At 64.6% G+C, this 55,956-nt stretch carries 56 protein-coding genes and 1 pseudogene (2 of these 57 running past the window's edge); 18 read left to right on the forward strand and 39 right to left on the reverse strand.

Annotation, left to right across the window (positions count from 1 at the left end):
• The 3 genes in view from MOK15_RS08130 to MOK15_RS08140 are tightly spaced (at most 41 nt apart) and all read right to left on the reverse strand, a layout consistent with a single transcriptional unit that may run on beyond the window.
• Positions 1–574, reverse strand: the 5' portion of a protein-coding gene (locus MOK15_RS08130; protein WP_242931142.1) for a GldG family protein. 683 nt of this gene lie to the left of the window's left edge; 574 of the gene's 1,257 nt are visible here — the first part of the coding sequence; the start codon lies at positions 572–574; its stop codon lies off the left edge, out of view.
• A gap of 3 nt (positions 575–577) precedes the next feature.
• On the reverse strand, positions 578–886 hold the full coding sequence (locus MOK15_RS08135; RefSeq protein ID WP_242931143.1) for a hypothetical protein: 309 nt from the start codon (positions 884–886) through the stop codon (positions 578–580).
• Positions 887–927: 41 nt separating this feature from the next.
• Positions 928–1,923, reverse strand: coding sequence for a cysteine synthase A (locus MOK15_RS08140; protein ID WP_242931144.1), 996 nt, complete (start codon positions 1,921–1,923; stop codon positions 928–930).
• A 206-nt stretch (positions 1,924–2,129) separates the two neighbouring features.
• Here MOK15_RS08140 and MOK15_RS08145 point away from each other — a divergent pair, with 206 nt between their 5' ends.
• Positions 2,130–3,083, forward strand: coding sequence for a cell wall hydrolase (locus tag MOK15_RS08145; protein WP_242932685.1), 954 nt, complete (start codon positions 2,130–2,132; stop codon positions 3,081–3,083).
• A 369-nt stretch (positions 3,084–3,452) separates the two neighbouring features.
• Positions 3,453–3,581 carry an entericidin A/B family lipoprotein gene (locus MOK15_RS08150; RefSeq protein ID WP_242931145.1) on the forward strand — a complete coding sequence of 43 codons (129 nt, stop codon included), beginning with the start codon at positions 3,453–3,455 and terminating at the stop codon, positions 3,579–3,581.
• Positions 3,582–4,055: 474 nt separating this feature from the next.
• Here MOK15_RS08150 and tatC read toward each other — a convergent pair whose 3' ends face one another.
• The 8 genes from tatC to glmU all read right to left on the reverse strand — a co-directional run bounded on the left by tatC (position 4,056) and on the right by glmU (position 11,040).
• The gene (gene tatC / locus MOK15_RS08155) at positions 4,056–4,835 is read right to left on the reverse strand and encodes a twin-arginine translocase subunit TatC (RefSeq protein ID WP_242931146.1); all 780 of its coding nucleotides are present in this window, start codon (positions 4,833–4,835) and stop codon (positions 4,056–4,058) included.
• Complete coding sequence (tatB, locus tag MOK15_RS08160; protein ID WP_242931147.1) at positions 4,832–5,269, reverse strand: Sec-independent protein translocase protein TatB; 438 nt, start codon at positions 5,267–5,269, stop codon at positions 4,832–4,834. Before tatB ends, tatC begins: the two co-directional genes overlap by 4 nt.
• 26 nt (positions 5,270–5,295) lie before the next feature.
• Positions 5,296–5,535, reverse strand: a complete 240-nt coding sequence (locus MOK15_RS08165; RefSeq protein ID WP_242931148.1) for a twin-arginine translocase TatA/TatE family subunit — start codon at positions 5,533–5,535, stop codon at positions 5,296–5,298.
• A 28-nt stretch (positions 5,536–5,563) separates the two neighbouring features.
• Positions 5,564–6,157: an SMC-Scp complex subunit ScpB gene (scpB, locus tag MOK15_RS08170; protein ID WP_242931149.1), complete on the reverse strand. Its 594-nt coding sequence runs from the start codon at positions 6,155–6,157 to the stop codon at positions 5,564–5,566.
• The gene (locus tag MOK15_RS08175) at positions 6,154–6,930 is read right to left on the reverse strand and encodes a ScpA family protein (protein WP_242931150.1); all 777 of its coding nucleotides are present in this window, start codon (positions 6,928–6,930) and stop codon (positions 6,154–6,156) included. Before MOK15_RS08175 ends, scpB begins: the two co-directional genes overlap by 4 nt.
• 8 nt (positions 6,931–6,938) lie before the next feature.
• Positions 6,939–8,762: a glutamine--fructose-6-phosphate transaminase (isomerizing) gene (gene glmS / locus MOK15_RS08180; RefSeq protein WP_242931151.1), complete on the reverse strand. Its 1,824-nt coding sequence runs from the start codon at positions 8,760–8,762 to the stop codon at positions 6,939–6,941.
• Between the two features lie 119 nt (positions 8,763–8,881).
• Positions 8,882–9,745 (reverse strand): metallophosphoesterase, encoded by an 864-nt coding sequence (locus MOK15_RS08185; RefSeq protein ID WP_242931152.1) that lies wholly within the window; start codon positions 9,743–9,745, stop codon positions 8,882–8,884.
• Complete coding sequence (gene glmU / locus MOK15_RS08190; RefSeq protein WP_242932686.1) at positions 9,742–11,040, reverse strand: bifunctional UDP-N-acetylglucosamine diphosphorylase/glucosamine-1-phosphate N-acetyltransferase GlmU; 1,299 nt, start codon at positions 11,038–11,040, stop codon at positions 9,742–9,744. Before glmU ends, MOK15_RS08185 begins: the two co-directional genes overlap by 4 nt.
• A gap of 176 nt (positions 11,041–11,216) precedes the next feature.
• Between glmU and MOK15_RS08195 the strand changes: the two genes are divergently transcribed.
• Together MOK15_RS08195 and MOK15_RS08200 are read left to right on the forward strand one after the other, a co-directional pair.
• Entirely contained in the window at positions 11,217–11,885 is a 669-nt protein-coding gene (locus MOK15_RS08195; protein WP_242932687.1) for an HAD family hydrolase, read from the forward strand.
• Positions 11,882–12,643 carry an enoyl-CoA hydratase-related protein gene (locus tag MOK15_RS08200; protein ID WP_242931153.1) on the forward strand — a complete coding sequence of 254 codons (762 nt, stop codon included), beginning with the start codon at positions 11,882–11,884 and terminating at the stop codon, positions 12,641–12,643. Before MOK15_RS08195 ends, MOK15_RS08200 begins: the two co-directional genes overlap by 4 nt.
• Positions 12,644–12,739: 96 nt before the next feature.
• On the opposite strand, the gene MOK15_RS08205 is transcribed toward MOK15_RS08200, so the two are convergent.
• The 12 genes from MOK15_RS08205 to MOK15_RS08260 all read right to left on the reverse strand — a co-directional run bounded on the left by MOK15_RS08205 (position 12,740) and on the right by MOK15_RS08260 (position 24,638).
• The gene (locus MOK15_RS08205; protein WP_242931154.1) at positions 12,740–13,213 is read right to left on the reverse strand and encodes a hypothetical protein; all 474 of its coding nucleotides are present in this window, start codon (positions 13,211–13,213) and stop codon (positions 12,740–12,742) included.
• 149 nt (positions 13,214–13,362) lie between these two features.
• A complete protein-coding gene (gene lpdA / locus MOK15_RS08210) occupies positions 13,363–14,763 on the reverse strand; it encodes a dihydrolipoyl dehydrogenase (protein ID WP_242931155.1) in 1,401 nt (466 codons plus the stop codon).
• A gap of 50 nt (positions 14,764–14,813) precedes the next feature.
• On the reverse strand, positions 14,814–15,077 hold the full coding sequence (locus MOK15_RS08215) for a GIY-YIG nuclease family protein (RefSeq protein WP_242931156.1): 264 nt from the start codon (positions 15,075–15,077) through the stop codon (positions 14,814–14,816).
• A 78-nt stretch (positions 15,078–15,155) separates the two neighbouring features.
• Positions 15,156–16,400, reverse strand: a complete 1,245-nt coding sequence (gene odhB / locus MOK15_RS08220; protein WP_242931157.1) for a 2-oxoglutarate dehydrogenase complex dihydrolipoyllysine-residue succinyltransferase — start codon at positions 16,398–16,400, stop codon at positions 15,156–15,158.
• Positions 16,401–16,408: 8 nt separating this feature from the next.
• On the reverse strand, positions 16,409–19,204 hold the full coding sequence (locus tag MOK15_RS08225) for a 2-oxoglutarate dehydrogenase E1 component (RefSeq protein WP_242932688.1): 2,796 nt from the start codon (positions 19,202–19,204) through the stop codon (positions 16,409–16,411).
• Between the two features lie 88 nt (positions 19,205–19,292).
• Entirely contained in the window at positions 19,293–20,177 is an 885-nt protein-coding gene (sucD, locus tag MOK15_RS08230) for a succinate--CoA ligase subunit alpha (RefSeq protein WP_242931158.1), read from the reverse strand.
• A 58-nt stretch (positions 20,178–20,235) separates the two neighbouring features.
• Positions 20,236–20,535 carry a GIY-YIG nuclease family protein gene (locus tag MOK15_RS08235; RefSeq protein WP_242931159.1) on the reverse strand — a complete coding sequence of 100 codons (300 nt, stop codon included), beginning with the start codon at positions 20,533–20,535 and terminating at the stop codon, positions 20,236–20,238.
• A gap of 46 nt (positions 20,536–20,581) precedes the next feature.
• On the reverse strand, positions 20,582–21,544 hold the full coding sequence (mdh, locus tag MOK15_RS08240) for a malate dehydrogenase (RefSeq protein ID WP_242931160.1): 963 nt from the start codon (positions 21,542–21,544) through the stop codon (positions 20,582–20,584).
• Positions 21,545–21,932: 388 nt separating this feature from the next.
• Positions 21,933–23,045 (reverse strand): cell division protein ZapE, encoded by a 1,113-nt coding sequence (gene zapE / locus MOK15_RS08245; RefSeq protein WP_242931161.1) that lies wholly within the window; start codon positions 23,043–23,045, stop codon positions 21,933–21,935.
• A complete protein-coding gene (locus MOK15_RS08250; RefSeq protein WP_242931162.1) occupies positions 23,042–23,503 on the reverse strand; it encodes a PaaI family thioesterase in 462 nt (153 codons plus the stop codon). Before MOK15_RS08250 ends, zapE begins: the two co-directional genes overlap by 4 nt.
• A gap of 1 nt (position 23,504) precedes the next feature.
• Positions 23,505–24,293 carry a succinate dehydrogenase iron-sulfur subunit gene (locus tag MOK15_RS08255; protein ID WP_242931163.1) on the reverse strand — a complete coding sequence of 263 codons (789 nt, stop codon included), beginning with the start codon at positions 24,291–24,293 and terminating at the stop codon, positions 23,505–23,507.
• Positions 24,294–24,446: 153 nt separating this feature from the next.
• The gene (locus MOK15_RS08260; RefSeq protein ID WP_242931164.1) at positions 24,447–24,638 is read right to left on the reverse strand and encodes a hypothetical protein; all 192 of its coding nucleotides are present in this window, start codon (positions 24,636–24,638) and stop codon (positions 24,447–24,449) included.
• On the opposite strand from MOK15_RS08260, the gene MOK15_RS08265 reads away from it, so the two are divergent.
• The 6 genes and pseudogenes from MOK15_RS08265 to MOK15_RS08290 form a co-directional block, all read left to right on the forward strand.
• Positions 24,625–25,698, forward strand: coding sequence for a glycosyl transferase (locus tag MOK15_RS08265; protein WP_242931165.1), 1,074 nt, complete (start codon positions 24,625–24,627; stop codon positions 25,696–25,698). The two genes, MOK15_RS08260 and MOK15_RS08265, sit on opposite strands and share 14 nt — an antisense overlap.
• The gene (locus tag MOK15_RS08270) at positions 25,695–26,801 is read left to right on the forward strand and encodes a CDP-alcohol phosphatidyltransferase family protein (protein WP_242931166.1); all 1,107 of its coding nucleotides are present in this window, start codon (positions 25,695–25,697) and stop codon (positions 26,799–26,801) included. The genes MOK15_RS08265 and MOK15_RS08270 overlap by 4 nt, the downstream gene beginning before the upstream one ends.
• The gene (locus tag MOK15_RS08275) at positions 26,798–27,238 is read left to right on the forward strand and encodes an HIT family protein (protein ID WP_242931167.1); all 441 of its coding nucleotides are present in this window, start codon (positions 26,798–26,800) and stop codon (positions 27,236–27,238) included. Before MOK15_RS08270 ends, MOK15_RS08275 begins: the two co-directional genes overlap by 4 nt.
• Positions 27,235–27,765 (forward strand): DUF192 domain-containing protein, encoded by a 531-nt coding sequence (locus MOK15_RS08280; RefSeq protein ID WP_242931168.1) that lies wholly within the window; start codon positions 27,235–27,237, stop codon positions 27,763–27,765. Before MOK15_RS08275 ends, MOK15_RS08280 begins: the two co-directional genes overlap by 4 nt.
• A gap of 50 nt (positions 27,766–27,815) precedes the next feature.
• A complete protein-coding gene (locus MOK15_RS08285; protein ID WP_242931169.1) occupies positions 27,816–28,214 on the forward strand; it encodes an NADH:ubiquinone oxidoreductase subunit NDUFA12 in 399 nt (132 codons plus the stop codon).
• A gap of 245 nt (positions 28,215–28,459) precedes the next feature.
• A pseudogene (locus MOK15_RS08290) lies at positions 28,460–28,630 on the forward strand (DUF2155 domain-containing protein); the annotation flags it as partial.
• Positions 28,631–28,665: 35 nt separating this feature from the next.
• On the opposite strand, the gene aat reads toward MOK15_RS08290, so the two are convergent.
• Positions 28,666–29,415 carry a leucyl/phenylalanyl-tRNA--protein transferase gene (aat, locus tag MOK15_RS08295; RefSeq protein WP_242931170.1) on the reverse strand — a complete coding sequence of 250 codons (750 nt, stop codon included), beginning with the start codon at positions 29,413–29,415 and terminating at the stop codon, positions 28,666–28,668.
• A gap of 84 nt (positions 29,416–29,499) precedes the next feature.
• Here aat and MOK15_RS08300 point away from each other — a divergent pair, with 84 nt between their 5' ends.
• Both MOK15_RS08300 and MOK15_RS08305 read left to right on the forward strand, forming a co-directional pair.
• A complete protein-coding gene (locus tag MOK15_RS08300) occupies positions 29,500–29,859 on the forward strand; it encodes a hypothetical protein (protein WP_242931171.1) in 360 nt (119 codons plus the stop codon).
• Between the two features lie 32 nt (positions 29,860–29,891).
• On the forward strand, positions 29,892–31,169 hold the full coding sequence (locus MOK15_RS08305; protein ID WP_242931172.1) for a dipeptidase: 1,278 nt from the start codon (positions 29,892–29,894) through the stop codon (positions 31,167–31,169).
• Between the two features lie 173 nt (positions 31,170–31,342).
• On the opposite strand, the gene MOK15_RS08310 is transcribed toward MOK15_RS08305, so the two are convergent.
• The gene (locus MOK15_RS08310; protein WP_242931173.1) at positions 31,343–32,113 is read right to left on the reverse strand and encodes a phosphocholine cytidylyltransferase family protein; all 771 of its coding nucleotides are present in this window, start codon (positions 32,111–32,113) and stop codon (positions 31,343–31,345) included.
• 229 nt (positions 32,114–32,342) lie between these two features.
• Here MOK15_RS08310 and MOK15_RS08315 point away from each other — a divergent pair, with 229 nt between their 5' ends.
• The gene (locus tag MOK15_RS08315; protein WP_242932689.1) at positions 32,343–33,653 is read left to right on the forward strand and encodes an oligosaccharide flippase family protein; all 1,311 of its coding nucleotides are present in this window, start codon (positions 32,343–32,345) and stop codon (positions 33,651–33,653) included.
• 3 nt (positions 33,654–33,656) lie between these two features.
• Here MOK15_RS08315 and MOK15_RS08320 read toward each other — a convergent pair whose 3' ends face one another.
• Positions 33,657–34,439 (reverse strand): nucleotidyltransferase family protein, encoded by a 783-nt coding sequence (locus MOK15_RS08320; RefSeq protein ID WP_242931174.1) that lies wholly within the window; start codon positions 34,437–34,439, stop codon positions 33,657–33,659.
• A gap of 304 nt (positions 34,440–34,743) precedes the next feature.
• On the reverse strand, positions 34,744–36,273 hold the full coding sequence (locus MOK15_RS08325; RefSeq protein WP_242931175.1) for a M23 family metallopeptidase: 1,530 nt from the start codon (positions 36,271–36,273) through the stop codon (positions 34,744–34,746).
• A gap of 226 nt (positions 36,274–36,499) precedes the next feature.
• On the opposite strand from MOK15_RS08325, the gene MOK15_RS08330 reads away from it, so the two are divergent.
• The 4 genes from MOK15_RS08330 to MOK15_RS08345 all read left to right on the forward strand — a co-directional run bounded on the left by MOK15_RS08330 (position 36,500) and on the right by MOK15_RS08345 (position 40,662).
• Positions 36,500–39,091, forward strand: coding sequence for a helicase-related protein (locus tag MOK15_RS08330; protein WP_242931176.1), 2,592 nt, complete (start codon positions 36,500–36,502; stop codon positions 39,089–39,091).
• Positions 39,084–39,374, forward strand: a complete 291-nt coding sequence (locus tag MOK15_RS08335) for an RNA-binding S4 domain-containing protein (RefSeq protein ID WP_242931177.1) — start codon at positions 39,084–39,086, stop codon at positions 39,372–39,374. The genes MOK15_RS08330 and MOK15_RS08335 overlap by 8 nt, the downstream gene beginning before the upstream one ends.
• A 175-nt stretch (positions 39,375–39,549) precedes the next feature.
• Positions 39,550–39,888: a ferredoxin FdxA gene (fdxA, locus tag MOK15_RS08340; protein ID WP_242931178.1), complete on the forward strand. Its 339-nt coding sequence runs from the start codon at positions 39,550–39,552 to the stop codon at positions 39,886–39,888.
• 246 nt (positions 39,889–40,134) lie between these two features.
• Positions 40,135–40,662, forward strand: a complete 528-nt coding sequence (locus tag MOK15_RS08345; protein ID WP_242931179.1) for a CarD family transcriptional regulator — start codon at positions 40,135–40,137, stop codon at positions 40,660–40,662.
• 241 nt (positions 40,663–40,903) lie between these two features.
• Here MOK15_RS08345 and MOK15_RS08350 read toward each other — a convergent pair whose 3' ends face one another.
• The 9 genes from MOK15_RS08350 to MOK15_RS08390 all read right to left on the reverse strand — a co-directional run bounded on the left by MOK15_RS08350 (position 40,904) and on the right by MOK15_RS08390 (position 50,874).
• Entirely contained in the window at positions 40,904–41,407 is a 504-nt protein-coding gene (locus MOK15_RS08350) for an asparaginase domain-containing protein (RefSeq protein ID WP_242931180.1), read from the reverse strand.
• Between the two features lie 126 nt (positions 41,408–41,533).
• Positions 41,534–42,346 (reverse strand): pyrroline-5-carboxylate reductase, encoded by an 813-nt coding sequence (proC, locus tag MOK15_RS08355; protein WP_242931181.1) that lies wholly within the window; start codon positions 42,344–42,346, stop codon positions 41,534–41,536.
• A 4-nt stretch (positions 42,347–42,350) separates the two neighbouring features.
• A complete protein-coding gene (locus MOK15_RS08360; protein WP_242931182.1) occupies positions 42,351–42,857 on the reverse strand; it encodes a YbjN domain-containing protein in 507 nt (168 codons plus the stop codon).
• A gap of 57 nt (positions 42,858–42,914) precedes the next feature.
• Positions 42,915–43,214, reverse strand: a complete 300-nt coding sequence (locus MOK15_RS08365) for an accessory factor UbiK family protein (protein WP_242931183.1) — start codon at positions 43,212–43,214, stop codon at positions 42,915–42,917.
• Positions 43,215–43,256: 42 nt separating this feature from the next.
• The gene (locus MOK15_RS08370) at positions 43,257–43,805 is read right to left on the reverse strand and encodes a TspO/MBR family protein (RefSeq protein WP_242931184.1); all 549 of its coding nucleotides are present in this window, start codon (positions 43,803–43,805) and stop codon (positions 43,257–43,259) included.
• A 25-nt stretch (positions 43,806–43,830) separates the two neighbouring features.
• Positions 43,831–46,935, reverse strand: coding sequence for an efflux RND transporter permease subunit (locus MOK15_RS08375; protein WP_242931185.1), 3,105 nt, complete (start codon positions 46,933–46,935; stop codon positions 43,831–43,833).
• A gap of 13 nt (positions 46,936–46,948) precedes the next feature.
• Positions 46,949–47,998, reverse strand: a complete 1,050-nt coding sequence (locus tag MOK15_RS08380; protein ID WP_242931186.1) for an efflux RND transporter periplasmic adaptor subunit — start codon at positions 47,996–47,998, stop codon at positions 46,949–46,951.
• 96 nt (positions 47,999–48,094) lie between these two features.
• Positions 48,095–48,832, reverse strand: a complete 738-nt coding sequence (locus MOK15_RS08385) for a TlyA family RNA methyltransferase (RefSeq protein ID WP_242931187.1) — start codon at positions 48,830–48,832, stop codon at positions 48,095–48,097.
• Positions 48,832–50,874 carry a protein-disulfide reductase DsbD domain-containing protein gene (locus MOK15_RS08390; protein ID WP_242931188.1) on the reverse strand — a complete coding sequence of 681 codons (2,043 nt, stop codon included), beginning with the start codon at positions 50,872–50,874 and terminating at the stop codon, positions 48,832–48,834. The genes MOK15_RS08385 and MOK15_RS08390 overlap by 1 nt, the downstream gene beginning before the upstream one ends.
• A 158-nt stretch (positions 50,875–51,032) precedes the next feature.
• Here MOK15_RS08390 and MOK15_RS08395 point away from each other — a divergent pair, with 158 nt between their 5' ends.
• Entirely contained in the window at positions 51,033–52,697 is a 1,665-nt protein-coding gene (locus tag MOK15_RS08395; protein WP_242931189.1) for an alkaline phosphatase family protein, read from the forward strand.
• Positions 52,698–52,857: 160 nt separating this feature from the next.
• Here MOK15_RS08395 and epsC read toward each other — a convergent pair whose 3' ends face one another.
• The 3 genes from epsC to MOK15_RS08410 form a co-directional block, all read right to left on the reverse strand.
• Positions 52,858–53,865 (reverse strand): serine O-acetyltransferase EpsC, encoded by a 1,008-nt coding sequence (epsC, locus tag MOK15_RS08400; protein ID WP_242931190.1) that lies wholly within the window; start codon positions 53,863–53,865, stop codon positions 52,858–52,860.
• A 219-nt stretch (positions 53,866–54,084) separates the two neighbouring features.
• Entirely contained in the window at positions 54,085–55,413 is a 1,329-nt protein-coding gene (locus tag MOK15_RS08405) for an ATP-binding protein (RefSeq protein ID WP_242931191.1), read from the reverse strand.
• Positions 55,410–55,956, reverse strand: partial view of a response regulator transcription factor gene (locus MOK15_RS08410; protein WP_242931192.1) — the 3' portion only. It continues 164 nt past the right edge of the window; 547 of the gene's 711 nt are visible here — the last part of the coding sequence; the start codon falls outside the window, past its right edge; its stop codon occupies positions 55,410–55,412. Before MOK15_RS08410 ends, MOK15_RS08405 begins: the two co-directional genes overlap by 4 nt.

Here is a 55,956-nt window from a genome sequence, read left to right on the forward strand (position 1 = left end):
CGTCGATCGGTTCCACGGTGAAGCGCGTGCGCAGAACCGCGATGATCGGCGCGTCCCGCAGCGCCGCCCCGCCGCCTCCCGGCTCGGCCCAGAAAAGCGGCAGGCCAGTGATGACGGCAAGTTTGGGACGGCCCGGAACAGGCGTGACCGGCTGCGCCGGGCCGCGCCAGAGAAGCAGGCCGGCAAGCGCAAGCAGGAAAGCCCCCGCGATTCTCCCCAACAGGGCGTGGCGCACCCAGGCGCCCCCGAAAACCGCCAGCAAGGCGACCACGGACAAACCCAGACCGGCCGGAATGTCCGGCATCCGCGCAGCCGCCAGGGCGCAAAAGATCAGCGCCGACCCAGCCGCTCCCACCGCCACCCAGGTCCACACCGCCCAGCTACGCCGCGCGAGCAGCAGGCCGACGACCGCCAGCACCACCGCTGTCGCAACGCCCCAATCCCAGGGATCGGCCTGCCCGGTCCGCCAGGCGCGGCTCAGCCCCGCGAGCAGCGCGGCCAGCATCGGCAGCCAGAGCCAGAGGAATCGTTTCAGCGCCGCCACGATGGCGACCATCCCCCTGCCCTTCGCCATGACTTAATGGGGCTGCTGTTGCGCGGGGTCGCGGTCCATGGGCTTGTTGAGATTGGGGTCAGGTTGCAGGTCGGGGACGATCGGCGCCTGTTCGGGCGCGGGCTGCACGCCCAGTTCGGCCAACGGCTCCTTGGGTGCGACGGCGTTGGCGCTGAGCGTCGGGACCGTCGGCGGGGGAAGCGCGGCATCGTCGACCCGCGCCTTTTCGATCACGATATTGGCCAGGCCTACGAGTAGCACTACGCCAGCCAGACCGGTGAGACCGATCTGAACACGCTGCAACCCTTCCTGACGGCGGGGTGTCTCAGCCATATTCGCGCTCTTATTCTCTTCGCCGCGACCCGTGTCGGCGTTCATGCAGTGTGCGCGAGCCAGGGGAACACCGTCAAGCCCTTCGATTCGAGCCATTGACGATTGTAGAGCGTCGAGAGGTAACGAAAGCCGGTATCGCACAATATGGTCGCGATCCGCTTGCCCGGCCCCAATTGCTTTGCCAGCGCCACCGCGCCCGCGACATTGATGCCCGACGACAGGCCCAGGCACAGCCCTTCCTCGGCGAGCAGGCGGCCGACCCAATGCAGCCCCTCCTCATCGGAAATGCGGAATTGCGTGTCGATCGGCGCGCCTTCCAGATTGGCGGTGATGCGCCCCTGGCCGATGCCTTCGGCGACCGAATTGCCCTCCGCCTTCAACTCGCCATGGGCATAATAGTTGAAAAGCGCCGCCCCATGCGGATCGCTGAGCGCAATCGTGACAGCCTCGTCCTTGGCCTTGAGGCCCAGCCCCACGCCCGCAATCGTGCCGCCGGTGCCCGCCGCGCAGGTGAAGCCGTCGACCCGGCCATCCATCTGTGTCCAGATTTCCTCGGCAGTGCCGATGATATGCGCCTTGCGGTTGGCGATATTGTCGAACTGATTGGCCCAGATCGCGTTTTCCGTCTCCTCCGCGATCCGGCGGGAGGTGTGGACGAAATGACCGGGGTTGGAATAGGCGGCGGCCGGCACCGTGACCAGTTCCGCGCCCAGCGCGCGCAGCGTGTCCATCTTCTCCCGGCTCTGCGTCTCGGGCATGACGATGATCGACTTATAGCCCTTCGCATTGGCGACCAGCGCCAGGCCGATGCCGGTATTGCCCGCCGTCCCCTCGACAATGGTGCCGCCGGGCTTGAGCAGCCCCTTCTCCTCGGCATCATTGACGATGAACAGCGCCGCACGGTCCTTGACCGACGCGCCGGGATTGGCAAATTCGCATTTGGCGAAAATATCGCAGCCGGTTTCCTGGGAAGGGCCGGCAAGGCGCACAAGCGGCGTATTGCCGATCAGCGCGAGACTATTGGATACGAGCAGCATGGCGCAACGCATAGCGGAGCGCGCGCGGCTTTGCCAAGCAAGGGATTGATGCGACCGGCAAAGGGACGGTTTTCCATTCGCGTTAACGCTTTCCCAAACGGACGTCCCATCGCGGCACACCCCCGAAAACAGCAGCGAAGTGGAAAGGAATTTCGCGTAGGGGCAATGCCGTGCGGCGACATGCCGCGGATATTCAGGGCTTTGCCATGCGGATGAAGGAGTGGAAGGCGAAGAGCGGCATCGCCGCGCTGGCGCTTGCCGCGCTGGTCGCGCCGCGCCTCATCACCGCCGCCCCGCTCGACCTGCTGGACGGCGCGCCCGCCCCGCTCGACCCGGCCGAGCAACCGGACGACAATTTCCCCGGCTCCGCCTTCTTCTTTGCCGAGGGGGCATTCAATCCGGTGCCGGGCGTCGATACAGTGCGCAGCCGGCATGTGCTGGGATTGGACGCGGTGAAGGCCGCCCCGGCCGCCATCTTCCGTGGCACCACGGCGCTCGACAGCTATCGCGCGCTCAATTGCCTGACCAACGCCGTCTATTATGAGGCCGGGAACGAACCGGAGGACGGGCAGCGCGCCGTGGCGCAAGTGGTGCTCAACCGGGTGCGCAGCCACCTTTGGGCAGATACGGTCTGCGGCGTCGTCTATGAAGGGACCGAGCGGCTCGACGACAAATGCCAGTTCACCTTCAGTTGCGACGGTTCCATGGCGCGTATGCCCAATGCCGTCGCCTGGGCGCGGTCGCGGCGGATCGCGCAGGAGGCGCTGGCCGGCCGGGTCTATGCGCCGGTCGGCCTTGCCACCCATTATCACACGCTGGCGGTGCGGCCGGACTGGTCGTTCAGCTTGCAGGCCGTCGCGGTTATCGGCGCACATATCTTCTACCGCAATCCCGGCTTTAACGGCACGGCCGGCGCCTTCACCACCGCCTATCGCGGCCGGGAGCCGATCTCCGGCCCGGCGCGCCGCATCTGGCCGGCCCAACCGGTGACGCCGCCCGACTATTGGGCCGCTCCGCACGCAAGTCCCCCGTCGGCTGCACCTGTCACGCCGGCCATGGGCTGGGCGCCACCCCCGTCCCGCGCCCCGCATGACGGTGACGGCTTGCCGGAATCCACCATCCGTCCCGAATATCGCAACAGCGGCCGTCCATTGACCTGAACCCGCATTTTTTTGCCTGCGCCCGCACTTTTTTCCGGTTAACATGATGTTGACCAGCGAAAGCCTTGGAAAAGACGGCAAATAAAAATCGAAATTTCTCGCTTCGGCGCGGAACCTATTCCGGTCGCCGGGGGTTCTGCATTGCGGATAGCAAATCTTTTGCCCCCCGCTCTTGCTATCCAAAAAATATGAGCCCGGAACGTTTCCCCCCCGACACGTTCCGGGCTCAGACTTTTTCGGCCGGGCTCAGACTTTTCCGGGCCATCCTTCTTTTGAAATCAGCAGCAGCGTCACCGTCGGAACGGATCGGTTCGCCGCGGGTTACTTTCCTGACGCAATTCATGCGGCATATGTTCAAGGAGATAGTCGATGGCGAAAAATATCCTGGCCGCCTTGCTGCTCACCGGTTCGCTGCTGGTCGCTGCGTGCAACACCGTCCAGGGCGCAGGCCGCGACGTGGAGAGCGCCGGCAAGGCCATGGAAAGAGCGGTGAATTAAGCGCCCCTTCGCGTTTCAATCCGTTTTCATAGTCCCCTCCCTGACATGGCCCGCCCCGACAGGCGGGCCATTTTTCTGGGAATGACGCCAGAGTCGGATGGCCTAAAGTGAAACCACTTCGTCATTGCGAGCGCAGCGAAGCAATCCATGCGAGCGCCAGTGGATTGCTTCGCTGCGCTCGCAATGACGATTCAACGTGAAGCCATCTCGCTCTGGGATCGATCGACGTTCATGACGCTCACCTAGGGCGGATCGACATTCAGAGTTTTAGGCGCTTCCCAAGCCGTCATGCCGGACTTGATCCGGCATCCAGAGTCGCAGGCGACGCCTTTTGTGGCCCTAGATGCCGGATCAGGTCCGGCATGACGTTGAAAATAAGGCTGAGACTTCTGCTTTAACCTGAATGTCGATCGTCTAGGGAAGACAGGGAAGCGCTTCCAACAAGCGTTCCTTATGACCTGACAAAAGCCGGCCTCAGGCCGAGGCCTCCTCCGCCGCTTCATCGCGCGCCTGCTTGCGGTCGGTGAACCAGATGGCGACGATCGTGATTTCGTAGAGCAGCAACAGCGGAATCGCGAGCATGAGCTGTGAGACGACATCGGGCGGGGTCAGCACCGCCGCCAGGATGAAGGCCCCGACGATCATGTAGCGGCGCATCCCGATAAGCTGCGCCCGCGTGACGAAACCCGCCCGGTTGAGCAGCATCAGGAGCACCGGCATCAGGAAGCTGATGCCAAAGGCCAGGATGAACTGCATGACGAGGCCCAGATAGGCGTCCGCACTGGGCAGTGCCTCCACCTGCAGACCACTGCTATTGCCCTGAAACTCCAGGAAGAAATGGAAGGCCGTGGGCATCACCACGAAATAGGCGAGGCTGGCGCCCATGGCGAAGAGGAAGGGGGTCGCAAGGATGAACGGCAGCAGCGCCTTCTTTTCCCTGGCATAGAGACCCGGCGCGACAAAGGCCCAGAGCTGGTTGGCGATGATCGGGAAGGACAGGCAGAAAGCGCCGAACACCGCGATCTTCACCTGCACGAAAAAGGCTTCGTACAGCTTGGTATAGACCAGCCGCCCGCCCGCGTCGCCAAAGGCTTCCTTGAGCGGATGGACCAGAATCGCAAAAAGCTGTTCCGAGAAATAGAAGCAGATCGCGCCGGTGATGAAGAGCGCATAGACGCATTTGAGCAGGCGGCCGCGCAACTCGATCAGATGGTCGAGCAGGGGCGCCTTGCTGTCATCGATGTCGTTTATCATGCTGCGGCGTCACCCTTGCGCGACTCGACTGACGCGGCCTGAGCCACATAGGGCGGCCCATCCGAAGCCGGTGCGGACACAGGCGCCGATTCGGCCACGAAGGGCGGCTTGTCGTCGACTGGCGCGGATTCCGCCACGAATACGGGCTTTTCCTCCACGGCAGGCGCGGGCAGCGCTTCCGTGGCGAGCGCAGGATCAGCCGGATGCTCGTCCATGATCCGCTTATTCTGCGCGGCCCATTTCTTTTCCAGCTCTTCCAATTCGACTTCCCGCACCATGGCGTCGATGCCGGTGCGGAAATGACGGGCCATACCCTGCGCCTTGCCGACGATCTGCCCCACCTTATAGAGCGCGCGCGGCAAGTCCTTCGGCCCGATCACGATCACCGCAATGATCACGATCACCAGAAGTTCGGACGAATCGATGCCAAACATGCGAGACTATCAGCCTGTTCTAGCGATCAGGCCTTGGTCTTTTCTTCGGTCGCGCTCGGCGCGTCCTGCTCGGCAGCACGCTGGCCTTCGATCCGGGTAGCGGGCTTGGCGGGGGCGATGTCGTCATCATCGTCGGCCATGCCCTTCTTGAAGCTCTTGATACCCTTGGCCACGTCGCCCATCAGGCCGGAAATCCGGCCGCCACCGAACAGCAGCATGACGACCAGGAGCACGATCACCCAGTGCATCAGCGAGAAGGAACCCATTGTACAATACTCCTAGTAGGAGGCCTATCTAGGCCTCTTCCTCGTCATTTTCCAGAACGGATTGGCCGGTCAGACCCTCCAGCGCAAGATCGATCGGATCGAGCAACCCTGCGGCACGCAAATCCTCTATCCCCGGCAGGTCGCGACGGCTGCTAAGCCCGAAATGTGACAGGAATTCTACGCTGGTCGCATAGATGAGCGGGCGACCGGGCACTTCGCGCCGCCCGGCAGGGCGCACCCAGCCCGCCTCCATCAGTACGTCGAGCGTCCCCTTGGCCACCTGAACGCCGCGGATCGCCTCAATCTCGGCGCGGCTGACCGGCTCATGATAGGCGATGATCGCCAGCGTCTCCATCGCCGCGCGCGACAGCTTGCGCGGCTCGTCCTTTTCCCGCCGCAGGATATGGGCCAGGTCCGGCGCGGTCTGGAAATGCCAGCGTCCGCCGCGCTCGACCAGGTTGACGCCGCGCCCGGCATAGTGATCCGACAACGCCGCCAGCGCCGCGCCAAGATCCCCCGCGTCGCCCACATGCAACTTCAGTTCGGCGAGCGCCATCGGCGCTTCGGCGACAAATAAAGCGGCTTCGACCGCGCGGAGGAAATCATCGGGTTCTTGCGTCATGACTGCGCTCCACCTGACGCCGCAACGCGCAGGTAAATGGGTTCGAAAATGCCGTCTTGCTGGATATCCAGCCGCCCCTGCCGCGCCAGTTCCAGCGCAGCGACGAAGCTGCTGGCGAGCGCAGACTTCGCCCTGGGCTGATCCAGATCGGGGGGCAGGAACGCCTCCAGCCGGGTCCAGTCGAGCGCCGCGCCGACCAGCGAGCTGACGCGCTGAATCGCTTCGTCCAGCGTCATCACCGGGCGCACCGCGATAATATGGACTGCCGGTTGGGTACGTGCGCGAATCTGGCCATAGGCCTGGATCAGGTCGTAAAGGCTGGCGCGCCACTGCGCCTTCTTCACCAATCGCAACCCTTCGGGCTTGCGGCGCGGAAAGACGTCGCGGCCGATCCGGTCGCGCGCCATCAGCCGCGCGGAGGCATCGCGCATCGCATGGAGCCGTTGCAGCCGCAATTGCAGGCGCAGCGCCAGCTCCTCGGGGCTGGGATCGGGCTGTTCCTGCCTGGGCAACAGCAGCGAGGATTTGAGGTAGGCGAGCCAGGCCGCCATCACCAGATAGTCGGCCGCCAGTTCCAGCTTCAACTGCCGCGCGCTGTCGATGAAGGCGAGATATTGTTCGGTCAGCGCCAGGATGGAGATTTCGCGCAGATCGACCTTCTGTCCCCGCGCCAGCGTCAGCAGCAGGTCGAGCGGTCCCTCCCAATGATCGAAGCTGACGGTCAGCATGTCCGGCCGCGGCATGCGGCTTTCCTCCGCCGGCAGCTCGAACATATCCTCCTTCACTCCACCGTCACCGACTTGGCGAGGTTGCGAGGCTGATCGACATCGGTGCCCTTCGCCACGGCGACATGATAGGCGAGTAACTGCACCGGAACGGCATAGACCATCGGCGCGATCAGCGGGTGGACCTTGGGCATGGTGATGGTGGCCAGGCACCCCTCACCCGCCGCCTGCACCCCGTCATAGTCGGATATCAGCACCACCTTGCCGCCGCGCGCCTGCACTTCCTGCATGTTGCTGACGGTCTTTTCGAACAGGGGACCGCTGGGCGCGATCACGATCACGGGGACCAGTTCGTCGATCAGCGCGATCGGGCCATGCTTCATCTCACCCGCGGCATAGCCTTCGGCATGGATATAGCTGATTTCCTTGAGCTTGAGCGCCCCTTCCAGCGCCAGCGGATAGTCGGTGCCGCGTCCCAGATAGAGGACGTCGCGGGCGGGCGCGATATGATGCGCCATCGCCTCGATCGCCTCGTCATAGGCGAGCGCGCCGTTGATCGCGGCGGGCGCTTCGGCGAGATGGCGGACGATCTCCTTCTCCGCCCTGGCGTCGAGCTGCCCCTTGGCGCGGGCCAGATTGGCGGCAAGCGCGGCCAGCACGGCCAACTGGCAGGTGAAGGCCTTAGTCGAGGCGACGCCGATCTCCGGCCCGGCATGGGTGGGCAGCAGCAGGTCCGCCTCGCGCGCCATCGAGCTGGTCGGGACGTTGACGACGACCGCGATCTTCTGTCCCTGCGCGCGGGCATAGCGCAAAGCGGCGAGCGTGTCGGCAGTCTCGCCCGACTGGCTGATGAAGAGGGCGAGGCCACCCTCTTCCATTACCGGCTCGCGATAACGGAACTCCGACGCGAAATCGAGGTCGACCGGCACGCGGGCAAATTGTTCGAACCAGTAGCGCGCGACCATCCCGGCATAGAAGCTGGTGCCGCAGGCGACGATGGTGACGCGGCGGATCGCCGACAGGTCGAAATCGGGGATCGGCAGCGACACGCGGTCGTCCATGCGTTGCAGATAGGCCTTGAGCGTCTGGGCGACGACGACCGGCTGCTCGTAAATTTCCTTCTGCATGAAATGGCGATGATTGCCCTTGTCGATCATCGCGCCGGACACGCCGGAAATGGTCACGGGGCGTTCGACCGGGTTATTGTCCTTGTCGAATATCTCCGCGCCGGTGGCGGTGATGATGACCCAGTCGCCCTCCTCCAGATAGGCGATGCGCTGGGTCAGCGGCGCCAGCGCCAGCGCGTCGGACCCCAGGAAGGTCTCGCCGTCGCCATAGCCCACGACCAGCGGCGACCCCAGCCGCGCGCCGATCAGCATGTCGGGATGGCTGCGGAACAGGATGGCCAGCGCGAAGGCGCCGTGCAGGCGCGGCAGCACGGCGGCCACCGCATCCTTGGGGCTGGCGCCCTGCTCGACCAGTTCGCTCACCAGATGGGCGACGACCTCGGTATCGGTCTGGCTGTCGAACACCCGGCCGCGCGCCATCAGTTCCTCGCGCAGGCCCTTGAAATTCTCGATAATGCCATTGTGGACCAGCGCGACTTCATTGGTCGCATGGGGGTGTGCGTTGCTGGTGGTCGGCGCGCCATGGGTGGCCCAGCGGGTGTGCGCGATGCCGGTGGTGCCAGGCAGCGGGGCGTCCTGCAATTCGCGCACCAGGTTGGACAGCTTGCCCTCGGCCCGGCGGCGCTCGATCGCGCCGTCATGGACGGTGGCGACGCCCGCACTGTCGTAACCGCGATATTCGAGACGCTTTAGCCCATCGACCAACCGGTCAGCCACGTCGTCCTTGCCGATGATACCAATGATGCCGCACATGAAAGAAAGCCTCAGTCGAACCCAATGAACCAGCGAAACCGCTCTTATAGAACGCTTTCATCGCCATGCCATTAAAGGCGGCCGCACAACAGCACCATGGCCCGCAGGTGAAAACTATTTCATCGCGGACGAATGGTGATGAGCCAGATATCCGGCGGCGCAAGCATCCGGACGGGGAAACCGCTGGTGCCAACCCCGCCCGCGACGATCATCGTCTTGCTACCGTCGCGATAGAGTCCGCAGGCATAGCGGGTGCCATAGGCTGACGGGACATAGACGATGCCCCAGAAAGGAAAGGCGACCTGCCCGCAATGGGTATGGCCGACCAGGGTCAGCGACGGCGTGTCGGGCAGTTTGGGAAACACGTCCGGCCCATGCGACATGACGACCGGCGCGCCGCCGATCCGCCGCATGTCGGCCAGCGTGTCGGGGATATCGATCTTGCGCGTATAAATGTCTTTCAGCCCGCCAATCGCCAGCGGCCCGCGCCGCACCGCGCCGTCCTGCAGCAGGGTGACGCCGATTCGCGTGAAGGCCGCCTGCCAATCCGGCTCGCTCAGCGCCCGGCGGTTCTTCCTGCTGCGGCTGTCATGATTGCCCAGCACCGCGACCACGCCCAGCGGCGCGCGCAGCCCGGCGAAGGGCGCGATACTGTCCTGCGCATTATAGACCGCCCCGCCCTTGTCATCGCCGATATAATCGCCGCCCAGCAGGATGAGGTCGGGCCGCAGCGCATTGATCTGCGCCACGATCCGCGCCATTCGCGCCGGGCTGTTGTCGGGGCCGGACAGATGCGTGTCCGTGAGCAACGCGACAGTCATCGCGCGTCGCGGCGCGTCAGCCGGAAAGGGCAGCGCGATCTCCGCCCGCCGCACGATCGGCATGGCGCGAGCGTTGAGGACAAGCCACCCCGCAAAACCAACGATCGCCAACAGCAGGCACAGAATTCCCGTGAGCCAGGGATGACGGCGGACAAAGCTCATCCCTTGGCGGCAGCCTTCTTCGCCTTCATCCGTGCGCGAAAGGCGGCGGCCCAGCCGGGCTTGCCGACCTGTTCGGGCCGCATCAGACAGAGCGCATCCGCCTCGACCGCGCGCGTCACCACGCTGCCCGCCGCGACGATCGCGCCGTCGCCGATCTTCACCGGAGCGACCAGGGCGCTGTTGGAGCCGATGAAGGCGCCGGCGCCGATCTCCGTCTTATATTTGAAGAAGCCGTCATAATTGCAGGTGATGGTGCCCGCGCCGATATTGGCCCCCGCCCCCACGCTGGCGTCGCCGATATAGGACAGGTGGTTGACCTTCGCCCCCTCCGCGACATCCGCCTTCTTGATCTCGACGAAATTGCCGACCTTGGCCCTGGGACCGATCTGCGCGCCGGGTCGCAGCCGGGCATAGGGACCGATCTCCGCCCCGCGCTCCACGTTCGCCCCTTCCAGATGGGAAAAGGCGTGGATCGTCACATCGTCCGCCACGGTGACGCCGGGGCCGAACACCACGTTCGGCTCCACCACCACGTCGCGGCCGAGCACTGTGTCATGGGCGAAGAACACCGTCTCCGGCGCGACCAAAGTCGCACCCTCCCGCATCGCCTCGACCCGGCGGCGCGCCTGCCACACGGCCTCGACGCCTGCCAGTTCGATCCGGCTGTTGACGCCCGCAACCTCCCACGCTTCGGTCTCGATCACCGCGCTGGCGCCGCCGGGCAGCATGACGATATCGGGCAGATAATATTCGCCGGCCGCATTCTCATTGCCGATCTGGTCGAGCAGTACGAACAGGTCGGTCGATCGCACCGCCATCAGGCCGCTGTTGCAGAGCGTCACCGCCCGCTCCGCCTCGGTCGCGTCCTTATATTCCACCATCTTTTCGATCAGGCCCTGCCCGTCGGCGATGATGCGGCCATAGGCAGCAGCGTCATCGGGGCGGAAACCCAGTACCACCGCGCGCGGTTCGTCACCCCGGCTGAGGCGATCGAGCATCGCCCGCATCGTCGCCGCGCTCACCAGCGGCACGTCGCCATAGAGGATCAGCACATCGCCCGCGAAGCCCGCCAGCGCGTCATGCGCCTGGGCGACGGCGTGCCCGGTGCCGAGCTGCTGCTGCTGCACCGCGATCACCGCGCCGGTGCCCTCGACCGCCTTTTCCACCTGCTCACGGCCCGCACCGACCACCACCACCTGCCGTTCGGGCGCCAGTTCGGCGACGCTCGCCAGCAGGTGCAGCAACATCGGTCGCCCGGCAATCGGATGCAGAACCTTGTGCAGCGCGGATTTCATTCGCGTCCCCTGCCCGGCGGCGAGGATGATGACGGCCAGAGGACGGGAGAGGGCGTTGGGAGCGGTCACGTTCGACGATCCTTGGCAAGAAGCGATGAGCAGACAGGCCCTCTGCCATGTTTGACTTGCCATTGCCACCATGGGCGCGGCATGGCGCAATGATGGCAGCGAGAAATCTGGACCCGATACCCTTCGATATCGTCGGCTTTGACCTGGACGGCACCTTAATCGATACCAGCGGCGACCTGGCCGCCGCGGTCAACTATGCCATCGGCACGATCGACCGACCGCCTTTCCCCGTCGCGGCGATCCATCCCTTCGTCGGCAAGGGCGCGAAGGTGATGCTCCAGCGCGCGCTTGACGCATCGGGCGGCTATGACGACGCGACGCTGACGGCGCTGCTGCCGGTCCTGCTCGATTATTATGAGCAGAATCTCGCCATCCATTCGGTCCCCTATCCCGGCCTGATCGCGGCGATGGACGCGCTGGCCTCGCGCGGCGTAAGGCTCGCCATCTGCACCAACAAGGCGGAACGCTTCACCATTCCCCTGATGCACCAGATCGGCCTGTCGGATCGCTTCGCCAGCATCGTCGGCGGCGACACGGTCGGCATGGCCAAGCCCGATCCCGCCCCGATTCATGCCATGATCGAACGCGCCGGCGGCGGCCGCGCCATCTTCATCGGCGACACCATCAACGACATTGCCGGCGCGCGCAATGCGGGCATCGCCAATGTCGCGGTCAGCTTTGGCTTCCTCGACGGCCCGGTCGAGGATCTGGAGGCTGACGCGGTGATCCATCATTTCGACGAACTGGTGCCGCTGCTGGAGCGCTGGCCGGCATGACCTTGCGGCTGGAACGGGACGGAGCGGTCGCCCGGCTGCTGATCGACCGGCCCGACCGGCGCAACGCCATGACCCAGGCGATGTGGGAACGCCTGCCCCATCTGGTCGGGGAAGCCATGGCCGACGACGCCGTGCGCGTCCTCATCCTCGCTTCCGCCACATCCGGCATCTTCTGCGCGGGCGCAGACATCCATGAATTTGCCGCCTGCTCAGGCGCAGAAGCATGGCGCGTCACCAATCAGGCCGCGATCCGCGCCAGCCAATATGCGCTGGCCCATGCCGGAAAGCCGGTCATCGCCGCGATTGACGGCGATTGCGTCGGCGGGGGCTGCGGCCTTGCCATCGCCTGCGATCTGCGGATTGCCTCGCCCGCCACGCGGCTGGGCATCACGCCCGCCAGGCTCGGCATCGTCTATTCGCTGTTCGACACCAAATTGCTGGTCGATCTGGTCGGCCCGGCGCGGGCAAAACGCATCCTGTTCACCGGCGCGCTGCATGATGCGGCGGATGCGCTCGCCATCGACCTGATCGACGAGATCGCGGTCGATCCGCTGGCGGAGGCGGACAGGCTGGCCCGCACCATCGCCGCCAACGCCCAGCACAGCGTACGATCGTCCAAGGCAATCATCCGCCGCATCCTCGATGGGCAAGCAGACGACGACGCGACCACGCTGGCGCTGTTCCGCGACGCTTTCACCCTCCCCGACTTCGCGGAAGGCGTGGCCGCGTTCCGGGAAAAGCGGCGGCCGGATTTCTGATCGTCGCCAACCGAGCTAAGGTTGGAATATTTGCGGCTCTGGGTGGGTAGCGGAATGGCGGCTATTGGTATTGCCATGAGCAAAACCGGCATTCAGCTAGTTGCAACGAGATAGTGGCAAAGCGCCGCGCCCTTGAGGCACTTCATAGATGCGCCACCTTGTAGATAGCTTTTTCACGGCAGCATCCGAAAATTCCTTGGATTTCTCAAGATCATTGCCGTTAAATCCTATTGCGATCTGGTCAGTAGGCAGGCCTAGATTGCCAGCGCCAAAGCTAAATTCATTTCCTCTTTCTGCTCCGATATTTACAGCGCGGTCATTTACGGGCGTGTTTTTGTTATCTGATGCAAGCAACTGCAATTCATCGTGCGTTTGACCGCTTCGATCAGAAAACTCCATCCGGTATGATTGCGCGATTTCGTTCATGAAGCTGGTGAAAGTCGGGATTTCCTGCGGCCCAGCAAGACAAATCTGGACAATACGAAAAGGATGTTTCCCTTCAGAACAGCCTGCCAACCCCATGACCAAAACGCTCAGTATCGTAGCCTGAGAAATGATAGCTAACCTCATGCCTTGCCGCCCTCATGTCTGCTTTCGAGGGTGATCCCTGAAATCATGAGAGGCTGCAAGTGGCCGTTTCCAGCCGCCATCCTCATCGCAAAAAGAAAAAGCCCCCGCAACGCGGAGGCCTTTTCCTTCTCAATCCTGATCGCGAGCGATCACATATGGATCGGCTTGCCGGTCACGGCCATCGCCGCTTCCTTGATCGCTTCGCTGTGCGTCGGGTGCGCGTGGCAGGTGTAGGCAATGTCTTCGCTGGACGCGCCAAATTCCATCGCCTGCGCGGCCTGCGCGATCATCGTGCCGGCGACCGTGGCGATGATCCACACGCCCAGAACCTTGTCGGTCTCCGCGTCGGCGATGATCTTCACGAAGCCGTCGGGCTCATGGTTGGTCTTGGCGCGGCTGTTCGCCAGCATCGGGAATTTGCCGACCTTGATCGCGCCCTTTTCCTTGGCCGCTTCCTCGGTCAGGCCCACGCCCGCAATCTCCGGCTTGGTGTAGACCACGCTGGGGATCACGTCATGGTTCACGATGCCGGTCAGGCCCGCAATATTCTCGGCGACGGCGATACCTTCGTCCTCGGCCTTGTGCGCGAGCATCGGGCCGGGGATGACGTCGCCGATCGCCCAGACGCCGGGCACCTTGGTCGCGAAGTCATGATCGGTCTCGATCTGGCTGCGCGCATTGAGTTCCAGGCCGATCTTATCGAGGCCCAGACCTTCGGTGTTCGGACGACGGCCGATCGACACCAGCACGACGTCCGCTTCGATCGTTTCCGCATCACCACCGGCGGCCGGCTCGACCGTCAGGGTCACACCCTTCTTGCCGACCTGCGCGCCCGTCACCTTGGTGCCGAGCTTATATTCGAAGCCCTGCTTCTTGAAGATCTTGTTGGCTTCCTTGCGGACTTCGCCGTCCATGCCGGGCAGGATCTGGTCGAGATATTCGACCACCGTGACCTTGGCGCCCAGGCGCTTCCAGACGCTGCCCAGTTCCAGGCCGATGACGCCGCCGCCGACGACGACCAGATGACCGGGCACCTTGTCCAGTTCCAGCGCGCCGGTCGAATCGACGATCTTGCCGCCAGCATTGTCGACCGCGACGCCCGGAAGCGGCGTGACCGAAGAACCGGTGGCGATGATGATATTCTTCGCCGTCACCTTCTCACCGTTCACTTCAACGGTGTTGGCGCCGGTGAAGCTGGCCAGCCCCTTGAGCCACGTCACCTTGTTCTTCTTGAACAGGAACTCGACCCCGCCGGTCAGGCCCTTGACCGCATCGACGCGCTGACCCTGCAGGGTGGGCAGGTCCAGGCTCATCTTGTCGATCTTGACGCCCAGCTTGGCCAGCCCGCCATTCGCGGCTTCGTCATACAATTCGGAAGCGTGCAGCAACGCCTTCGACGGAATGCAGCCCACATTGAGGCAGGTGCCGCCCAGCGTCTCGCGGCTTTCGGCGCAGGCGGTCTTGAGGCCCAGTTGCGCCGCGCGGATCGCGGCGACATAACCGCCGGGACCAGCGCCGATCACCAGGACGTCATAATCGAACTCAGCCATCGTTCTTCTTCCTCATTGTGTTCCTGCGGACGCAGGAACCCAGGGCGTCGTCAGAACAGTGTCTCGAACAAATCCTGCCACCGAGGATTTTCCCGTTCGATCAACTCGATCTTCCAGGCGCGTTTCCATTTCTTCATCTGCAGTTCGCGACGCCGCGCTTCCTGCAGATCATCATATGCTTCGAACCAGACCAACATGGTGCAGCCATGGTCCTTCGTAAAGCCGTCCACCAGGGCGTTGCGATGCTGATATGCCCTGGCCGTCAGATCGCTCGTCACACCCAGATACAGGGTGCCGTTGCGTCTGCTGGCCATCAGATAGACATATCCCGCTTTCGTTGCATTTCTCCGCCCTGGGCTCCTGCTTTCGCAGGAGCACGTGAAACCGAGGCTTTACAGGTCGATCAACAGGCGGGTCGGGTCTTCGATCGCGTTCTTGACCGCGACCAGGAAGGTGACCGCCTCACGTCCGTCGACCAGGCGATGATCGTAGGACAGCGCCAGATACATCATCGGGCGGATCACGATCTGGCCGTTGCGGACGACCGGGCGGTCCTCGATGCGGTGGAGGCCCAGCACCGCCGACTGGGGCGGGTTGATGATCGGGGTCGACATCAGCGATCCGAAGACGCCGCCGTTGGAGATGGTGAAGGTGCCGCCCTTCATATCTTCCATCGTCAGCGCGCCTTCCTTGGCGCGCTTGCCGAAGTCGCCGATGGTCTTTTCGATACCGGCGACGCTCAAGGATTCGGCGTTGCGGATGACCGGAACGACCAGGCCGTTGGGCGCCGACACCGCGACCGAGATGTCGCAGAAGTCGTTATAGACGATCTCGTCGCCTTCGATCTGGCCGTTGACGCCCGGAATATCCTTGAGCGCCATGCACACGGCCTTGGTGAAGAAGCCCATGAAGCCCAGACGGACGCCATGCTTCTTCTCGAACAGATCCTTATACTTGGCGCGCGCCTCGATGACGTTGGTCATGTCGACATCGTTGAAGGTGGTGAGCAGCGCGGCGTTGTTCTGCGCTTCCTTCAGACGCTTGGCCACCGTCTGGCGCAGGCGGGTCATCTTGACCCGTTCCTGGCGACGGCTGGGACCAGCCGCAGGCGCGTCGGCGGCGGGGGTTGCTGCCGGAGCCGAGGCGGCGGCCTTGGCCGTGCCGGCGGCGACGGCGGCGGTGACGTCATCCTTGGTCAGGCGGCCGTCCTTGCCGGTGCCCTTGATCTTGCTTGGGTCCAGGCCATGCTCCAGCACCAGGCGGCGGACCGCCGGCGACAGGGTCAGGTTGCCACCCTCTTCATCGTCCGAAGCGGCGGGCGCCGAAGCGACCGGCGCGGGCGCGGCGGCTTCCGCCTTGGCGGCGGGGGCTGCGGGTGCGGGCGTCGCAGCGGCGGCGGCGCCTTCATTCACATAAGCCAGCAGCGCGCCGACCTCGACCGTGTCGCCTTCCTTGGCGATGATGTCGCCCAGGGTGCCGGCGACCGGCGCGGGCACATCGACCGCGACCTTGTCGGTTTCCAGGCTGACGATCGGTTCGTCGGCCTTCACGGCTTCACCGGGCTTCTTGAACCACTGGCCCACGGTTGCTTCGGTAACGGATTCGCCCAGGGTTGGGACTTTGATTTCGGTAGCCATGAGCTGTCTCAGCCTTTCTTCTGGCGGCGGATTTCAGTGCGGACGCTGTGGCCCAGCGCATCGGCGACGAGGGCGCCCTGTTCGGACACATGGCGCGACGCCAGGCCGGTGGCCGGCGAGGCGGAGGCCTTACGGCCAGCATAGCGGGCGCGCATCGGCGCCTTGCCAGCCTTGGCCAAGGCTTCCTCGATATAGGGTTCCACGAAGAACCAGGCGCCGTTGTTGCGCGGTTCTTCCTGACACCAGACGACATCTTCCAGGTTGGTCATGCGCTCGATGCGCTTTGTCAGCGCCTCGCTCGCGAACGGGTAGATTTGTTCGATGCGAACAATCTGCACGTCCTTGTCGCCGGCGGCGTCGCGCGCTTCCATCAGGTCATAGAAGACCTTGCCGGAACACAGGATCAAGCGCTTGGTGTCCTTGTCTGCCGAACCATTGGGGTCCGACAGGATGCGCTTGAAATGCGTTTCGCCCAGGAAATCCTCGGCCTTGCTGACCGCCAGCTTGTGGCGCAGCAGCGACTTGGGCGCCATGATGATGAGCGGCTTGCGGAACGGCCGCAGCATCTGGCGACGCAGGGCATGGAAATAGTTAGCCGGGGTCGTGATGTTCGCGACCTGGATATTGCCTTCCGCGCAAAGCTGGAGATAGCGCTCCAGACGGGCCGAACTATGTTCCGGCCCCTGCCCTTCATAGCCATGCGGCAACAGGCATACCAGGCCGTTGGACCGCAGCCACTTGGTTTCCGACGAGGCGATATACTGGTCGAAGATGATCTGCGCGCCATTGGCGAAATCGCCGAACTGCGCTTCCCAGATCACCAGGCTCTTCGGGTCCGCGAGCGCGAAGCCATATTCGAAGCCGAGCACGCCATATTCGGACAGCGGCGAATCCAGCACCTCGCAACGGCCATGCGGCACGGTCGCGAGCGGGATGTACTTCGCTTCGGTGTCCTGGTCGGTCCAGACGGCATGGCGCTGGCTGAATGTGCCGCGACCCGAATCCTGACCCGACAGGCGAACGCCATAGCCTTCCGACAGCAGCGAACCGAAGGCCAGCGCCTCGCCGGTCGCCCAGTCGAAATTCTCGCCGGACTTGAACATCTCCGCCTTGGCGTCGAGTACGCGCTTCAACGTCTTGTGGACGTTCAGCCCCTCTGGAACGGTGGTCAGCGTCTTGCCCAGGCCGTCGAACAGCTTGTTGCTGATCGCCGATTCCACGCTCTGACGCGACGTTTCCGCATCGGCGGGCTTGTGCAGCCCCGACCAGCGACCGGCGAACCAGTCCGCCTTGTTGGGCTTGTAGCTCTTGGCCGCCTCGAACTCGTCCTCAAGATGGGCAACGAACTCGTCCGTCGCGCTGTTGACGAAAGCGTCATCCACCACGCCTTCCGCCTTCAGGCGCGCCGCATAGACGTCGCTGACCGACGGATGCTGGCGGATTTCCTTGTACATCAGCGGCTGGGTGAAGCCCGGCTCATCGCCTTCATTATGGCCGAAGCGGCGATAGCACCACATGTCGATCACGATGTCGCGATGGAAGGTCTGACGATATTCGATCGCCAGCTTGCACGCGAAGGTCACGGCTTCGGGATCGTCGCCATTGACGTGCAGGATCGGCGCCTGGACGCCCTTGGCCACATCGCTCGGATAGGGCGAGCCACGCGAGAATTGCGGGCTGGTGGTGAAGCCGATCTGGTTGTTGACGATGAAATGGATGCAGCCGCCGGTATTGTAGCCGTTGACGCCGGAGAAGCCGAGGCATTCCCACACGATGCCCTGACCGGCAAAGGCCGCGTCGCCATGGATCAGCACGGGCAGAACCTGCTCATGCTTGCCCAGATCGTCGCGGAAGGTCTGCTGCGCGCGAACCTTGCCCAGCACCACCGGATCGACGGTTTCGAGGTGCGAGGGGTTGGGCACCAGCGACATGTGGACCTTGATGCCGTCGAACTCGCGGTCGGTCGAGGTGCCGAGGTGATATTTCACGTCGCCCGAACCGCCGACATCTTCGGGATTGGCAGTGCCACCCGAAAATTCGTGGAAGATGACACGGAAACCCTTAGCCATCACATTGGCCAGCACGTTCAGGCGGCCGCGATGGGCCATGCCGTATACGATCTCGCGCACGCCCTGCGCGCCACCATATTTGATAATGGCTTCGAGCGCGGGGATCATGGATTCGCCGCCGTCCAGGCCGAAGCGCTTGGTGCCGACATATTTGCGGCCCAGGAACTTCTCATATTGCTCACCCTGGATGACCTTGGCCAGGATCGCCTTCTTGCCCTCAGGCGTGAAGTGGATTTCCTTGTCCTTGCCTTCCAGCCGGTCCTGAAGGAAGCGGCGTTCCTCCACATCGGCGATGTGCATATATTCCAGGCCGACATTGCCGCAATAATTGGCGCGCAGGATCGCGACGACCTCCGCCACGGTCGCATATTGCAGACCCAGCGTGCCGCCGAGATAGACCTTTTTATTGAGGTCGGTCAGGCCATGATATTCCGGCGTCAGGTCGGCCGGCAGGTCACGTTGGGCCAGGCCCAGCGGATCGAGATTGGCGGCGAGATGACCACGCACGCGATAGGTGCGGATCAGCATCTGCGCGCGGATCGCATCGTCAGCGGCGGCGACCACGTCGACGTCCGACACAGGCTTGCCCGCGGACTTGGCGGCGGCCTTTACGGCGACCTGCATCTGCGTGGGGTCCAATGCCCCGGTCAGGTCGTCCGTATCCGTCAGCGGCCAGTTATCACGTGCCCAGGTCGGGCCGCGCTCAATCTCGAAATCCTGGTTCTCGTAACCCATCATCTTGTCCCATCCCAGCCGCGTGCAGTCGCGGAGCGGGAAAATCAGCGGCCGGGGTGCAGCCCGGCCGCCTCTATATAGGGGCTTTTCAGCCCTTAAGCACCTCGACCAGCGTCGAACCCAGTTCGGACGGGCTGGCGGCAACCTTGATGCCGGCCGCTTCCATCGCCGCGATCTTGCTTTCCGCGTCGCCCTTGCCGCCCGACACGATCGCGCCGGCATGGCCCATGCGGCGGCCCGGAGGCGCCGTACGACCCGCGATGAAGCCGGCCATCGGCTTCTTGCGGCCACGCTTGGCCTCGTCGATCAGGAACTGGGCGGCCTGTTCTTCCGCGTCGCCGCCGATTTCACCGATCATGATGATCGATTCAGTGGCGTCGTCGGCCAGGAACAGTTCCAGCACGTCGATGAAGTTGGTGCCGTTGACCGGATCGCCGCCGATGCCGACAGCCGTGGTCTGACCCAGGCCCGCATTGGTGGTCTGGAACACGGCTTCATAGGTCAGCGTGCCGGAGCGCGACACGACGCCGACCGAACCCTTGGAGAAGATCGAACCGGGCATGATGCCGATCTTGCACTCATTGGGGGTCAGGACGCCGGGGCAGTTCGGGCCGATCAGGCGCGACTTCGAACCCGACAGCGCGCGCTTCACGCGGACCATGTCGAGGACGGGGATGCCTTCGGTGATGCAGACGATCAGCGGGATTTCCGCGTCGATCGCTTCCAGGATCGAGTCGGCCGCGAATGGCGGCGGAACATAGATGACCGAAGCGTCGGCGCCGGTCTTCGACTTGGCTTCCGCGACGGTGTCGAAGATCGGCAGGCCGATGTGGCTCGAACCGCCCTTGCCCGGCGTGACGCCGCCGACCATCTGGCTGCCATAGGCCAGCGCCTGCTCGGTGTGGAAGGTGCCGGTGGCGCCGGTCATACCCTGTGTGATGACCTTGGTGTTCTTGTTAATGAGGATGCTCATTGACGGTATTACCCTTCAATTCCACCCCGGCGGAGGCCGGGGTCCAGTTTCCAATCGTTCATGGCCGCGCGATACGATCGTAGAGGTCCGCCCATTCGACGTTGCCTCCTTCGATCTCTCTTAGCTTCCAGTCCCGTTTCCATTCTTTCATCTGCCGTTCGCGAAGGCGGGCAGCTTCCCAGCTATCATGCACCTCGTACCAGACGAGAAGCCGACAGCCATATCGCTTCGTGAACCCCGGAACGACGCTGTTGCGATGTTCCCAGACCCGCTTCGGGAGATCGACGGTAGAGCCGATATAGATCGTCCCATTCCGTCGATTTGCCATGATATAGACGAAGGCCTGCCCGTCGCTCATAGCCTGTCCCGACTGGACCCCGGCCTTCGCCGGGGTGGTTCATTCATTATGCCAGGCTCGGATCGATGCCCTTGCAAGCGACCAGCAATTCCTTGACCGCGTCGACCGACACGGTGAGGTTCGCCTTGGCTTCGTCGTCCAGCTCGATCTCGACGATCTGCTCGACGCCGTCCTTGCCGATGATGACGGGCACGCCGACATAGAGATTGTCGACGCCATATTGGCCGGTCAGGTTGACCGCGGCGGGCAGCAGGCGCTTCTGGTCATAGAGATAGCTTTCGGCCATCGCGATCGCGCTGGTGGCGGGCGCATAGAAGGCCGAACCGGTCTTGAGCAGCGCGACGATCTCGCCGCCGCCCGAACGGGTGCGGGCGACGATGGCGTCGATGCGCTCCTGGGTCGAACGGCCCTGCTTGATGAGGTCGGGGATGGGGATGCCTGACACGGTCGAATATTGGATCACCGGAACCATCGTGTCGCCATGACCGCCCAGCACGAAGCTGTTCACGTCCTTCACCGACACCTGGAATTCTTCGGCCAGGAAGTGGCTGAAACGCGAGCTGTCCAGAACGCCGGCCATGCCGACGACCTTGCTGGCGGGCAGGCCCGAAAATTCGCGCAGCGCCCACACCATGGCATCCAGCGGGTTGGTGATGCAGATGACGAAGGCGTTCGGAGCATTGGCCTTGATGCCTTCGCCCACGGCCTTCATGACCTTGAGGTTGATGCCCAGCAGGTCATCGCGGCTCATGCCCGGCTTGCGCGCGACGCCGGCGGTGACGATGATGACGTCCGCGCCCGCAATGTCGGCATAGTCGTTGGAACCGGTGATCTTCGCATCGAAGCCTTCAACCGGGCCGCACTGCGACAGGTCGAGCGCCTTGCCCTGGGGCACGCCTTCCACCACGTCGAAGAGAACAATGTCACCAAGACCCTTGAGGGCCGCGAGATGCGCGAGCGTGCCGCCGATATTGCCAGCGCCGATGAGCGCGATCTTCTTACGGGCCATATGCAATCATCCTCCAAGTCATGCCTACTGGAATTGCTGGCCCGCCTACGCCCTTCGGGCGGGGGTTTCAACCGCCCAAAGCGCTGAGAAACAAATTATCTTTGCAATTCATTCGCAGTTGCATTAAAGACGATTCACACCCTGTCGCTCCCGGTCTCCTACCCTGGTCCGAGAGCCTTCCCTGCAGAGGTATCCTGCCGGGCGCCCTCATGATCGAGGGTGCCCGGCCTGTTTTCCGTAATAAAGTTGCAGCCTGATGAATGGTTCCCCGCCCATGCGACGGACGGAACCACAAGCCTGCCATTGCAAATGCAGCGGAGGAAACCCGGTCCATCCATTGCCACCTCAATGGATGGACCGCCTCGGCATTCAGGCGATGTCGAAAGGGTTATTTCGGGCCGTGGCCCAGCGCCAGATACTCGTCCGACTGCATTTCCATCAGGCGCGACACGGTGCGTTCAAATTCGAACGCGCCGTCGCCTTCGGGATAGAGGCGTGCGGGTTCGGCATCCGCCGACGCCAGCAGTTTCACCTTATATTCGTAGAGCGAATCGATCAGCGTCACGAAGCGCGCCGCTTCGTTGCGCTTTTCCGGTCCCAGCACGGGGATGCCGACGATGATGACGGTGTGATATTTGCGCGCGATCGCCAGATAGTCGGGCGCGCCCCGCGCCTCCGCGCAAAGGCGCTTGAAGGAGAAGACGGCGACGCCCTTCAGGCTCTTGGGCACATGCATGGTGCGCCCGCCCTGTACGACGATATCCTCCGACGGCACCTTCGCCCGATCCTCTACGGAAAAGTCGGTCAGGCGGAAAAAGGCGTCGGACAATTCCCTGGTCGCCTGCGGCCCGTTGGGACAATGCCACAGCGTCGCGTCGCCCAGCCGGTCGCGCCGATAATCGGTCGGGCCGTTCAGCGTCATCACGTCCAGCTTCACCTTGATAAGGTCGATGAAGGGCAGGAAAAGCTGACGATTGAGGCCGTTCTTGTAGAGTTCGTCCGGTTCGCGGTTGGAGGTGGTGACGATCGTCACCCGCTTTTCCAGCAGACCGGTGAAGAGCCGCGACATGATCGCCGCGTCAGCCATGTTGTTGACGACCATCTCGTCGAAGCAGAGCAGTCGCGCTTCTTCGGCCAGCGACTCGACCACCGGCGGGATCGGATCGCCCGTCTCCGACTTGCGCGCCTCGGCCAGGCGGGCATGGACGTCGAGCATGAACTCGTGGAAATGGGCGCGCGCCTTGCGCTGGACATGAACCGTGTCGAAGAACAGGTCCATCAGCATCGATTTGCCGCGACCCACCCCGCCCCACATGTACAGGCCGCGTGGCGGCTCCGGCTGCTTGCGCAACAGCTTCCACAGTGTCGATCCGCGCGCCGGGGTCGCTTCCAGTTCCTGTTGCAGCCGGTCGAGTCGCACCGCTGCCGCCCGCTGGTCCGGATCAGGCCGCAATTCGCCGGCCTCCACCAGCGCGTCATAACGGGCAATGACGCTGGTCACTTCGGCGTGGGCGCCTTGCGGATGGTGGCGGTGGAGGCCGCGACCGGCTGGCCATCCTGGGTCATCACCATGCGCAGGAAGAACAGGCGCCCGGTTTCCCGCAACACCTCCACCTCCGCGATCAGGTCAGGCCCGACCTTGCCCGCGCCCAGATATTGCATGGAAAGGTCGATGGTCACGCCATTGACCTGCTCCTTATGGCCCATGGCCCAGAGCGCACCGAAAAAGGCGTGGTCGGCAAAAGCGGCCAGGAAGCCGCCATGCAGCGTATCGAGTCGGTTGCGATGGCTTGGGCGCGTCTCCAGCCCCACCAGCGCGCGGTTCGGTGCATCGCTGCGCATATAGCCACGGCCGATCGCCTGCAAGAAGGTATCGGGATGCGGGTCGGACCATGCGGTCCAGCCCGTCCATTTCCCTTCGGACAGCGCTACGCCGCCCGCTATGCCGTCGCTCGTCAACTTACAACTGCCGCTCGACCATCATCTTCTTGGTCTCGGCAATCGCCTTGGCGGGGCTGAGGCCCTTGGGGCAGACGTTCGCGCAGTTCATGATGGTGTGGCAACGATAGAGACGGAACGGATCTTCCAGTTCGTCCAGGCGCTCGCCGGTAAATTCGTCGCGGCTGTCGGCGAGCCAGCGATAGGCCTGAAGCAGAATCGCCGGACCAAGGAACCGGTCGCTGTTCCACCAGTAGCTGGGGCAACTGGTCGAGCAGCAGGCGCACAGGATGCACTCATACAGCCCGTCCAGCTTCTCGCGGTCGGCGGGCGATTGCAGCCGCTCCTTGCCGCTGGGCGGCGGGCTGACGGTTTGCAGCCAGGGCTTGATGCTGTTGTACTGGGCGTAGAAATGGGTGAAGTCCGGCACCAGATCCTTGATGACGTCCATGTGCGGTAGCGGCGTGATCTGCACCTGCTTGCCGGCGCACTCGTCGATCGCAGTGGTGCAGGCCAGGCCGTTGCGGCCGTTCATGTTCATCGAGCAGGAACCGCAAATGCCTTCGCGGCAGGACCGGCGGAAGGTCAGCGTCGGATCATATTCATTCTTGATCTTCAGCAGCGCGTCCAGGACCATCGGGCCGCACTGGTCGAGGTCGATCTCGAACGTGTCGTAATGCGGATTTTCACCGGAGTCGGGATCGTAGCGATACACTTTGAAGCTGCGGACATTGGTCGCGCCCTCGGGCGCCTTGTGGGTCACGCCCTTGCCGCTGATCTTGCTGTTCTTGGGCAAAGCAAATTCGGCCATCGCTCGTCGCGCCTCTTCGTCGATGTCTGTTGGTTGGGGGTCCGCATAACGAAAAATCCGCAAAGGTCCAGCGTTGAGGGCCATGTTTCTGTCCCCAAGCCCTTGTTGCAAATGGCTTGCAATTATATGGAGACAACCCCGGCTCCTTCTTGCTTACTCCGCCATGATCGTTACGAAGCGATTGCCCAAGGGAACTACAGGACAAGACGCCTCTCCTCCGTTCGGGCTGAGATTGTCGAAACCCTTCACTTTCTTCGAAAGAAAGAATGGCCCTTCGACAGGCTCAGGGCGAACGGGCAATATTGCCATCCCGCCACCGGAAACCACCTGCTTGCCGATCGACATCGCCTTCCTCGCCATCGCCGAAGCGCAGCAGCTTTATCACTGGCTGCCCGCCGCGCTGGAACTGGCGCGCCGTCCCGACGTGCGGGTCAGCATCCTGTCGCCATCGGACCAGATATTGGCGCTGGTCGACAGCTATGATCCGCAAGGCCACCTGAACCGCATCCGCCTGCGCCGCCCCCCGTCCCGGCCCGACTCGCTCTTTCGCCAGCCATCGCGGCTCGCGACCCTGCTGCTCAACTATCCCACCATCGCCCGCTTCCCGACTTTGGTGACGACCGAGATCAGCAGCGCCTGGTTGCGGCGCGTGCCGGGTTTCCGGTCCCGCCTCATCCTCATCAAGCATGGCGCGGGCGACCGGGAGGGCGGCTATAAAAAACGCCATGCCGATTTCGACCTGACCCTGGTCGCGGGGGAGAAGGATCGCCGCCGCATGATCGATCGCGGCCTCTGCACATCCGAAACAGTCGCGGTCGGCGGCTACCCCAAGTTCGAACTGAAGGCCCCGCGCCAGCACTTCTTCCCCGACGACAAGCCGGTCCTGCTCTACAATCCGCATTTCAACCCGGCGCTTTCTTCGTGGATCAACCACGGCCCGGAGATGCTCGCCGCGCTGGAGTCGCTGGACGGGTGGAACGTCATCATCGCCCCGCACACCAAACTCGCGCACCATGCGCCGCCGATCGTCAGCACCGCGCCGCATATCCGCGTGGACATGGGCAGCCGCCGGTCGATCGACATGAGCTATACGATGAGCGCGGACGTCTATCTGGGCGACGTGTCGAGCCAGGTCTATGAATTCCTCATCCAGCCCCGGCCCTGCATCTTCCTCAACCTCGACCATCGCGACGCTTCGGGTGACGCCTTCGCCCATTGGCGGCTGGGCCAGGTGATCGAGCGCACCGACGCCCTTCCCCAGGCGCTTGCCCGCGCGAACGACTTGCAACCTGGCTTCGTTGCTGCTCAGGAAGCGGCGATGCAGCAATCGATCGATCTGTCCCCGGTCCCCGCCTCGCAACGCCAGGCCGACCTCATCCTGAACTTCGCGAAGGCCCACATATGAGCCAGACCCTTACCACCGCCCTTGGCCCCGTCCGCCTGCTGGGCGAGAATGCAACCCCGATCTGGGGCATGTCCAATGCCGAACGCAATCGCCGCATGGCGACAAGCGCCGCAAAGAATGGCAGCACGCTGGCAGAGGGGCATGAACTGCTCTTCAACCTGACCTATGCCTTCGATCCGTTGCTGCTACGGCTGGCGCTCGAAACGCCGGGCACGCTCTTCGCCTGGGCCGGCACGCCGATCGTCGGGCAGGTGCAGCAGGGAACCGATCCGCTCACCACCCCCCATGTCATCGACCTGTCGAACGGCCGCAAGCTCTACAACCGGCAGCTCCGCAAGCTGGAACAGCCGATGGTGCGCGAACTCACCCCATCAACCCGGCGGGAGATCGAGCGGCGCAGCTATTTCGGCGCCTATAAGGGCGTGACCGATGTCCTGACCAAATATCTCTGGCCCGAACTGGCGCTGATCCTGACCCGCATCGCCGCGCAGCTCAAGATGACGCCGAACATGGTGTCGGTGATCGGCGTCACCCTCTGCCTGGTCGCGACCTTCCTCTTCGCCAAGGGGCTGTTCTGGACCGGCTTCCTCGCCGGCTTCATCTTCATGGTGCTGGACACGGTGGACGGCAAGCTCGCCCGCTGCACCATCACCTCGTCCAAATGGGGCAATGTGATCGACCATGGCGTCGACCTGGTCCACCCGCCCTTCTGGTGGTATTTCTGGGGCACGGGCCTGGCCTATTGGGGCCTGGGCCTGTCGGGCGGCACCTTCACCTTCATCATGACGGCGGTGATCGCAGGCTATGTGCTGCAAAGGCTGATCGAGGGGATGTTCCTCAAGGACTTCAAGATGGACATCCATGTCTGGCGTCCCTTCGACAGCCAGTTCCGCCTCATCACCGCGCGCCGCAACCCGAATATGGTGATCCTGTTCGTCTCGCTGATTTTCGGCCGCCCCGACATCGGCCTGATCGCGCTGGCATGGTGGACGATCATTTCGCTGGTCGTCCATGCCGTGCGGCTGGCGCAGGCCTATGGCGTGAAGCGCTCAGGCAAGCCGATCGTCAGTTGGATGGATGAAGCGGAGGCAGCGAAAACATGAACGTGACGATCGAGAAGTTCGGCTGGCCCGCGACCCTGATCGCCGAGTTCGCCCACTGGCTGGTCCTCCTCCGGCCGGCCCAGCCGACGCTGGGGTCGCTGGTGCTGGCGGCGAAGAGCGATGCGACGGCGTTCGGCGACCTGCCGGCGGAAGCCCATGCCGAACTCAAGATCGTCACCGCAACCATCGAAGCCGCATTGGGCAAGGCGGTGGATTACAGCAAGATCAACTATCTGATGCTGATGATGGTCGACCCGCACGTCCATTTCCACGTCCTGCCCCGCTATGAAGGAGCGCGCAGCGGCGGCGGCGTGACCGTCACGGACACAGGCTGGCCGGGCCAACCGGACCTGGGCGCAGCCGTAAAGCTGGACAGCGAAACGGACAGTTCCCTGCGCGATTGGCTAGCCCATCATTTCGATAGAGAAATGAAATGAAATTGCGCCTTCTACCTGTCTGTTTCGCTGTCTGCCTTGCCGCCTGTTCGGGGCAGAAACCCGCCGCCGACAACAGCGCGCAGGCGCAGGCCGCCGCAACGCTCCTCCCCGTCGTCATCCACACCGCCAAGGGCGCACGCCGTTTCGACGTGGAGGTTGCCCGTACGCCGCTGGAGCAGGAGAAAGGCCTGATGTTCCGCAAGGAACTGGCGGCGGACGGCGGGATGCTTTTCCCCATGGACCCGCCGCGCACCGCGAGTTTCTGGATGAAGGACACGCTGATACCGCTCGACATGCTGTTCATCCACACCGACGGCACCATCGCCTTCCTCCAGGCCAATGCGCAGCCCTATTCGCGCATCCCGGTATCGGCGGGCGTACCGGTGGCGGCGGTGCTCGAACTGCGCGGCGGCCGCGCGGCGGAATTGGGGATCGGCGAAGGCGACCGTCTCGCCTGGGGCGGCTGCGCCGTGCCGGCCGAAAAGGTCATGACCGACCTGAATTTCTGTCCGGCCCCAGCCCCATAGCGCCATAACCTCCTTGCCGACGCCCGCCGCAGCGGCTAAGCGCATCGGCCATGGGAATCCTGGCTAACATCTTCACCTGGTGGAATGGCGCCACCTTCGGCACCTGGCTCTTCACGACCCGCAAGGGCACCAAGGTCGGTGAAGACCATCAGGGCAATGTCTATTATGAAGGCGGCACCGACCCCAACGGCCTGACGCGCCGCTGGGTGATCTACAAGGGCGCCAATGATGCGAGCCGCGTGCCCGCCGAATGGCATGGCTGGCTGCATCACTCGATCGAGGGCGCGCCCGAAAGCTTCCTGCCGCCGCCGCGCATCTGGGAAAAGGAATCCACCCCCAACGCCACCGGCACCGCTAACGCCTATCGTCCGTCCGGTGCGCTCGAAAAGGGCGGCCAGCGCCAGCAGGCGACCGGCGATTATGAGGCGTGGAGCCCCGACGCGGCATGACCCGGCGTCCGGCGGGGGGCTTTCCGCCGATCCTGCATGTCCTTCCCGCCCTGTCCTGCGCGCTGGCGCTCGCGGCATGTGGCAAGAATGACCTGCCGCCCGCGAATCAGTCCGGACCGGTGAAGGTCGAAGGCACCCCGATCCGCGCGACCGGCAACGTAGCCCAGTCCGGCACACCCATGGCCCAGCGCACCGCCGTCATCGGCCTGCTCAACAAGCGCAACGGCCTGACCCGCGACCTCAGCATGAAGCCCGGCGAGGCGCTGCGCGTCGGCGACGCGATCGTCCGCCTCCAGGCCTGCGAAACCAGCGCGCCCTGGGAAAATGTCCAGGAAACCGGTGCCTTCGTGCAACTGGATGTGCGCAGCAGCGCGGATAATAAGTGGCGGCGCGCCTTTTCCGGCTGGCTGTTCCGCGAGCGGCCAGACCGCAATGTCGTGCAGCACCCGATCTACGACGTCTGGGTCAGAAGCTGCGCGATGGAATGGCCCGAAACCGGCCCCGACACGGTCAAGCTGGGCAGCAAGGGCGAACCTGTCGATGCGGCCCCGGCCAAGGGTGCAAACGCCAGTTCGGCAGCAAGACCCGAACCTGCCGCCAGAGCGTCCGACCCCGCGCCCAGCGCCACGCCAGCCACCGCCGCGCCCAGCAACTGAAGATAATCGCTTTGGCTGATTTCGGTCGCACCCATGGTGCGAAGGTGATCGGTCATGAACTGGCAGTCGAGCAGGGTGAAGCCGCCAAAGCGCATCCGCGCCACCAGCCAGGCCAGCGCCACTTTGGATGCATCGGTACGACGCGACACCATGGATTCGCCGAAGAACGCCTGACCCAGCGCCACGCCATACAGGCCGCCGACCAGTTCATCACCCTCCCACACCTCGATCGAATGGGCGAAACCGCGCGCATGAAGATCGCGATAGGCGCGCTCAATCTCATGGTTGATCCAGGTGGAGGGGCGATCGGGCGCCGATTCCGCACAAAGCGCCAATATCTGCGCGAAGGCGCAATTGGCGGTGACGTGGAATTGTTCGCGCCGAATCACCTTGGCCAGCGAATGCGACAGGTGAAAGCGGTCGAGCGGCAGCACGGCGCGAAATTTTGGCTCGACCCAATAGACCTCGCGCGCGTCGCGATCGTCCGACATGGGGAAGACGCCTATGGAATAAGCCTGCAGCAGGATCAGCGGGTCGATCATCATGCCCGTTCAGGATTAGCAGACCGGGACGGAAGGAACAGCCCTACAATCGCTTTTCCCATCCGTTTCCATGCGATAGGATACATCATGCGATTATTACTTTTCTTCCTGCTGCTCGCCGGACTGGCCATTCCCGCCCTCGCCCGATCGGACTCCCCACCTGATCGCAGCGGCCATTATTATTTGCAGGGCGTGATGGAGACGGGGTCGGAATTGCTGCTCCGGCCAGACGGAAGCTTTCAATGGTATCTGTCGGTCGGTGCGCTCGACCTGGTCGCCGAGGGCGGCTGGAGCGAGCAGAACGGCGCGGTGGTGCTGATGGCCGAAAAAACGAAGGATGTGCCCGAACCCGCATTCGAGACGATGCGGCTGACGATACGCGACGCCGACCTGATCCCCCCGAACGATCGCGGCGCCTATGTAAAGGCCCCGCCAAGCAGCGATTGACACGCCCCGTTCCAACTTTAGCTTCACGATCCATGAAAAGCCCATTCTTGGCGTTGCTGCCGCTTCTGTTCGCTGCCCCCTTCGCTCATGCCGCCGATGCGCCGCCCGCCGCCGCTCCCTACGCCACCCGAATCGCGAAGATATTGAAGGCCACGCCCCTGATCGACGGCCATAATGACTGGCCCGAAGCGCTCGCCGACAAGGCGAAGGATGCCCGCTGGACGATGGACCTCACCCATCTCGACCCGGCGCAATATCATACCGACATCAGCCGCCTGCACGCCGGCGGGGTGGGTGGGCAATTCTGGTCGGTCTGGGTGTCGGCGGACCTGCCGCAGGTGCAGCAGGTGAAGGACACGCTCGACCAGATCGGCATGGTCCGCAGCCTCGCCGCCCGTTATCCGCAGCATTTCCAGCTTGCCCGCACCGCCGCCGACATGCGCGCCGCGCACAAGGCCGGACGGATCGGGTCGCTGATCGGGGTCGAAGGCGGCGGACAGATCGACGGCAGCCTGGCGGTGCTGCGCGCCTATCGGGAACTGGGCGCGTCCTATCTGACGCTGACCCACAGCCGCACGATCGAATGGGCCGACAGCGCGACCGACAATCCGCAGCATGACGGCCTCACCCCCTTTGGCGAGGCGGTGGTGCATGAACTCAACCGCCTGGGTATGTTGGTGGACCTGAGCCATGTCAGTGAGGCGACGATGCTGGATGCGCTGCGCGTGAGCAAGGCGCCGGTGATCTTCTCCCACTCCAACGCACGCGCCCTGTGCGACACGCCCCGCAACGTGTCCGACGCGGTACTCAGGCAGGTCGCGGCCAATGGCGGCGTGGTGATGGTCAATTTCGCGGCCCAATATGTGTCGGAAGCGCGCCGAATCTGGGGATCGGACCGCAGCGCCGAAATCACCCGCAACAACGCCCCGCCCTTCGGCGGGCTGCACATCGGCGACCCGGCAGGCGCGGCCAAGGCGCTGGCGAATTGGGAAAAGGCCAATCCCGAACCGGTGACGACGATCGGTCAGGTCGCCGATCATGTCGAGCATATCGTCAAGGTCGCCGGTATCGATCATGTCGGCATCGGCAGCGATTTCGACGGCGTAGCCGCCCTGCCTCAGGGCCTGAGCGGCGTCGAAACCTATCCCGCATTGCTCGCCGAACTGATGCGCCGCGGCTGGAGCGACGCCGACATCGCCAAGCTGACCGGTGGCAATATACTGCGCGTCATGGCGGCGGCGGAAAAGGTCGCGGCAGGGATGAAGGGCGAGCCGGAGGGCAGCGCGGTGCTGGCTGTGGCCAAGGAATAATCAGCGATCCGGGCCGTGTGGAGAAATTCGCACCGAGGGATGGCCAAGACGGGTGGAGAGCGGACTGTCGGTTTATTTATGCCCCTCCCGCAAGCGGGAGGGGCATAATGGCCGCAACTGGTCGAAAATAGTCACACCGAACCGGACATATGTGACGTTAAATCCGCGAAATCCTATTTCGCGTAGCGCCCTTCCGCCACCCAGTTCGCGGTCAGCGCGTTGGCGGCTTCGACGTCCTGCGGGAAATCGACCTCCTGCCAGTCCAGTCCCTCGATCGAGACGGTGCCGACGCGGTTGCCCTTGGCGATGATGTCGATGGCGCGCAGATACCAGCGCTCCACCCCTTCGGGCGTGCGCATCATCTGGTCGATCTGGTTACGGAAGATCGCCGGGCCTTCGCCGGTGAAGGCCAGCATCCCGATCGATTCGGCATTGGTGTCGGGCGGCAGCAGGCGCTTGCCGATATGGTGCAGGCGGCCGGTCGCGTCCCGGTTCACCTTCATATCGTCATCGTCATAGTCGCCGTCCGGCTTGACGTCGACGGTGACGGTGACGGCGTCGGTCGCGCCCGCGATCAGCCTGCCCACAATCTCGTCCGACACGATCGTGTCGCCATTGAGGATGATGAAGTCCCGGTCCATCTCCTCCCGCACGATCCAGCAGGTGCCCAGATTGTCGGCGACCTGGAAGAAGGGATTGAAGACGGTGCGGATACGCGCGCCGGTGTCGCGGTAAAGCTGGAGCGCATGATCCTCGACCCGTTCGGTGCGGAAGCCGGTGACGACGACGATGTCGGTCACGCCATTGGCCGCCAGCGCTGCGACCTGCCAACTGATGAGGGTGCGGCCGTTGAAGTCGATCATGCATTTGGGCACGTCGCGGGTCAGCGGCAGGAGGCGCGAACCCTGGCCTGCGGACAGGATGATGGCTTTGCTGATGGTCATGGAGGCGCTTTAGAAGGCAATTTGGCCAAAAAAAAGGCGGTGTTTGCACTCCCCCCTACGCTCGCCTAAAGCACGACCTGCCCAACCCTCTCCCGTTCGGGCTGAGCCGGTCGACGCTCTACCTTTTTTTCCCACGGCGGAAGCGGAAAGGGCGGCCCTTCGACAGGCTCAGGGCGAACGGAGGAGAAGTTCTTGCGACGCCACGACGGAAAGGCCGGCAGTCATAGTGATGTTCAAGCGCGGATCGGGCGCGGCGGGGGACGGTTTCGCCCGCATCCTGGCCAATACCGGCTGGCTGCTAGGCGGCAAGGGCGTGGGCGCGGTGCTGAGCCTGGCCTATCTCGCCATCGTCACCCGCACGCTGGGCGTGGCGGACTTCGGCCGCTTTGCGCTGGTGCTGAGCGCCGCCAACGTCATCAAGACGCTGGTGTCGTTCGATAGCTGGCAGATCGTCGTGCGCTACGGCCAGCCGCATCTGACCGAGGGGAATGGCGACGCGCTGAACCGCGTGCTGCGCTTCTGCATCCTGATCGACCTAGCCTCGGCTGTTGCAGGCGGCATCATCGCTGCGGCCATCATCCTGCTCTTCGGTGATCTGCTGGGACTGGGCGCGGGCATGGGATGGCCGGTGTGGCTGTTCTGCATGGTGATGATGATTACCATCCGTTCCAGCCCGACCGGCATATTGCGCCTGTTCGACCGCTTCGATTCGGCCGCCTTCGCCGAAACCATGATCCCGGTCGGGCGGATGATCGGCGCGGGCGTCGCGCTGGCGTTGATGCCCAGCATCACTGGCTTCCTCATCGCCTGGGGCTTTGCCGAACTGCTCTGCGCCCTCAGTTACTGGCAACTGGCGCTGAAGGTCGGGCGCGGGCGGATCGGCCGCTGGCGCGCGGGCCGGGCGCTGGACGCGCGGACGGAAAATCCCGGCATCATCGGTTTCCTTACCGCCACCAACCTCCAGACCAGCCTGTCGTCCATCGGCCAGCAGGTGGCGGTGCTGATCGTCGGCGCCTTTGTCGGGCCGATCGGCGCGGGCCTTTATCGCCTGGCCAACCAGCTCGCCAATTCGCTGACCAAGATTTCCAGCCTCCTCTCGCGCAGCATTTTCGTCGAGCTGGCGCGTACCAGCACGCACGGCAAAGAGGCGCTGGGCGCGCTGTTCCGGCGCACCAACCGATTGGCGCTGGTGGCGGGCGCGGTCATCATCGGCCTGATCCTGACCATAGGCCATCCGCTGCTGGGGCTGATCGCGGGCAAGGACTTCCTGCCCGCCTATCCCTTGCTGTTGATGCTGGGCATCGCCGCCTGCATCGACCTGATCGGCGTCAGCTATCGCCCGCTGCTGATGGCGACCGACCGGGCGGGCCTGTCGCTGCGCATCACTTTCGCCTCGACGCTGCTGCTGCTCGGCCTGCAATCGGCGCTGCTGCCGCTCTACGGCACGAAGGGTGCGGCGATGGCGAACATCGTCGCCTCGCTCGCCGGCTTTGCAATGATGGGCCTCGCCAGCCGCCGGGCCGTGGCGGACAGCGGTTAACGGTTAGCGGCGCGCGAGAATCGCTTCGATCAGTTCCACATCGGCCGGCTTGTCGGCGTCGATGCAGGCTTCGGGACTGTCCATCGCCACCAGCCGCGCGGTAAGGCCGAAGCGCCGCCCGATCCGCGCGATGCCGCCGCGCAGGGTCAAGATGCGCAGCAGCGCGCCGACCAGCGCGAACGGGCCGAAGGCGGAGAGTATCTTCCAGCCCTTCTTGCGGTCCTGCTCCACTTCCTGCCACAGCGCGATGACAGGGCGCGCCTTCGCGCTGCCGAACCAGAAGATATTCGCGCCCGACCACCAGCCATCGCGAAATTTGAGCCAGGTGCGCCGCGACTGCGGATAGCGCGCCAGCAGGGTCGCGCGCTCCACCATGGCGACGGCGATGTCCCCGCCCGTAGCTTCCGCCACGAACTGGTCCAACATCCCGGCGTCGAGCAGCACATGATCGGCGGTGGTGAGCAGCAGCGGAAAGGGCAGGTCGCCCGCCTCCATCAGCGCCAGCAGCGAGGAGGCGATCCCCTGCCCGCCCGTTTCGAACCGCACGCGCGGATGGGTGGCGAGCCAGGCGGTGGCGGGATCGGCGGCGAAGACGTCGGGGCGCTGGGTCAGCACGATCATCTGCCCGATGGCGGGATGATCCAGCAGCGCGCGCGCCGGGCGGTTTATCATCGGCTCGCCCGCGACCGGCGCGAGCGGCTTGACCGGCACACCGGCGGCGACGGCCAGGGGATCGGGAATGGGACGCGCGCCTGCCAGCAGGATGGCGGTGATGGGACCGGTCATCTCCGCGCTCTAGCGGAGCGGACGGAACGCGGGAAGCGGCTTATTGGAACAATGGAGGCGTTTACCAGCCCATCGGCAAGATAGCGAGCAACCATAATCCTCCCCCGGCGGGGCAGGGGAAACGCCTATGGAATACAGCTCTCTCTTCGTCACCCTGAACTCGTTTCAGGGTCCATTTCGCCTCCTGGACGGACGGTTCTTGGAGGCACGATGGATGCTGAAACAAGTTCAGCATGACGTTGTGTGTAAAGGGATGGACTCCCCCTTCCCTTACGGAAGAGGATTTCAGGTCCGGCAATCGCCCTTATTTCCCGCTCGCCACCGGCGCGGCCGGGGCTTTTTGCGCGAAATTATCGTGCAAGCCGACGCGCAGCCCCTGATATTGGGCCAGCCTGGCGCGGAAGGCGGCGAGTTCACGCCCGGCAAGCTGCGCGGTGGTGGTGAACTTCACCGACAGCGGATTGACCGTCGCGCCGTTGCGGTAAAGCTCATAGTGGAGATGCGGGCCGGTCGACAGGCCGGTCGATCCGACATAGCCGATCACCTGCCCGCGCCGCACCCGCTGGCCGGGGACGGCGGCGATCCGGCTCATATGCGCATAGCCGGTGGCGAGGCCGCCGCCATGCTGGATGCGGACATAATTGCCATGGCCGCCATGCCGCCCGGCATAGGCGACGACGCCGTCGGTGACGGCATAGATGGGCGATCCGTAGCGGGCAGCGAAATCGATGCCCGCGTGCATCCTCGTATAGCCCAGGATCGGGTGACGGCGCATCCCGAAGCCCGACGACATGCGGCCCGCAACAGGCGCGGCCAGCACACCGCGCCGCTCGCCCACGCCCGACGCCTCGAACCATTCGGTGCGGCCGTTGCTGGTCCATTTGAGCATGTCGATCGACTTGCCGCGCGCGCGCTTCAGGCCCGCATAGAGCAGGTCGCCCACCTCCACATCGCCGGTTTCGGCGTGCCGATATTCGGTGACAATATCGTAGCGGTCGCCCGCGCCGATATTGCCCAGATCGACCTGCTGCGCGATGACGCGCAGGAAGGCCTGCACCGCCTTGGGCGGGGCGCCCGCCGCACGGGCGGAACGATAGATGCTGTCACCCACCACGCCCTGGATGCGCAGCGGCGTATTGTCGACGCGGATGGGCAGTCGCTTGACCGACAGCGCGCCGCCCGCGCGGGTCAGTTCCAGCCCCAGGTCCAGCCGCGCGCGGAACGCCAGCTTGTCCAACGGCCGGGGCCGGTCACGGCTGGCGCGGCGGCCCAGGACGATGTCGAGCAGGGTGCCAGGCTTGACGCCCGCGTCGATGTCGCCGCCGACCATGGTCATGATGGTGGCGATGTCGCCGCTGCTGACCCCGGCGCGCGACAGGGCGCGGGGCAGCGTGTCGCTGCTGCCGACCTGCGCGCTGAGTTCGATCTGCGGGCGTTCGGGGGTTTCGCGCAATGGTTGGACCGCGTCGGTGGACCCCATGTGCCGGCCGCTGTCCGCGCCCAGCGCCAGCGGGGTTATCATCTGGCTGCGCACCTCGTCATATTGCGCGTCGTTCAGGGTCGGGCCGGGTGCGCCGGGCACGGGCCGGAAACCGGGCGAGAGATAGAGGGCGGCGGCGCAGAGACCGAAACAGGTGGCAAGCCCGCGGAACCAGGTGAGGCTGCCGATGCGCTGGCCAAGGTCGGGGACCAGTTCCACATCCTCGGCCCAGTCGCGCAGACGGCTGCGCCAGTCCTGCGGCGGCGCCGGGGCTTTGCGGCGAGGCGAATCCGCCAGCCACAGGGATGCGGACGCACCGCCCTGCTGAGACCCGAACTGGCTTTCCTGAAACAAACCCGCGACCCCCAAGGGTATTTTCGTGACCGCCGACCCTGTTCTTCATGCCTTATGCGTCGACGGCGCCGTTGTGAACCCGGCAGGGTTAAAGTCAATTTAAGATGGGGCATCCCGAGTCGGACGCGGGGTGAAACGTGCGGCGGGTTCGACCGAAGCGCCAAAGAGGGCGGAACCGCTGTTTCCCCTTGCCCCGGCCTGCATCCTCCCCGACATAGGCCGCATCATGGCTTCCTTCGCCCGCTCGCCCGTCACCGCTGTTCTTGGGCCTACCAACACCGGCAAAACCCATCTCGCGGTCGAGCGCATGTGCGGCCATTCGAGCGGCATGATGGGCTTTCCGCTGCGCCTGCTGGCGCGCGAAGTCTATGAACGGGTGGTCGCGATCAAGGGCGCGAACCAGGTCGCGCTCATCACCGGCGAGGAAAAGATCGTGCCGCCGGGCGCGCGCTATTTTCTCTGCACGGCGGAGTCGATGCCGGTATCGGGTGATTACGCCTTCGTCGCGCTGGACGAGGCGCAACTGGGCGCAGACCCGGAACGCGGCCATATCTTCACCGACCGGCTGCTGCGGGCGCGGGGCCGTGAGGAAACGATGATCCTGGGGTCCGCCAGCATCAGCCGGGTGGTGAAGGCGCTGGTCCCGGATATCGAGATTATCGGCCGGCCGCGCTTTTCCACCCTCAGCTATGCGGGCGCCAAGAAGCTGTCGCGCCTGCCCAAACGCTCCGCCATCGTCGCCTTCTCCGCCGAGGAAGTCTATGCCGTGGCCGAAATGCTGCGCCGTTTCCGGGGCGGAGCGGCGGTGGTGATGGGCGCGCTCAGCCCTCGCACCCGCAACGCGCAGGTGCAGATGTTCCTGAATGGCGAGGTCGACTATCTGGTCGCGACCGACGCGATCGGCATGGGGCTGAACCTCGATGTCGCCCATGTGGCCTTCGCGTCCCTGCGCAAATATGACGGCCGCCGCACCCGCCGCCTGACCGTCAGCGAAATGGCGCAAATCGCCGGGCGCGCCGGGCGGCATCACAAGGACGGCAGTTTCGGCAGCCTGGGCGGCGAGGATGGCGACGCCGCCTTCACCCCCCAAGAGATCGAAGCGATCGAAGCGCACCGCTTCCCGCCGGTCGAGCAGCTATTCTGGCGCAGCGGCACGCCGCGCACCGACCGGCTCGACCATCTGCTGTTCGATCTGGAGCAGAAGCCCGAACGTCCCGAACTGCGCGCCGCCCCCGAAGCGGTGGATCTCGCCGTGCTGCGGCGGATGGCCGACGATCCCCTCGTTATCGAACGGACCAAGGGCAACCGGCAGGTGGAACGGCTCTGGGCTGCCTGTGGCCTGCCTGATTTTCAGAAGCTGGGGGCGGAGCATCATGGTCGCATCGTCGGCCGCATCTGGCGCTTCCTGTCCGAAGGGACCGGTCATATCCCGCGCGACTGGTTCGCCCAGAATCTGGCCCGGCTCGATTCGGTGCAGGGCGATATCGACACGCTGTCGGGCCGGATCGCGGGCGCGCGCACCTGGTCCTATATCGCCCATCGCGCCGATTGGCTGGCCCATCCGGCCGAAATGGCCGAACGCACCCGCGCGCTGGAAGAGAAGCTGTCCGACGCCCTGCACGCCGCGCTAACGCAGCGTTTCGTGGACCGGCGCACCACTGTCCTGTTGCGCGATATCGGCCAGAATGCCAGCAATCTGCCCGTCACCGTGGAACAGGATGGAGCCGTCTGCGTCGATGGCGAAACGATCGGACGACTTGACGGCTTTCGATTCTCGGTCGATCCCGCTACGCGGCATCAAGATCGAAAGATGCTGTTGGCGGCCGCGGAACGGCGCCTTGGAAAGGTATTGCGAGTGAAGGCTGACGAACTGGTTGCTGCGGCGGATGCGGATTTCGCGTTGCTGGACGAAGCGGGACAGGCGCCGGGAATCGCCTGGGGCGAAACGCCGGTAGCGGCGCTGTTGACGGGAGCCGGCCTGCTGGCGCCCGAAATCCGGCTGGATCGCGCGCTGCTGAGCCTGGGCCAGGATGTCCAGAAGCAGGTTATCACCCGCCTCGCCGCCTGGTTCGAGGCGCAGAAGCAGAAGCATCTGCTACCGCTGGTGAAGATGGCCGAGAGCGCGGCCGATCCGGCGGTTCCGCCCGTCGTGCGCGCCGTCTTCGCACAGCTCGCCGACGCGGGCGGCCTGATCGCGCGGACCGATCTTGATTCGGCGCTCGGCCATCTGGACAAGGAACAGCGCCATTTGCTGCGCAAGGCAGGCATCGATATCGGCGTGCTCGACATCTATCATCCCGGCCTGCTGAAGCCCGGCGCGGCGCGCTGGCGTTCTGCGCTGCTGGCCGCGCGCATCGCCAAGCCCTGCCTGCCGCTGCCCCAGCCCGGTCTCACCTTGATCCCGGCGGGTGAAAAGCCTGCGCAGATGGGCGCGCGAATCGCTGGCTTCCGTGGGTTCGGCGAACAGATGCTGCGCATCGACATGGCCGAACGCATGGCCCGCACCGCGCATGAAGCGATCGCCAAGGGCGAGGCATTCACCCCGACCAGCCCGCAGATCGTGTCGCTGGGGCTGCTGGAGCCGGCCTTCCTGCAACTGATGCGGCTCGCCGGCTTCCGCCCGGTCGAGGCGGCAGCGGAGGGCGGCCCCAACTGGGCGTTCAAGGGGCGACAGAAGGCACGGCCCGATCGTCCGCAGCAAGCGCGCGGGCCGAAGCGTGACGCCCCCAGCCCGCGTGCAGCTGCGCCGAGCGCCGCCGCGCCCGCCACCAGCAATGCCTTTGCGGGTCTCGCCGAACTGCTGGGCCGCAATGGCTGAGACGATCACCGGCCATGCGCCGGCGCTGCGGATCGACAAATTCCTGTGGTTCACGCGCCTGTCCAAGAGCCGGTCGACCGCGCAGAAACTGGCGGAGGACGGCCATATCCGCCTTAACGGCCGCCGCATCGACCGCGCCCATGCCCCGGTGCGCCCAGGCGACCTCATCACCTTTCCCCATTTGGAAGCCGTGCGCGTGGTGCGCGTCATCCACCTCCCCACCCGCCGAGGCCCCACCCCCGAAGCCCACGCCTGCTACGAGGAACTGACGGTCGGAGGATAGGGCGGACGATGCGGTCGACCGGCCTCATGTAAAACAGGACCATGTGACGGTGTGAACTTCCGAGTCGCGCTGCTCGAAACCGTCCCTAAACCCCCGGCAACAATATCCTCATTGACCTTCGCACGCGCCGGGCATAGCAGGGCCGCGTTTTTCCAAACGATAGAGTGCCCAGACAATGACCTATGTCGTGACCGACAACTGCATCCGCTGCAAATATATGGATTGCGTCGAGGTCTGCCCCGTGGACTGTTTCTACGAGGGAGAGAATATGCTGGTCATCAATCCCAACGAATGTATCGATTGCGGCGTGTGCGAACCCGAATGCCCGGCCGAGGCGATTCTGCCCGATACCGAGAACGGCCTGGAAAAATGGCTGGAGCTGAACACCAAATTCTCCGCCGAATGGCCCAACATCACGGTGAAGGGCGACGCCCCCGCCGATGCCGAGGCAATGAACGGCGTCGAGAACAAGCTGGAGCAGTTTTTCTCGCCGGAACCAGGCTCCGGCAACTGATCCGGGCGGCCCCGCGCCGCCTCTCTAGCGTTCCAAATTACGCCACACCCCCAGACTTTGTGTCTAGGGGTGGTAATTTTGTTACGAATCTGCTAAATAGCGCCACAACGGTCGGATATCCCCGATTCCGGCCCTGGAGAATAAGCTTCATGTCTTGACGGGTCGCGCCGTGGACATCCCGGCATATGGGTTTTGCACATCTGCCTCACGGCGGCCCGTTCCCCAGTTGAATTGGAAAGGTATCAAATGGCTGCCAAGGCGCTGTCCTTTGACGTTGGTGATTATGTCGTTTATCCCAAGCACGGTGTGGGCCGTGTGATCGAACTCCAAAAGGAGCAGATCGCCGGCATGGACCTGGAGCTTTACGTACTCCGCTTCGAGAAAGAGCGTATGACGCTCCGCGTTCCGACGAACAAGGCCGAAGGTGTCGGTATGCGCAAGCTGTCCTCCAACAAGACGCTGGAGGAAGCGATGGAAACCCTGAAAGGCAAGCCGAAGGTGAAGCGCACCATGTGGTCGCGCCGCGCCCAGGAATATGAAGCCAAGATCAATTCGGGCGACCTGGTGTCGATCGCCGAAGTGACCCGCGACCTGTTCCGCGCCGACGACCAGCCGGAGCAGAGCTATTCCGAACGCCAGATTTTCGAAGCGGCATCCAGCCGCCTCGCCCGCGAACTGGCGGCAATGGAAGAGACTGACGAGCCGAGCGCGCTCAAGAAGATCCTCCGCATCCTCAACGAGGCTGCGCCCAAATACGTCAAGATCGAAGGCTAAGGCCTTTCGATCCGTATCCAGGACGATATAAAAAGGGGCGTTCCAGTCAGTCTGGAGCGCCCTTTTTTCGTGCCGGGGCTTTAAGCCTGCGCATCGATCCGCGCCGAGTAGGGTTCATCAAATTTTTCTGGTTGTTCCCCGGCGCAGGCCGGGGTCCGACTCCACAGCTTGAACTGGACCCCGGCCTGCGCCGGGGAACAACGCGCTTGCTGCGATGAGTCATAGTCATCCCATCCTGGCATCAGTCCTCGATCGGGACGAAGGCGCCCTTGGCACGGTCCTTCACCACCTTGTCGGCGCGGAAGACCGATCCGCTCATGGTGATGTAGACGCCCGGTTCGGCGACCTGCGCGGTGGCGAAGGCCATGCCGAGGTTGAAACTGGCGTCGCTCTCACCGAAACGTGCCGGGGCCAGTGCGCCGACCAGCACGATCGTCTTGCCGGCTATGTCCTTCAGCAGCTTGGCCGTCTCCGTCATCGTGTCGGTGCCATGGGTGATGACGATATGCTTTTCCCGCGCGGCGGCGGCCCGCGCGGCGATCAGCGCGCGATCAGTATCGTCCAGTTCCAGGCTGTCCTTGCGCGTCACTTCCTCGATACGGAAGGGCCGCTTGACCCGCGCCACGTCCAGAAGCTTGGCCATCACGGTTTCGCCGACTTGATAGTCGGACAAGGCATCGAAATAGATTTTGTCGATCGTGCCGCCGGTGGTGAGCAGCAGAATCGGGATGTCGGGGGACAGCATAGGGGACTCCAGGGTCAATTTGGTCGCGCCCCTTAGAGCATTCTGAAGTCGGCTGGAACAGCCGACGGCTCGCAAAATGCGTAAAACCGGATGAAACGCAAAAGCCCCTTGCCCGGAACCGCTCTCTTATCCCCCGCGCGCCATGGCTTCGCCGCGATCGCGAGCGGCGGTCAGCGTGTCGGTCAGCAGCGTCAGCAGCCGATCGTCGGCGTCGAGGACGTTCAGGCCCTCGCGCGTCATGCCACCGGGGCTCGCGACCTGATCCGCAAGCATTGCCGGGCTGACAGCCGCGCGGGCCGCCATGTTGGCCGAACCCTGCACCGTCGCCAGCGCCATACGCGCGGCCTGATCGGCGGGAATGCCCAGCGCCTCGCCCGCCCGCGCCAGCGTGTCGATAAAGCGGAAAAGAAAGGCCGGGCCGCAACCCGACAGCGCCGTCACCTGATTGAACAGGGCTTCGTCGGCGATCCATTCGGCAAGGCCGAGCGGCTGGATCAAGGCGTCGATATCGGCCTTGGCCTTGTCCGATGTCACCCCGTCGGTGAAGAGTGCGATCACGCCCTCCCCCAGGCCTACCGGCAGGTTGGGCATGGCGCGGACGATATCCCGCGCGGCCGGGAAGCGGGTGCGCAGGTCGGCGAGCGGCGCGCCTGCGAGGATCGAGATGATCCGCGTCTCTGCCGTACAAAGCGGCGCCAGCGCCGCGGCGACATCGGCGATCTGATATGGCTTCATGCCCAGCAGCACCGTCGCTCCGACCGGCAGCGCGGCGGGATAGTCGGTAACGACCGTGACGCCATCGGCCACCGGCTTGCCGCTGGGACGCAGCACGGTGACGCGCGCAGAGTCAAGACCCTGGTCGAGCCAACGCGACAACATCTGCCCCGCCATATTGCCGCAACCGACAAGGAAGAGGTGATCCGGCCAATATTGAGTCATAGAATCAGGCTTCGCCGCGGGTTTCGATCAGGCTGGCGGAGATCGCCTCGCTGGGACTTTTACCACCCCACAGAACGAACTGGAACACCGGGTAGAAGCGTTCGCATTCATCGATCGCGGTTTCGACCAGCAACTGCGCCTGATCCAGCGTCAGCGTGCCGCCCGCGCCCAGCAGTGCGCCGTGGCGGAACAACACGATGCCGCTGGACGACCAGAGTTCGAAATGGCCGATCCAGAGCTGCTCGTTGATGAGGCCCAGCGTTTCATAGACGGTGCCGCGCTTGTCCTCGCTCACCCGGATGTCGGGCATGGCGAGGAGCTGAAGCACCTGATCCTCGTCGCGCCAGATGCCGCGCAGTTCATATTGCGCCCAGCTACCCTGGGTGTTCGCGACAATCTCATCCTCGCCGACCTGTTCGAAGCTCCAGCCATGTGCCTCGAAATAGGCGGCCAGCATGTCGATCGGCGCGGCCTCCTGACCGCCATGTTCAAATTCGTCACTATCCATCATCGGCGGGCCTTATCACCGCATAGGGCGAAAGGACAGACAGAAGGGCGGACGGCAGGATCAGTTCGCGTCACTTGCCTTGGGCTTGGCGGTCTTGACGCTCTTGGTCACAGGCTGCGGCGCCTTGCCTTCCAGCGCATCGAGGCGGGCTTTCAGCAGTTCCACTTCCTCGCGCGCGGCAGCGGCAACGGCCTTCACCGCGTCAAATTCCTCACGCGACACGAAATCCATGCCGCCGACCCATTCCCTGGCCCGTTCGCGCGCATTGGATTCAAATTCGCGCGTCATGCCCGCCACCGTCCCGGCGGCGCCGTTCACCAGCTTGGCCAGATCGTCGAAAAAGCGGTTCTCGCTCTGCATTGCACTATCCTCTTTGCGGCGCACGGTCCGCGCGCCCGAAATTCATATCTGGGTCTTGAGTGCCGGAGCGACAAGGGTTGCCGCGTCCGGGTTCAGGCGGCCGATCTCATAGGTGAGAAGGCAAGCGAACGCCAGCCAGCAGAGACAGGGCAGCATCAGCACGCCCGCGAGCCGCCGGATACGCCAGAAAAGCGCCGTCGTCGCCGCCACCGCGACGAACAGGATCAGGATCAGCGCCAGCGCGCTATCCACCTGATGCGCGCGGAAAAAGATCAGCGACCAGGCCAGGTTGAGCAGCAATTGCACCAGGAACAGGATGATGGCAGGCACCCGTCCCTTCGCACCGCGCGCATGAAGTATGACGGCGAAGGCCAGCGCCATCAGCCCGTAGCAAATCGTCCAGGCGGCATCGAACGCCCAGCCTGGCGGCATCAGCGCCGGTTTTTCCAGCGCAGCGAACCAGCGATTGCCATAACCGCTATTGGCAAGCCTGCCGGACAGAAATCCCAAAAAGAGGATGGCAGGCACCGTGACCAGCGCCCACCGCAGATAGGCAAGGCGCAATTGACCCTGGGACGCAATCTCGTTCATCGAAAGCAACACTCCCCCACGCATGTCACTCGGCCGGTTCGGGTGAATCCTTGAGCGCCGAATCCAGTTTACGGCTGACGGTTTGCGGAGAAACCGTGCGCTTGGCAACGCGCGAATAGAAGATCGGGATCAGGAAGAGCGTGATAAGCGTCGCCAGGCTGACGCCGAACACCACCACCACGCCGATCGAATGGCGCGCCGCCGCCCCCGCCCCGCCGCGCAGAACCAGCGGCACCGCGCCGATCACGGTCGCGATCGAGGTCATCAGGATCGGGCGCAGGCGGCGTTTCGCCGCTTCGCGGATCGCTTCGGCAATCTCCAGCCCCTCGTCACGCAACTGGTTGGCGAACTCGACGATCAATATGCCGTTCTTGGCCGCCAGACCCACCAGCATGACGATGCCGATCTGGCTATAGAGATTGATCGATCCCCCTGTGATCGCCAGCCCCAATGCGCCGCCCGCCACCGCCAGCGGCACGGTGGCGATAATGACGCCGGGATGGACGAAACTTTCGAACTGGGCGGCGAGCAGCAGATAGACCAGCAGGATGGTGAGGCCGAAGACCAGCCAGATCGACCCGCCGGTTTCCCGCAGCGACTGGCTTTCACCGCGATAGCCGATCGCCAGCACTTCGGGGGACTGACGCGCCTGATCCTCCAGGAAGCTCAACGCCTCGCCCAGCGAGGTGCCGGGCGCCAGCGCCGCCGTCAGGGTGATGGCGCGCAGTTTGTTGTAGCGGTTGAGCTGGCGCGGCCCCGCCACTTCGCGGATCGTGACCAGCGCCGACAACGGCACCAGCGCGCCGGTACGGCTGCGCACGTTGATCCGTTCCAGATCGGCTTTGGTCCGGCGGCCTTCCTCCTCCGCCTGCACCAGCACGCGATACTCCTCGCCCCGGTCGACATAGGTGGTGACGCGGCGCGAACCGAGCAGGCTTTGCAGCGCCTGGCTGACGTCGTTGACCGACACGCCCAGGTCGCCGGCGCGCTGCAGATCGGTTTCGATCCGCATCTGCGGCTTGGTTTCCTTATAGTCGCTGTCCACGTTGATGAGGCCAGGATAGGCGGCAGCGGCGGCCATGATCCGGTCACGCGCGGCGACCAGCCCTTCATAGGTGGAACCGGCCAGCACGATATTGACCGGCAGGCCACGCCCGCGGCCCAGCCCCGATCGCGGCGCGGCGTTACCACGCACGCCCGGCTGATCGGCGATCACCCGGTTGATGATGGTCGCGACCTCGCTCGTGGTGATGCTGCGATCCTCCCAGGGGCGGAGGAAGGCGATGACGTTGCCGCCGTTGAAATCGTCGGTCGTGCCGAAGCCCGCAGGCGTACGGATGACGAGATTCTGGAGCGTCCCGTCCTTGCGCAGGAAGGCGAGATCATCCTCGATCTTCTTCATATAGGCCATCATCCGGGCGAAGCCGGTGCCTTCGGGCGCGCTGATCTGCGCTTCGACCACACCGGTATCTTCGGCGGGCGCCAGTTCGGTCGGCAGGCGGGTGAAAAAGAAACCCGCCACGCCCAGGAACAGCAGCACGCCCAGCAGCGGCAGCAACGGCTTCCTCAGCGCACCGTCCAGCCAGCGCGCATAGCCCCTTTCCAGCCGCTGGAACCGATCGTCGATCCAGCGCGCCAGCCGCCCACGTTCGGCATTTTTGAGCAGCTTCGAACAGAGCATCGGCGCGAGACTGAGCGAGATGAAACCGGAGAAAGCAATCGCCGCGATCATCGCGATGGCGAGTTCGCGGAAGAGCAGGCCGGTCTGGCCCGCCAGGAACATGACCGGCACGAACACGGCGCAGACGACCAAGGTGGTCGAGATGATGGCGAAGCCCACCTGCCGCGTGCCAAGATAGGCGGCGACCAGCGGATCGTCGCCCTGTTCGACGCGGTGATAGACATTTTCCAGCACGACGATGGCGTCGTCCACCACCAGGCCGATGGCGAGGACGAAGGCGAGCAGGGTCAGCAGATTGATCGACAGGCCCAGCAGCCACATCACCGCACAGGTGGCGAGCAGGCAGATCGGCACCGTCACCGCCGGGATGATCGTCGCGCGCACCGATCCCAGGAACAGGAAGATGACGAGGATGACGAGCAGCGCCGCCTCGATCAGCGTGTCATAGACATTGTCGATCGCCCGTTCGATGAACAGCGATTCGTCGGTGCCGATGGCAACGCGCATCCCCTGCGGCAGGGTGGGCTTCAGCTCTTCGAGCAGCGCCTTCGCCTTCTGCGCCACTTCCAGCGTGTTGGCGCCCGACTGGCGGATGATGCCGATGCCGATCGCCGTGCCCTGGTTGGACCGGAAGCTGCTATAGGGATTCTCCGCCCCCTCCTCGATCCGGGCGACATCGCCCAGCTTCACCAGATAGCCATCCGCGCCCCGGCCGACGACCAGTTGCGCGAACTGATCGGGCGTGGCGAAGGGCCGTTCGACGCGCAACGTCTGGTTCTGGTCCTTCGATTCGAAGCGACCGGCGGGCAGCTCGACATTCTGGGTACGCAGCGCCGCCTCGACATCGGCGGGGGTCAGGCCGAAGGCGGCCAGCTTTTCCGCGTTGAACCAGATACGGGTGGAGGGCCGCGCCTCGCCACCGATGGTGACGCGCGCCACCCCGTCGATCGCGGCGAAACGGTCGGCGACGGTGCGGTCAAGATAGTCGCTGATCCGGATCGGCGACCAGCCGGGGCGGGAAAAGGCGAGGAAGAGGATGGAACGGGCATCGGAATCCACCTTGCGGATTTCCGGCGCCAGCGCGTCTTCCGGCAGATCCTCCACCACCGAACCCACCCGGTCGCGCACGTCATTGGCGGCGCTGTCGATGTCGCGCGAGGGGTCGAATTCGATATTGATGTTGGACGTGCCGTCCTGCGAGGTCGAGGTGATGGTCTGGATGCCCTGCACACCCGCGACCGCATCCTCGATCAACTGGGTGATGCGGGTTTCCACAACCGACGCCGCCGCGCCGGTATAGGTGGTTTCAACCGATACGATCGGCGGGTCGGTGTCGGGATATTCGCGCACCGACAGGCTCATCCAGCCAACCACGCCGACGATACAGAGCAGCACCGCGACGACGGCGGCGAAAACGGGGCGGCGGACGGAAAGGTCGGAAAGCTGCATGGCGCCGCGTCCCTTAACCGGCGCTCTTGGAGCCGGCGGCCTTGGACTTGTCCCCCGCCAGACGCACGGTCACGCCATCGGTCAGCTTGACGACACCTTCGGTCACGACGGTCTGGCCGGGCGTTATCCCGCTGGTGATTTCCACCAGGCCGTTCTGGCGGATGCCGGTGTTGACCTTCACCCGCTTGGCGATGCGGTCCTCGATGACGAAGACGAAACGTTCATCGCCGTCGCCGATCACCGCCAGTTCCGGTACGGCAAGCGACTGACGCTGGCGCGCGAGCACGCTGACGGTCAGGAGCATACCGGGTTTCAGCGCCTTGTCGGGATTGGGCAGGATGGCGCGTACCCGGACCGCGCGGGTCGCGGGGTCGATCACCGGGTCGATGGTGGCGATGACGCCGTTGAACGGCCGGTCGGGCCAGGCGGCGGAAACGGCCTTGATCGGCATTCCTTCGCGAAGCATCGACAGGCGGGTTTCGGGGACAGTGAAGTCCAGCTTGATCCGGCTGATGTCGCTGACGGTGGCGATCGGCGTACCGGCGGTGACGATCGCGCCAGGCGACACGGTGCGCAAGGAGACCCAGCCGGCAAAGGGCGCGCGGATGATACGGTCGCCGATCGAGGCACGGGCGAGGTCCGCATTGGCGCGGGCGGCACTGGCGAGCGCCGTCTGCTGCTCCAGCGTCGCGCCGGTGGCAAAGCCGCGCGCCTTCAATGCCTGGATACGCTGAAGCTGCTGGCCCGCCTGTAGCGCGGTAGCCTCGGCCGAGGCGAGCTCGGCCTTTTCCTGGCCGATGGCGAGCGTGGCGATCACTTGCCCCTTCGCCACGAAGCCGCCATCTGCGAAGTTGAGCGCGGTGATCCGCTCCGTCACCGGCGCGGAAAGCACCACCTGCTCATTGGCGAGCGCGGTGCCGACCGCCTCCACATTATCGGTGAAGCTGGCGGGCGCGATCGGGCTGGCTTCCACCAGCGGCACGGCGCGCGGTTTCTGCTGCTTCTCGCCGTTACAACCGGCAAGGCAAAGGGCTGTGAGAATGACGGGCAGGAACGAACGCATGACGGAGGGCTATCGGGCCTTTCAGGGCGACACAATGGGAGCTTTGTCGCGAGATGTAACAATATGTGTCGGGGGCTGAGAACGAACATGCGTCGATTATCCACCAAGCCGCGCATGGATAAGAAATTCGACATTGCCCTGCGGCCCGGTAATCGGACTTTGCGTCAAGCTGGAGACAGCCCAGCCCTGGGTCCGAACCCAGTCCTGCACTTCGGCGCAGACCCGGTCATGCACGGCGGGATCGCGCACCACGCCATTCTTGCCCACTTCCTCGCGCCGCGCTTCGAACTGCGGCTTGATGAGCGCGACCAGATGGGCGCCGGGCCGGGCGAAAGTGATCGGCTTTTCCAGCACTTTGGCAAGACTGATGAAGCTGGCGTCGCAAACGATGATGTCGACGGTTTCCGGGATATGGGCGTCGGTCAGGATGCGGGCGCTGGTCTGTTCATGGACGATCACCCGATCGTCGGAGCGCAGTTTCCACGCAAGCTGGTTGGTGCCGCTGTCCACGGCATAGACCTTCGTCGCGCCATGGGTCAGCAGCACATCGGTAAAACCGCCGGTCGAGGAACCGACGTCGATCGCGACCATGCCGGTCACGTCGATCGCGAACTCTTCCAGCGCGTGGGCGAGCTTGATACCGCCCCGCGACACCCAGGGATGGTCGCGGCCGCGTACGTCCAGCTCCGTGCCTTCGGGCACCTGCTGCCCGGCCTTCTCGATCTTCCTGTCGCCCAGGAAGACGAGGCCGGCGAGGATCAGCGCCTGCGCCCGCGCCCGGCTTTCGGCGAGGCCGGAATCGACCAGCAACTGGTCCGCCCGCACCTTGGCCATCAGCCGACAAGGCCCGTAAGCGTAGCAGGAGTCAACAATTGCGGCAGGGTCTGGGCATCCTTGCCCGGCGCATACCAGAGATAGAGCGGCACGCCCGACCGGCCCTGACTTTCGAGGAAACGGGTGATGGCAGGATCGGCATTGGTCCAGTCGCCGATCATCACCGTGACGCCCGCTTTTTTGAAGGCGGCGCGGGTTTCGGCGCGATCGATGGCGGCGGCCTCGTTCGCCTTGCAGGTCAGGCACCAGTCGGCGGTGAAATAGAGGAAGACCGGTGTGTTGGCGGCGCGCAGATCGGCGAGTTTCGCGACATCGAAGCGGACAGCTTCGGCGCTGTTTTCGGCGATGGCGGGCGCGCTGGCCGGCAGGGCAAAACTCGCGCCGGCGAGCAGGGCAATGCCCGCTGCTGCGGCGATCAGCCCGCCGCCCTTGCCCAGTCGCTGGCGACCGCCAAGCCACCACAGCAACAGCGCCAGCAGCAGCGCCGCGCCAAGGCCGATCGTCATGCCCGACACACCGCGTTGCTGCCCCAGCAGCCATGCAAGGCCCAGCGCGGTCAGGAACATGGGGATGGCGAGGATCTTCTGGAAACGGCCCATCCAGCCGCCCGGCTTAGGCAAACGATTGCGAAGAGCCGGAACATAGGCGAGCAGCAGGAAGGGCAACGCCAGCCCAAGCCCCAGCCCGGCGAATACTGCCAGCGCGGCAGGCAGGGGCAGCAACAGCGCCGCCCCCATCGCCGCCGCCATGAAGGGGCCGGTGCAGGGCGTGGCGACGAAGGCGATCAGTGCGCCGGTCCAGAAGGAACCGGCCAGTCCGCCCTTGCCCGCCAATCCTTCGCCACCGCCATAGGCGCTCAGGTCGAACAGACCGGCGAGGTTGAAGGCGATCGCCGTCACCAGCAGCAGCAGCGCCAGGATGATGCGCGGGTCTTGCAACTGGAACGCCCAGCCGACTGCGGTGCCCGCCGCGCGCAAGCCCAGCAACAGGCCGCCTAGCGCCAGACAGGTCAGGATGACGCCCAGCGTATAGGCCAGCGCCTCCCGCCGCACGATGCGTTCATCGCCGCCCGCCTTAGCCAGCTTCATCGCTTTCAGGCCCAGGATCGGGAAGACGCAGGGCATGATATTGAGCAGCAGTCCGCCCAGCAGCGCCCCGCCCAGCGCCACGAGGATCGCACTCCACTGGCCGCTGCCTCCCCCGCTGTCGCCGGACGCAGCAGCCACGTCGCCGGGCCTGGCCGTCAGCAGGAATCCGACATGATCGCCGGTCCGCAGCACCGCCTGAACGGTACCACCCTTGCCGCCCTCGCCCGCATCCGTCTCGATCAGCAGTCGATCGCCCTGCCGCGTCACGCTCTGCGGCGCGGCATAGCGGGCCAGCCCTTCGGCCAACGGGAAGAGATGGATGTCGCTCGCCTGCGCGCTGGCGGGGAACGGCACCGACAGGCGCAGCTTGCCGTCCTTCACCGCATAAGCCGCTTCCGACCCCAGCGGCCGGGGCAGATGGGTGCGCCAACCGTCGAAGCGCACGCGCACGGCTGGCGCGACAGTGCCGTCGCCCGCCACCAGGTCGAGCGTCAGTTCGCCGCTTTCAGGCACGCACACCTTGTCGGTGCAGGCCAGCCACTGCGCCTTGACCCGCACCGGCAGGCGGGTGCCGGGCGCGACATCGGGCGCGACTTTCAGGGCCGCCAGCACCGCATAGGGGCCTTCATAGACATGGTTCATCAGGCCAGAGATCAGCAATGTCTCCGGCACCGGATAACGCAGCGGGCCGACGCTCACTCCCTTGGGCAGTGTCCAGTCCACGGTCATGCCAAGGCCCGCGTCGCCGGGATTTTCCCAATAGCCGTGCCAGCCCGACTCAGGCGCCATGGCGAAGGCGATGGTCGTGCCCTTGCCCGGTGCGGGCGTGATGCTTTCGCTGTCGAGTTGTGCCGCGATATGCGCTGTCCCGCCGCCAAAGGCGCTTTGCGCCTGTGCGGCAGACAGGCCCGTCAGCAGGGCAAGCGTCATCAATATGACTTGAAAAATGCGCATCGGGCCTCTGGTCGCGTGGATGCAAGGGGGCTAGGTCGCTCCCTATCCGCCGTCAAGGCTGGAGAGATGGAACCGGGTGCTCGCCGATGATGGCGACATCTCCTATCATCCTCCCCTTCCAGGGGAGGATCTATGGCTCGTTGTTTCGGGATGATGATATGATGAAGAAAGTCGCCGCTGCCCTATTGCTCGCCACTGCCATGCCCGTCGTGGCGCAAAGCCCCACGCCGGCAGCAGCGCCCGCGACCGTCTCCGCGACCCCGCCAAAGCTGATCGTCGCGATCAGCGTGGACCAGTTTTCCGCGGACCTGTTCAGCGAATATCGCCAATATTATAGCGGCGGCCTCAAGCGCCTGACGACCGAGGGCGCGGTCTTTCCGCGCGGCTATCAGAGCCATGCCGCGACCGAGACCTGCCCCGGCCATTCGACCATCCTGACCGGCAGCCGCCCGTCGCGCACCGGCATCATCGCCAACAACTGGTTCGACCTGAACGCCAAGCGTGCAGACAAGAATATCTATTGCGCCGAGGATGAGAACCAGCCCGGCAGCAGCAGCGACAATTATGTCGCCTCTCCCATTCACCTGAAGGTGCCGACGCTGGGCGGCCGGATGAAGGCCGCCAATCCCGCGACCCGCGTCGTGTCGGTCGCGGGCAAGGATCGCGCGGCGATCATGATGGGCGGCGGGACCGCCGATCAGGTCTGGTGGCTCGGCGGCGCGCAAGGCTATGTCAGCTACAAGGGCATCGCCACCCCGCCGCTGGTCGCCAAGGTGAACGAAGTCTTCGCCCAGCGGCTCGCCCAGCCCAATCCCGGCTTCGAACTGCCCGCCCAGTGCGTGTCGAAGGATTTCCCGGTGCAGGCCGGCAACCGCACCGTCGGCACCGGCCGTTTCGCGCGCGAAGCAGGCGATTATAAGGGCTTCCGTATCTCGCCTGAGCAGGACGCCATGACCCTGGCCTTCGCCGCCGCCGCGATCGAGAATATGGACCTGGGCAAGCAGGCGCAGACCGACATCATCTCGATCGGCCTGTCGGCGACCGACTATGTCGGCCACACCTATGGCACCGAAGGCACCGAAAGCTGCATCCAGGTCGACCGGCTCGACACCGAACTGGGCGCCTTCTTCGACCGGCTGGACAAGGACGGGATCGACTATGTCGTGGTGCTGACCGCCGACCATGGCGGCCATGACCTGCCCGAACGCCACCGCCAGAACGCCATGCCGATGGAACAGCGCGTCGACATGGCGCTGACGCCCAAGGCGCTCAACACAGCCATCGCCGAAAAAGCGGGGTTACCCGGCAAGAAAGTGATCTGGAGCGATGGCCCTGCGGGCGACCTCTATTTCGACAAGGGGCTGACCGCCGCCCAGCGTGCGCGCGTGGAAGCCGAGACGCTCAAGCTGCTGCGCGCCCATCCCCAGGTGCAGGTGGTCTTCACCAAGGCGGAGATCGCCGCCACCCCCTCCCCCTCCGGCCCGCCGGAAAGCTGGAGCCTGATCCAGGAAGCGCGCGCCAGCTTCGACCCCGAACGATCGGGCGACCTGCTGCTGCTGCTCAAGCCGCGCGTCATGTCGATCCCCGAACAGGCGGTGATGGGCGCGGTCGCGACCCATGGATCGCCCTGGGACACGGATCGCCGCGTCCCGATCCTTTTCTGGCGCAAGGGAATGCGGCATTTCGAACAGCCGCTGGGTGTCGAGACGGTCGACATCATGCCTAGCCTCGCCGCGCTGATCCACCTGCCCGTGCCCAAAGGGGAGATTGACGGGCGTTGCCTGGATCTGGTCGCGGGCGATGGGGATAGTTGCGCGCAGTAACGATCCCCCTGCAGGGGAATCGCGCGAACTCTCATTTCACGTCATTCCCGCGAATGCGGGAACCCATCTCCCTGCCTTGCACCAAGCGCCACGCTTGGGAGATGGATCCCCGCCTTCGCGGGGATGACGAAGTGAAGTAAGGTAGGGGGGAGAAGGAGTTTCAGATATTCTCCCCTATGCCGTCCGTACTCTCCAGCAGGGCGTGGACGCGGTGGGGGGCGGAGACTTCGACCCGGCTCGTCACTTCATAATGGGCCTTGGCCTGGCGGACATTGCTGTCCGCGGGCACGCTGTCGGTCAGCCAGACATTGCCGCCGATGACCGACCGGCTGCCGACGATGATCCGCCCCAGGATTGTCGCGCCGGCATAGACGACCACGTCATCCTCGATGATAGGGTGACGCGGCAACGCCTTTTCAAGCTGGCCCTTCTCGTCGGCCGGAAAGCTGCGTGCGCCCAGCGTCACGCCCTGATACAGGCGCACCCGGTCGCCGACGATCGCCGTTTCGCCGATGACGACGCCGGTGCCATGGTCGATGAAGAAGGACTGGCCGATCTTCGCGCCGGGATGGATGTCGATCCCGGTCTTGCCATGGGCGATCTCCGAAATGATCCGCGCCACCAGCGGCGCGCCCAGCTCGTGAAGCCTGTGCGCCAGCCGGTGATGGATGATCGCCAGCATCGAGGGGTAGCAGATCAGCACCTCGTCCACGCTGCGCGCGGCGGGATCGCCCAGGAAGGCGGCATCGACATCGGTGTCGAGCAGCACGCGCAGGGCAGGCAAGCCCTGCGCGAAGCCGCTGATGATGCGCGCGGCTTCCCGGTCGACCACGGGCGCGGGTTCATCCCTCAGCGCGTAGATAAGCTCCAGCCTGATCTGGCCGTAGAGACGGCTGAGCACCGTCTGCAGCGTTTCGGCGACATAGGCGTCCTCATTATGAAGACGCACGAAGCTGGGGCCGAGGCGCAGCGGAAAGAGCGCGCCGCACAGCGACTGCATGATCTTCGCCAGGTTGGCGCGCGAGGGGAAACCCTCCGCGCCATATTCGGCATGATGTTGCTGCGCCTGCCGCAAGCGGCTGCGCGCAGCGCTGAGGTCCGCGACAAGCTGATCCAAATCCCAATATCCCTCGACGATGCGGTCGTCTTCCGATCCGTCTGCCATCATATCCGCCTCATGCCTATATTGCAGCCGGCATAGCTTGGGCATGGGGGTGACGATAAACGAGTTTTGCTTGGGGCCGGACAGTTTCTCTTTTAGCGCTTGTTCGGGAATGCGTCTTTCGGCGCATTGCGGCATCGGCCTTCAATCGAGGCACGTGACTCGTTTGACGGCCGATGCGGTCTCAAAATGCGCTCTTCCGCGCATTTTCAAACAGTTTCTCTTTTAGCGCCGGTCCACCGACTTGGGCAGGTGGAGGCAGATTTCGGCGCGCAGCCCCCCGTCGGGCCGATTGGCGAGGATGAGCTGACCGCCCTCCGCCGTGACCGCTTTCTGCACGATGGCGAGACCCAGGCCGAGTCCCCGCGTGTTGCGCTGCCGCGCGCCATCCAGGCGAGAGAAAGGCCGCAGCACCTCCTCCAGCCGATCGCGCGGGATGCCGGGGCCGTCATCGTCGACGCGGATCAGCACCTCATTGCCCTTTCGCTCCAAGGAGACGCGGGCGCGCTGGCCATAATGGAGCGCATTTTCGATGAGGTTGCGCACCGATCGGCGCAGCGACAAGGCCCGCACATCCATCTCCAGATGGTCCGGCCCTTCATAGGTGACGTCATGGTCATGATCCTGAAAGGCGTCGACCACGGTCGCTATGCTGACCGCAATGTCGGTGCGGACGGACGGTTCGGGGTCTTTTTCGCCCCCCAGGAAAGCGAGCAGCGATTCGAGCATCGCGCCCATTTCCTCCAGGTCGCCGCCCATGGCTTCCTGCACTTCAGAGTCCTTGACGCTCTCCAGCCGCAGTTGCAGCCGGGCGAGCGGGGTGCGCAGATCATGGCCGACGGCAGCCAGCGTTTCGGTACGCTCATCGATCAGGCGATGGATGCGCGCCTGCATCGCGTTGAAGGCGGTGATGAGGTTGCGTACATCGGCGGTCCCGGCTTCGGGCACCAGGACTTCCGCCCCGCGCCCGATCTTGTGGGTGGCGTGGGTCAGATCGCGCAGCGGCGCGAGCGTCCGGCGTATCAGCAACAGGCCCGCCAGCAACAACGCCAGCACCGGGATGAGCGCCAGTCCCATCCGGCCGATGGTGAAGGCCCATTTGCCGCCGCCATGATGCATCCCGAAATAGAGCCAGCTACCGTCCGGCAGTTGCAGCCCGCCATTAATCTCCGAATGCCGGCCCGGCGTGATGCGCAGCCACAGGCCCGATTTTTCCAGGCTGGGTTCCCACATGACAATCTGCCGCCGCATCCGCTCCAGTTCGGGCGACAGCGGCGGCGGCGGCGGCGCGGCTGGCGACCAGTGGACGGCATAACGGTCGGTGGTGAGGTGAACGCCCAACGTCCGGCGTTCGGTGATGGGCTGTTCGGCCAGCAGCTTGCGCGCGATCACCAGATGCTCGGCCAGGCGCCGCGCCTCATCGTCCTGCAACGAAAGATGGCTGGCACGCTCGTAGATCATCGTGCCGACGGCAAATTCCAGCGTGACCGTCACCAGCAGGATCGCGAAAAGCCGCCCAAGCAGCCCCAGCGATCCCCTGACATGCCAGCTCAAGCGCGGCTCACCTCTGCGTTGAACATATAGCCAACGCCGCGAACAGTGGTGATCGGCGCGCCCTTGTCCTTGGTAGACAGCTTGCGGCGCAGGCGGCTGACCAGCACGTCGATGCTGCGATCGCTGCTGTCACCCATGCGGGTGCGCGACAATTCGATCAGGCGCTCGCGGGCGATGACGCGCTGCGGATGGCTCAGGAAGCTGCCGAGCAGGTCGAACTCCGCGCCGGTCAGGTCAACGATGCCACCGGTGGGCGATCGCAGCTCGCGGCGCGGGAAGTTGACGCTCCAGCCGTCGAAACGCGCCTCGCTTTCGCGATGCTCGTCCGGGCCGCGCTCCACGCCGACACGGCGCAGGATGGCGCGGATGCGCGCAATCAGCTCGCGCGTGCCGAAGGGCTTGGGCAGATAATCGTCGGCGCCCAGTTCCAGCCCGACGATACGGTCGGTCTCGCTGCCCTTGGCGCTGATGAAGATGATGGGGACGTCGCTCTTGCGCCGGATCTGGCGGCACAGGTCGATGCCGTTGGTGCCGGGCAGCATG

This window comes from Sphingobium sp. BYY-5 (assembly GCF_022758885.1).
Classification (GTDB): Bacteria; Pseudomonadota; Alphaproteobacteria; order Sphingomonadales; family Sphingomonadaceae; genus Sphingobium.

Excerpts from the sequence above, each read along its gene's own strand:
- MOK15_RS08215 (WP_242931156.1), bottom strand. The coding sequence starts at position 15,077 with ATGGCCAGCAGACGCAACGGCACCCTGTATCTGGGTGTGACGAGCGAT.
- scpB (WP_242931149.1), bottom strand. The coding sequence starts at position 6,157 with ATGACGCAAGAACCCGATGATTTCCTCCGCGCGGTCGAAGCCGCTTTA.
- MOK15_RS08235 (WP_242931159.1), bottom strand. The coding sequence starts at position 20,535 with ATGAGCGACGGGCAGGCCTTCGTCTATATCATGGCAAATCGACGGAAT.
- MOK15_RS08350 (WP_242931180.1), bottom strand. The coding sequence starts at position 41,407 with ATGCTGTCCCCCGACATCCCGATTCTGCTGCTCACCACCGGCGGCACG.
- lpdA (WP_242931155.1), bottom strand. The coding sequence starts at position 14,763 with ATGGCTGAGTTCGATTATGACGTCCTGGTGATCGGCGCTGGTCCCGGC.
- MOK15_RS08335 (WP_242931177.1), top strand. The coding sequence starts at position 39,084 with ATGGCTGAGACGATCACCGGCCATGCGCCGGCGCTGCGGATCGACAAA.
- MOK15_RS08140 (WP_242931144.1), bottom strand. The coding sequence starts at position 1,923 with ATGCTGCTCGTATCCAATAGTCTCGCGCTGATCGGCAATACGCCGCTT.
- MOK15_RS08285 (WP_242931169.1), top strand. The coding sequence starts at position 27,816 with ATGGGAATCCTGGCTAACATCTTCACCTGGTGGAATGGCGCCACCTTC.
- proC (WP_242931181.1), bottom strand. The coding sequence starts at position 42,346 with ATGACTCAATATTGGCCGGATCACCTCTTCCTTGTCGGTTGCGGCAAT.
- tatC (WP_242931146.1), bottom strand. The coding sequence starts at position 4,835 with ATGATAAACGACATCGATGACAGCAAGGCGCCCCTGCTCGACCATCTG.
- MOK15_RS08370 (WP_242931184.1), bottom strand. The coding sequence starts at position 43,805 with ATGAACGAGATTGCGTCCCAGGGTCAATTGCGCCTTGCCTATCTGCGG.
- MOK15_RS08135 (WP_242931143.1), bottom strand. The coding sequence starts at position 886 with ATGGCTGAGACACCCCGCCGTCAGGAAGGGTTGCAGCGTGTTCAGATC.
- odhB (WP_242931157.1), bottom strand. The coding sequence starts at position 16,400 with ATGGCTACCGAAATCAAAGTCCCAACCCTGGGCGAATCCGTTACCGAA.
- MOK15_RS08150 (WP_242931145.1), top strand. The coding sequence starts at position 3,453 with ATGGCGAAAAATATCCTGGCCGCCTTGCTGCTCACCGGTTCGCTGCTG.
- MOK15_RS08320 (WP_242931174.1), bottom strand. The coding sequence starts at position 34,439 with ATGACCGGTCCCATCACCGCCATCCTGCTGGCAGGCGCGCGTCCCATT.
- MOK15_RS08300 (WP_242931171.1), top strand. The coding sequence starts at position 29,500 with ATGCGATTATTACTTTTCTTCCTGCTGCTCGCCGGACTGGCCATTCCC.
- MOK15_RS08200 (WP_242931153.1), top strand. The coding sequence starts at position 11,882 with ATGACCTTGCGGCTGGAACGGGACGGAGCGGTCGCCCGGCTGCTGATC.
- MOK15_RS08385 (WP_242931187.1), bottom strand. The coding sequence starts at position 48,832 with ATGGCCAAGGTGCGGGCGGACCAGTTGCTGGTCGATTCCGGCCTCGCC.
- MOK15_RS08270 (WP_242931166.1), top strand. The coding sequence starts at position 25,695 with ATGAGCCAGACCCTTACCACCGCCCTTGGCCCCGTCCGCCTGCTGGGC.
- MOK15_RS08185 (WP_242931152.1), bottom strand. The coding sequence starts at position 9,745 with ATGAGCTTTGTCCGCCGTCATCCCTGGCTCACGGGAATTCTGTGCCTG.
- MOK15_RS08330 (WP_242931176.1), top strand. The coding sequence starts at position 36,500 with ATGGCTTCCTTCGCCCGCTCGCCCGTCACCGCTGTTCTTGGGCCTACC.
- sucD (WP_242931158.1), bottom strand. The coding sequence starts at position 20,177 with ATGAGCATCCTCATTAACAAGAACACCAAGGTCATCACACAGGGTATG.
- epsC (WP_242931190.1), bottom strand. The coding sequence starts at position 53,865 with ATGATGGCAGACGGATCGGAAGACGACCGCATCGTCGAGGGATATTGG.
- MOK15_RS08165 (WP_242931148.1), bottom strand. The coding sequence starts at position 5,535 with ATGGGTTCCTTCTCGCTGATGCACTGGGTGATCGTGCTCCTGGTCGTC.
- MOK15_RS08375 (WP_242931185.1), bottom strand. The coding sequence starts at position 46,935 with ATGCAGCTTTCCGACCTTTCCGTCCGCCGCCCCGTTTTCGCCGCCGTC.
- MOK15_RS08255 (WP_242931163.1), bottom strand. The coding sequence starts at position 24,293 with ATGGCCGAATTTGCTTTGCCCAAGAACAGCAAGATCAGCGGCAAGGGC.
- MOK15_RS08315 (WP_242932689.1), top strand. The coding sequence starts at position 32,343 with ATGTTCAAGCGCGGATCGGGCGCGGCGGGGGACGGTTTCGCCCGCATC.
- MOK15_RS08390 (WP_242931188.1), bottom strand. The coding sequence starts at position 50,874 with ATGCGCATTTTTCAAGTCATATTGATGACGCTTGCCCTGCTGACGGGC.
- mdh (WP_242931160.1), bottom strand. The coding sequence starts at position 21,544 with ATGGCCCGTAAGAAGATCGCGCTCATCGGCGCTGGCAATATCGGCGGC.
- tatB (WP_242931147.1), bottom strand. The coding sequence starts at position 5,269 with ATGTTTGGCATCGATTCGTCCGAACTTCTGGTGATCGTGATCATTGCG.
- MOK15_RS08380 (WP_242931186.1), bottom strand. The coding sequence starts at position 47,998 with ATGCGTTCGTTCCTGCCCGTCATTCTCACAGCCCTTTGCCTTGCCGGT.
- MOK15_RS08360 (WP_242931182.1), bottom strand. The coding sequence starts at position 42,857 with ATGATGGATAGTGACGAATTTGAACATGGCGGTCAGGAGGCCGCGCCG.
- MOK15_RS08365 (WP_242931183.1), bottom strand. The coding sequence starts at position 43,214 with ATGCAGAGCGAGAACCGCTTTTTCGACGATCTGGCCAAGCTGGTGAAC.
- MOK15_RS08280 (WP_242931168.1), top strand. The coding sequence starts at position 27,235 with ATGAAATTGCGCCTTCTACCTGTCTGTTTCGCTGTCTGCCTTGCCGCC.
- glmS (WP_242931151.1), bottom strand. The coding sequence starts at position 8,762 with ATGTGCGGCATCATTGGTATCATCGGCAAGGACGACGTGGCTGACCGG.
- MOK15_RS08345 (WP_242931179.1), top strand. The coding sequence starts at position 40,135 with ATGGCTGCCAAGGCGCTGTCCTTTGACGTTGGTGATTATGTCGTTTAT.
- MOK15_RS08225 (WP_242932688.1), bottom strand. The coding sequence starts at position 19,204 with ATGGGTTACGAGAACCAGGATTTCGAGATTGAGCGCGGCCCGACCTGG.
- MOK15_RS08275 (WP_242931167.1), top strand. The coding sequence starts at position 26,798 with ATGAACGTGACGATCGAGAAGTTCGGCTGGCCCGCGACCCTGATCGCC.
- MOK15_RS08205 (WP_242931154.1), bottom strand. The coding sequence starts at position 13,213 with ATGAGGTTAGCTATCATTTCTCAGGCTACGATACTGAGCGTTTTGGTC.
- MOK15_RS08175 (WP_242931150.1), bottom strand. The coding sequence starts at position 6,930 with ATGTTCGAGCTGCCGGCGGAGGAAAGCCGCATGCCGCGGCCGGACATG.
- MOK15_RS08260 (WP_242931164.1), bottom strand. The coding sequence starts at position 24,638 with ATGTCGATCGGCAAGCAGGTGGTTTCCGGTGGCGGGATGGCAATATTG.
- glmU (WP_242932686.1), bottom strand. The coding sequence starts at position 11,040 with ATGAAATCCGCGCTGCACAAGGTTCTGCATCCGATTGCCGGGCGACCG.
- MOK15_RS08305 (WP_242931172.1), top strand. The coding sequence starts at position 29,892 with ATGAAAAGCCCATTCTTGGCGTTGCTGCCGCTTCTGTTCGCTGCCCCC.
- MOK15_RS08145 (WP_242932685.1), top strand. The coding sequence starts at position 2,130 with ATGCGGATGAAGGAGTGGAAGGCGAAGAGCGGCATCGCCGCGCTGGCG.
- MOK15_RS08395 (WP_242931189.1), top strand. The coding sequence starts at position 51,033 with ATGATGAAGAAAGTCGCCGCTGCCCTATTGCTCGCCACTGCCATGCCC.
- aat (WP_242931170.1), bottom strand. The coding sequence starts at position 29,415 with ATGATGATCGACCCGCTGATCCTGCTGCAGGCTTATTCCATAGGCGTC.
- MOK15_RS08310 (WP_242931173.1), bottom strand. The coding sequence starts at position 32,113 with ATGACCATCAGCAAAGCCATCATCCTGTCCGCAGGCCAGGGTTCGCGC.
- fdxA (WP_242931178.1), top strand. The coding sequence starts at position 39,550 with ATGACCTATGTCGTGACCGACAACTGCATCCGCTGCAAATATATGGAT.